This is a genomic window from Rhodanobacter sp. C06 (assembly GCF_002001105.1).
In the GTDB taxonomy this organism is placed as follows: Bacteria; Pseudomonadota; Gammaproteobacteria; order Xanthomonadales; family Rhodanobacteraceae; genus Rhodanobacter_A.
In genome coordinates this window covers 57672-115342 of record NZ_MUNP01000030.1, presented here as the reverse complement: position 1 = coordinate 115342, position 57671 = coordinate 57672, and the positions used below count along the sequence as shown (strand labels likewise).

Annotated in this window: 47 protein-coding genes and 1 riboswitch (2 of these 48 cut by a window edge); of the genes, 28 read left to right on the top strand and 19 right to left on the bottom strand. The window is 68.4% G+C overall.

Features of this window, described 5'->3' with window-relative positions; translation table 11 throughout:
• Together B0E52_RS03380 and B0E52_RS03375 are read left to right on the top strand one after the other, a co-directional pair.
• A protein-coding gene (locus B0E52_RS03380) for a 5'-3' exonuclease H3TH domain-containing protein (protein ID WP_077481805.1) crosses the window boundary here: on the top strand, nucleotides 1-98 show its final stretch. The gene continues 802 nt to the left of window position 1, outside the view; 98 of the gene's 900 nt are visible here — the last part of the coding sequence; its start codon lies off the left edge, out of view; it ends in the stop codon at nucleotides 96-98.
• Nucleotides 99-210: 112 nt separating this feature from the next.
• Nucleotides 211-1191, top strand: coding sequence for a DMT family transporter (locus tag B0E52_RS03375; RefSeq protein WP_077481767.1), 981 nt, complete (start codon nucleotides 211-213; stop codon nucleotides 1189-1191).
• A 58-nt stretch (nucleotides 1192-1249) separates the two neighbouring features.
• Here the strand turns inward: B0E52_RS03375 and B0E52_RS03370 are convergent, their stop codons facing one another.
• On the bottom strand, nucleotides 1250-1819 hold the full coding sequence (locus B0E52_RS03370; RefSeq protein ID WP_077481765.1) for a hypothetical protein: 570 nt from the start codon (nucleotides 1817-1819) through the stop codon (nucleotides 1250-1252).
• Nucleotides 1820-1978: 159 nt separating this feature from the next.
• Between B0E52_RS03370 and B0E52_RS03365 the strand changes: the two genes are divergently transcribed.
• Nucleotides 1979-2626, top strand: a complete 648-nt coding sequence (locus B0E52_RS03365; protein WP_077481763.1) for a glutathione S-transferase family protein — start codon at nucleotides 1979-1981, stop codon at nucleotides 2624-2626.
• Between the two features lie 53 nt (nucleotides 2627-2679).
• Here B0E52_RS03365 and B0E52_RS03360 read toward each other — a convergent pair whose 3' ends face one another.
• The 3 genes from B0E52_RS03360 to B0E52_RS03350 all read right to left on the bottom strand — a co-directional run bounded on the left by B0E52_RS03360 (nucleotide 2680) and on the right by B0E52_RS03350 (nucleotide 6088).
• The gene (locus B0E52_RS03360) at nucleotides 2680-3714 is read right to left on the bottom strand and encodes a homoserine dehydrogenase (RefSeq protein WP_254426689.1); all 1035 of its coding nucleotides are present in this window, start codon (nucleotides 3712-3714) and stop codon (nucleotides 2680-2682) included.
• A gap of 110 nt (nucleotides 3715-3824) precedes the next feature.
• Nucleotides 3825-5015: a cystathionine gamma-synthase gene (gene metB / locus B0E52_RS03355; protein WP_077481760.1), complete on the bottom strand. Its 1191-nt coding sequence runs from the start codon at nucleotides 5013-5015 to the stop codon at nucleotides 3825-3827.
• 50 nt (nucleotides 5016-5065) lie between these two features.
• Nucleotides 5066-6088, bottom strand: a complete 1023-nt coding sequence (locus B0E52_RS03350) for a homoserine O-succinyltransferase (RefSeq protein ID WP_077481758.1) — start codon at nucleotides 6086-6088, stop codon at nucleotides 5066-5068.
• Nucleotides 6089-6166: 78 nt separating this feature from the next.
• A riboswitch (SAM riboswitch) is annotated at nucleotides 6167-6279 on the bottom strand.
• Between the two features lie 142 nt (nucleotides 6280-6421).
• Between B0E52_RS03350 and B0E52_RS03345 the strand changes: the two genes are divergently transcribed.
• The 13 genes from B0E52_RS03345 (at nucleotide 6422) to B0E52_RS03285 (ending at nucleotide 21890) form a co-directional block, all read left to right on the top strand.
• Entirely contained in the window at nucleotides 6422-7057 is a 636-nt protein-coding gene (locus tag B0E52_RS03345; protein WP_077481756.1) for a peroxiredoxin, read from the top strand.
• 109 nt (nucleotides 7058-7166) lie between these two features.
• Complete coding sequence (locus B0E52_RS03340) at nucleotides 7167-8243, top strand: cysteine synthase A (protein WP_077481754.1); 1077 nt, start codon at nucleotides 7167-7169, stop codon at nucleotides 8241-8243.
• 68 nt (nucleotides 8244-8311) lie between these two features.
• Nucleotides 8312-9031 carry a 2OG-Fe dioxygenase family protein gene (locus B0E52_RS03335; protein WP_077481752.1) on the top strand — a complete coding sequence of 240 codons (720 nt, stop codon included), beginning with the start codon at nucleotides 8312-8314 and terminating at the stop codon, nucleotides 9029-9031.
• 42 nt (nucleotides 9032-9073) lie between these two features.
• Nucleotides 9074-9433 (top strand): DUF1304 domain-containing protein, encoded by a 360-nt coding sequence (locus tag B0E52_RS03330; protein WP_077481750.1) that lies wholly within the window; start codon nucleotides 9074-9076, stop codon nucleotides 9431-9433.
• A 116-nt stretch (nucleotides 9434-9549) separates the two neighbouring features.
• Complete coding sequence (locus B0E52_RS03325) at nucleotides 9550-10368, top strand: creatininase family protein (RefSeq protein ID WP_077481748.1); 819 nt, start codon at nucleotides 9550-9552, stop codon at nucleotides 10366-10368.
• 40 nt (nucleotides 10369-10408) lie between these two features.
• Nucleotides 10409-11566, top strand: a complete 1158-nt coding sequence (locus B0E52_RS03320; protein ID WP_174575535.1) for a YncE family protein — start codon at nucleotides 10409-10411, stop codon at nucleotides 11564-11566.
• Between the two features lie 110 nt (nucleotides 11567-11676).
• Nucleotides 11677-13074: a M20/M25/M40 family metallo-hydrolase gene (locus tag B0E52_RS03315; protein ID WP_077481744.1), complete on the top strand. Its 1398-nt coding sequence runs from the start codon at nucleotides 11677-11679 to the stop codon at nucleotides 13072-13074.
• Between the two features lie 53 nt (nucleotides 13075-13127).
• Complete coding sequence (locus tag B0E52_RS03310) at nucleotides 13128-14729, top strand: peptide chain release factor 3 (protein WP_077481742.1); 1602 nt, start codon at nucleotides 13128-13130, stop codon at nucleotides 14727-14729.
• Between the two features lie 84 nt (nucleotides 14730-14813).
• A complete protein-coding gene (locus B0E52_RS03305) occupies nucleotides 14814-15713 on the top strand; it encodes a type II CAAX endopeptidase family protein (protein WP_077481740.1) in 900 nt (299 codons plus the stop codon).
• Nucleotides 15714-15825: 112 nt separating this feature from the next.
• On the top strand, nucleotides 15826-19464 hold the full coding sequence (locus B0E52_RS03300; RefSeq protein WP_077481738.1) for a response regulator: 3639 nt from the start codon (nucleotides 15826-15828) through the stop codon (nucleotides 19462-19464).
• Between the two features lie 7 nt (nucleotides 19465-19471).
• Nucleotides 19472-20326, top strand: a complete 855-nt coding sequence (locus tag B0E52_RS03295; protein WP_077481736.1) for a protein-glutamate O-methyltransferase CheR — start codon at nucleotides 19472-19474, stop codon at nucleotides 20324-20326.
• Complete coding sequence (locus B0E52_RS03290) at nucleotides 20323-20892, top strand: chemotaxis protein CheB (protein WP_077481734.1); 570 nt, start codon at nucleotides 20323-20325, stop codon at nucleotides 20890-20892. Before B0E52_RS03295 ends, B0E52_RS03290 begins: the two co-directional genes overlap by 4 nt.
• The gene (locus B0E52_RS03285) at nucleotides 20889-21890 is read left to right on the top strand and encodes a diguanylate cyclase (RefSeq protein ID WP_077481732.1); all 1002 of its coding nucleotides are present in this window, start codon (nucleotides 20889-20891) and stop codon (nucleotides 21888-21890) included. Before B0E52_RS03290 ends, B0E52_RS03285 begins: the two co-directional genes overlap by 4 nt.
• Nucleotides 21891-21894: 4 nt before the next feature.
• On the opposite strand, the gene B0E52_RS03280 is transcribed toward B0E52_RS03285, so the two are convergent.
• The 3 genes from B0E52_RS03280 to B0E52_RS03270 all read right to left on the bottom strand — a co-directional run bounded on the left by B0E52_RS03280 (nucleotide 21895) and on the right by B0E52_RS03270 (nucleotide 25846).
• Nucleotides 21895-22365, bottom strand: a complete 471-nt coding sequence (locus tag B0E52_RS03280; protein ID WP_077481730.1) for a hotdog fold domain-containing protein — start codon at nucleotides 22363-22365, stop codon at nucleotides 21895-21897.
• Between the two features lie 69 nt (nucleotides 22366-22434).
• Nucleotides 22435-24909, bottom strand: a complete 2475-nt coding sequence (locus B0E52_RS03275) for an acyl-CoA dehydrogenase (RefSeq protein ID WP_077481728.1) — start codon at nucleotides 24907-24909, stop codon at nucleotides 22435-22437.
• Between the two features lie 19 nt (nucleotides 24910-24928).
• Nucleotides 24929-25846 (bottom strand): alpha/beta hydrolase, encoded by a 918-nt coding sequence (locus B0E52_RS03270; RefSeq protein WP_077481726.1) that lies wholly within the window; start codon nucleotides 25844-25846, stop codon nucleotides 24929-24931.
• 97 nt (nucleotides 25847-25943) lie between these two features.
• Here B0E52_RS03270 and B0E52_RS03265 point away from each other — a divergent pair, with 97 nt between their 5' ends.
• The 5 genes from B0E52_RS03265 (at nucleotide 25944) to B0E52_RS03245 (ending at nucleotide 30447) form a co-directional block, all read left to right on the top strand.
• Entirely contained in the window at nucleotides 25944-26522 is a 579-nt protein-coding gene (locus B0E52_RS03265; protein ID WP_077481803.1) for a TetR/AcrR family transcriptional regulator, read from the top strand.
• Nucleotides 26523-26646: 124 nt separating this feature from the next.
• A complete protein-coding gene (locus tag B0E52_RS03260) occupies nucleotides 26647-28425 on the top strand; it encodes a phosphoenolpyruvate carboxykinase (GTP) (RefSeq protein WP_077481724.1) in 1779 nt (592 codons plus the stop codon).
• Nucleotides 28426-28537: 112 nt separating this feature from the next.
• Nucleotides 28538-29086 (top strand): sigma-70 family RNA polymerase sigma factor, encoded by a 549-nt coding sequence (locus B0E52_RS03255; protein WP_077481801.1) that lies wholly within the window; start codon nucleotides 28538-28540, stop codon nucleotides 29084-29086.
• Complete coding sequence (locus B0E52_RS03250) at nucleotides 29083-29526, top strand: hypothetical protein (protein WP_077481722.1); 444 nt, start codon at nucleotides 29083-29085, stop codon at nucleotides 29524-29526. The genes B0E52_RS03255 and B0E52_RS03250 overlap by 4 nt, the downstream gene beginning before the upstream one ends.
• 18 nt (nucleotides 29527-29544) lie before the next feature.
• The gene (locus tag B0E52_RS03245; protein ID WP_077481799.1) at nucleotides 29545-30447 is read left to right on the top strand and encodes a DUF4097 family beta strand repeat-containing protein; all 903 of its coding nucleotides are present in this window, start codon (nucleotides 29545-29547) and stop codon (nucleotides 30445-30447) included.
• A gap of 214 nt (nucleotides 30448-30661) precedes the next feature.
• Here the strand turns inward: B0E52_RS03245 and B0E52_RS03240 are convergent, their stop codons facing one another.
• Nucleotides 30662-33709, bottom strand: coding sequence for a TonB-dependent receptor (locus tag B0E52_RS03240; protein WP_254426688.1), 3048 nt, complete (start codon nucleotides 33707-33709; stop codon nucleotides 30662-30664).
• A 405-nt stretch (nucleotides 33710-34114) separates the two neighbouring features.
• On the opposite strand from B0E52_RS03240, the gene B0E52_RS03235 reads away from it, so the two are divergent.
• Nucleotides 34115-35716, top strand: coding sequence for a sulfotransferase (locus B0E52_RS03235; protein ID WP_077481720.1), 1602 nt, complete (start codon nucleotides 34115-34117; stop codon nucleotides 35714-35716).
• Between the two features lie 80 nt (nucleotides 35717-35796).
• On the opposite strand, the gene B0E52_RS03230 is transcribed toward B0E52_RS03235, so the two are convergent.
• Entirely contained in the window at nucleotides 35797-36708 is a 912-nt protein-coding gene (locus B0E52_RS03230) for a hypothetical protein (RefSeq protein WP_077481718.1), read from the bottom strand.
• A 229-nt stretch (nucleotides 36709-36937) separates the two neighbouring features.
• Here B0E52_RS03230 and B0E52_RS03225 point away from each other — a divergent pair, with 229 nt between their 5' ends.
• Nucleotides 36938-39829, top strand: a complete 2892-nt coding sequence (locus B0E52_RS03225; RefSeq protein WP_077481716.1) for an EAL domain-containing protein — start codon at nucleotides 36938-36940, stop codon at nucleotides 39827-39829.
• Between the two features lie 78 nt (nucleotides 39830-39907).
• Here B0E52_RS03225 and B0E52_RS03220 read toward each other — a convergent pair whose 3' ends face one another.
• The gene (locus B0E52_RS03220) at nucleotides 39908-40804 is read right to left on the bottom strand and encodes an Hsp33 family molecular chaperone HslO (RefSeq protein ID WP_077481714.1); all 897 of its coding nucleotides are present in this window, start codon (nucleotides 40802-40804) and stop codon (nucleotides 39908-39910) included.
• Between the two features lie 107 nt (nucleotides 40805-40911).
• On the opposite strand from B0E52_RS03220, the gene mtgA reads away from it, so the two are divergent.
• Nucleotides 40912-41622, top strand: a complete 711-nt coding sequence (gene mtgA, locus B0E52_RS03215; protein WP_077481712.1) for a monofunctional biosynthetic peptidoglycan transglycosylase — start codon at nucleotides 40912-40914, stop codon at nucleotides 41620-41622.
• Between the two features lie 151 nt (nucleotides 41623-41773).
• Nucleotides 41774-42202 carry a CBS domain-containing protein gene (locus B0E52_RS03210; RefSeq protein ID WP_077481710.1) on the top strand — a complete coding sequence of 143 codons (429 nt, stop codon included), beginning with the start codon at nucleotides 41774-41776 and terminating at the stop codon, nucleotides 42200-42202.
• A 33-nt stretch (nucleotides 42203-42235) separates the two neighbouring features.
• On the opposite strand, the gene B0E52_RS03205 is transcribed toward B0E52_RS03210, so the two are convergent.
• Entirely contained in the window at nucleotides 42236-43540 is a 1305-nt protein-coding gene (locus tag B0E52_RS03205; RefSeq protein WP_077481708.1) for an MFS transporter, read from the bottom strand.
• 215 nt (nucleotides 43541-43755) lie between these two features.
• Here B0E52_RS03205 and B0E52_RS03200 point away from each other — a divergent pair, with 215 nt between their 5' ends.
• On the top strand, nucleotides 43756-45057 hold the full coding sequence (locus tag B0E52_RS03200; protein WP_077481706.1) for a serine hydrolase domain-containing protein: 1302 nt from the start codon (nucleotides 43756-43758) through the stop codon (nucleotides 45055-45057).
• Between the two features lie 82 nt (nucleotides 45058-45139).
• Here the strand turns inward: B0E52_RS03200 and B0E52_RS03195 are convergent, their stop codons facing one another.
• The 8 genes from B0E52_RS03195 to B0E52_RS03160 form a co-directional block, all read right to left on the bottom strand.
• On the bottom strand, nucleotides 45140-46159 hold the full coding sequence (locus B0E52_RS03195; RefSeq protein ID WP_077481704.1) for an energy transducer TonB: 1020 nt from the start codon (nucleotides 46157-46159) through the stop codon (nucleotides 45140-45142).
• Between the two features lie 451 nt (nucleotides 46160-46610).
• Nucleotides 46611-47144, bottom strand: a complete 534-nt coding sequence (gene metJ, locus B0E52_RS18760) for a met regulon transcriptional regulator MetJ (RefSeq protein WP_077481702.1) — start codon at nucleotides 47142-47144, stop codon at nucleotides 46611-46613.
• Nucleotides 47145-47773: 629 nt separating this feature from the next.
• Nucleotides 47774-48169 (bottom strand): glycine cleavage system protein GcvH, encoded by a 396-nt coding sequence (gene gcvH, locus B0E52_RS03185; RefSeq protein WP_077481700.1) that lies wholly within the window; start codon nucleotides 48167-48169, stop codon nucleotides 47774-47776.
• A 73-nt stretch (nucleotides 48170-48242) separates the two neighbouring features.
• Nucleotides 48243-49343 carry a glycine cleavage system aminomethyltransferase GcvT gene (gene gcvT, locus B0E52_RS03180; RefSeq protein WP_077481698.1) on the bottom strand — a complete coding sequence of 367 codons (1101 nt, stop codon included), beginning with the start codon at nucleotides 49341-49343 and terminating at the stop codon, nucleotides 48243-48245.
• A 72-nt stretch (nucleotides 49344-49415) separates the two neighbouring features.
• Nucleotides 49416-50033, bottom strand: a complete 618-nt coding sequence (locus tag B0E52_RS03175; protein ID WP_077481696.1) for an alpha-ketoglutarate-dependent dioxygenase AlkB — start codon at nucleotides 50031-50033, stop codon at nucleotides 49416-49418.
• 168 nt (nucleotides 50034-50201) lie between these two features.
• Nucleotides 50202-52094: an adenylyl-sulfate kinase gene (gene cysC, locus B0E52_RS03170; RefSeq protein WP_077481694.1), complete on the bottom strand. Its 1893-nt coding sequence runs from the start codon at nucleotides 52092-52094 to the stop codon at nucleotides 50202-50204.
• The gene (gene cysD / locus B0E52_RS03165; protein WP_077481692.1) at nucleotides 52094-53011 is read right to left on the bottom strand and encodes a sulfate adenylyltransferase subunit CysD; all 918 of its coding nucleotides are present in this window, start codon (nucleotides 53009-53011) and stop codon (nucleotides 52094-52096) included. Before cysD ends, cysC begins: the two co-directional genes overlap by 1 nt.
• 228 nt (nucleotides 53012-53239) lie before the next feature.
• Complete coding sequence (locus B0E52_RS03160) at nucleotides 53240-54637, bottom strand: amidase (protein ID WP_077481690.1); 1398 nt, start codon at nucleotides 54635-54637, stop codon at nucleotides 53240-53242.
• Nucleotides 54638-54859: 222 nt separating this feature from the next.
• Here B0E52_RS03160 and B0E52_RS03155 point away from each other — a divergent pair, with 222 nt between their 5' ends.
• Nucleotides 54860-56470 carry an electron transfer flavoprotein-ubiquinone oxidoreductase gene (locus B0E52_RS03155; RefSeq protein WP_077481688.1) on the top strand — a complete coding sequence of 537 codons (1611 nt, stop codon included), beginning with the start codon at nucleotides 54860-54862 and terminating at the stop codon, nucleotides 56468-56470.
• A 34-nt stretch (nucleotides 56471-56504) separates the two neighbouring features.
• On the top strand, nucleotides 56505-57671 hold the 5' portion of the coding sequence (locus B0E52_RS03150) for a glycosyltransferase (RefSeq protein ID WP_254426687.1). Its footprint extends 951 nt past the window's final position; only the first 1167 of its 2118 coding nucleotides appear in the window; it begins with the start codon at nucleotides 56505-56507; its stop codon lies off the right edge, out of view.

The window sequence follows — 57671 nt, the reverse complement described above, 5'->3', positions numbered from 1 at the left end:
AGCGCGCGCGTGGTGATGCAGGCGCGCTGGATGCGCTGTGCGAACGCCTGAGGTTCGGTCCGCTGACGCGGACGCGGCTCAAGACGCTGATCGGGTAAGGCCGCACCGACCACCGACAAGCAAAACCTGCGCTTGGTCGACACACCCGCTGTCAACGCCCGCAGCCATCCGCTTGAAGACAATCGCCCCGCGGCCCGTCATGCTGCGCGCATGTTGACGGGAACCCTCTACGCACTCGCGGCCGGCCTGATGTGGGGCATGGTCTTCGTCGCCCCCTTGCTGCTGCCGAACTACCCGCCGGCACTGCAGTCGGTAGGTCGCTACCTCGCCTTCGGCCTGATCGCGCTGCCGATTGCGTGGCTGCACCGCGACGCATTGCGCCGGCTCGACCGTGCCGACTGGATCGAGGCGCTCAAGCTCGTCGCGGTGGGCAACCTGCTGTACTACCTGTGCCTCGCCAGCGCCGTGCAGCGCGCCGGCGCGCCGCTGCCCACGATGATCGTCGGCACCTTGCCGGTGGTCATCGCCATCACGGCCAACCTGCGCAACGGCCGGCGCGACGGCCGGCTGCCATGGCGGCGGCTGGCCCCGCCACTGCTGCTGATCGTCGCCGGCATCGCCAGCGTGAACCATGCCGAGCTGGCCGCGCTGCGCCATGCACACGGCGGCCTGGCGCGCTACGTCTCCGGCGCCTTGTTCGCCTGCGGTGCCGTAGCCTGCTGGACCTGGTACCCGCTGCGCAATGCCGACTGGCTGCGCCATCACCCCGACCGCAACCCGCGCGCCTGGGCCACTGCACAAGGTGTGGCCACGCTGCCGCTGGCCGCGCTCGGTTATGCCGTGCTGTGGGGTGCGATGAAGATCGGCGGCAGCGCGTTCACTATGCCGTTGGGGCCGCATCCCGCGTTGTTCGTGGGCCTGATGGCGGCGATCGGCCTGTTCGCCTCGTGGCTGGGCACGCTGTGCTGGAACGAGGCCAGCCAGCGCCTGCCCACTGCGCTGGCCGGGCAACTGATCGTGTTCGAGACGCTCGCCGCGCTGGGTTACGCCTTCATCCTGCGCCACACGATGCCGGCACCATCCGCCCTGCTGGGCATCGCGCTGCTGGTGGCCGGCGTGGTGCTGGCCGTGCGCGTGAAACCCGTGCCGCTGCCGGTGACCGCGGCGGATGGCGGCCGCATGGCAGGCTGAAGGCGGTTTCGCGCCACGGCAGGCGCGCGAAACCGCCGGGCGGACTGACCGCCGACTATCAGTCCGTGTCCTCGGTTGATTGCTTGTCTCCGTCCACACCCAGCGTGCGCACCTGCAGCTGCTTGCCGTCCGGGGTCAACGCGGAAACCTGCAGCGTGCCGCCCTTGTCGCCGCCCTTGGCCATCACCACCGGCACAGCCTGGGCATCGAGCAGCATGAACATCGTGTTGCCCTTGCCGTCGACCATCAGGCCGACGCGATCGCGCGCCGTGCCCTTCGGCGTGCTCGGCGCATCCAGGCCTATCACCACGCGACCGTTGTCCATGGTGGCCATGCCGCCGCGTTCGAGGCCGGTAGCGTCGTAGACGACGACACCCGACGCGCGACTCATCCGGTGGCCGCCGGCGGGATCCTCGCCGATCCGTACGCGCACCATGCCGGCATCGTCCACCGCATAGAGGCGGTGCACCCGTATCTCGCGTTGCGTGATGCCGCCCACGCCGTACCAGGCGAGGAACAGCGCCACCACGAGCAGCAGCAGGCCGAGCATGCTCCAGCGGGCGCGCCGCAACGAGCGCTCCAGCCGGGCCAGACGCACTTCCAGGACTTCGGGGCTTGCCGAATTCATGCGTGTTCCTTTGCGTTGGGGGAGGGGACGCAGCGGACGCTAGCAGCCAGCCGAATCCGGCGGCAAGCAACCATCCTTGTCGATAATCCGCCGACCCATTCGTCGCTGCAACGAAAGGCCAGCCGCGTGGCCTCGCCTCAACCGCACAAGGATCTCGCCATGAGCCTGCTGCTCTACATGCACCCACTGTCCTCGTTTTGCCACAAGGTGCTGATCGCGCTGTACGAGAACGACACGCCGTTCGAGCCGCGCCTGGTGCGGCTGGACGACGAGGCCTCGCGCGAGGACTTCCGCAAGGTATGGCCGATCCTGCGCTTCCCGGTACTGCGCGATGAGGCACGCGACCGCACCGTGCCGGAGTCCAGCATCATCATCGAGTACCTGGCGCAGCACTATCCCGGCCGCACGGCGCTGCTGCCTGCCGACCCGCAAGCCGCGCTGGAAGTGCGCGAGCGCGACCGCTTCTTCGACCTGTACCTCCACGTGCCCACGCAGAAGGTCATCACCGACCGCCTGCGGCCCGCGGATGGCCACGACACCATCGGCGTGGCGCAGGCGCGCACGCAGCTGCGCACGGCCTATGCCTTGCTTGAACAGGCGATGGGCGGACGCACCTGGGCGACGGGCGACACATTCAGCATGGCCGACTGCGCGGCCGCGCCGCCGCTGTTCTATGCCGACTGGGCCGAGCCGCTGGACGGCTTCCCGCAGCTCGCCGCCTATCGGCAGCGGCTGATGGCGCGGCCGTCCTTCGCCCGTGCGCTGCGCGAGGCGGAGCCGTATCTGCAATATGTGCCGAAGGCGTAACCGTAGGAGCGCCCCCCGGATCAAGTCCGGGGCGTGCGCTCCTACAAAAGCCTTCAGCCCAACGCCAGCACGTCGCCCAGCAGCGCCTGCGCGGTGACTTCCGGCCCCGCGCCCGGCCCCTGGATCACCAGCGGCTGGGTGTGGTAACGGGTGGTGGTGAGCGCGAACTGGTTGTCGGTGCCGTAGAGGCGCGCGGCGGGGTGGTTCGCGGGCACCTCGGCCAGGCCCACGCGGGCGTGGCCGCGCTGGTTGAGGCGGGCGAGGAAGCGCAGCACATGGCCGCGCGACTTCGCCTCGGCGTGACGGGCGGCGAGCGGCTCGTCGAGTTCTTCAAGGCGGGCGAGGAAGGTTTCGGTGTCCAGCGCGCGCAGCGGCTCGGGCACCAGGCCCTCCACCTGCACCTCGTCGCAGCCCAGCGAGAAGCCGGCGTTGCGGGCGATGATCAGCAGCTTGCGCGCCACGTCGTCGCCGGAGAGATCGGCACGCGGATCGGGCTCGGTGTAGCCCAGCTCGCGCGCCTCGCGCAGCAGCGCGGAGAACGGGCGACTGCCGTCGTAGCTGTTGAAGAGGTAGGACAGCGACCCGGAGAACACGCCTTCCAGCGTGAGCAGCGCGTCGCCGCAATGGCGCAGCCGGCGCAAGGTGGAGAGCACCGGCAGGCCGGCGCCCACGGTGGCGGAGTCGCCGTAGCGCGCGCCCTGCGCCTGCGCGGCCTGCAGCGCACGCCAACCCGACAGTTCGCCGCCGGCCAGCGCCTTGTTCGCGGTGACCACGTGGTAACCACGGGCCAGCCATTCGGCGTGGCGCACGGCCAGCGCGGCACTGGCGGTGGCGTCCACGATCACCTTCGCCGCCGCGCCGCTGGCGTCGAGCGCGGCGAGCAGGGCCGCGTCGTCGCGCGGCGCACCGCTGTCCTTGAGCCGCTCGCGCAGGTTGCGCTCGGCGAGCTTCGCGGGATCGGTCTGCTGGCGGCGCGAATTCGCCGCACCCACCAGCCTCAGCGCGGCGGCGGCCGGAGTATTCAGCAGCTTGAGGAAGGCGCCGCCGACAACGCCGGTGCCCAGCAGCGCGATGGCGACGGAAGGCACCGCCGTTGTCGCAGGAGCGGCTTCAGCCGCGATTCCCCGCGGCGAGGTCGCGGCTGAAGCCGCTCCTACAGCCGCTCCTGCGGCCGCACCTACATCGGCCAGCACCGCACTCATGCGCTCACCCGGCGTTTGGATTCGCCCGCGACCACCGCGCGCGCCAGCGCGGCGTCGAGGTCGCGCAGCAGGTCGTCGCCGTCTTCGATGCCCACCGACACGCGCAGCAAGGTGTCGGCGATGCCGGCCTGGCGACGCGCCTCCGGCGCCATCGCGGCGTGGGTCATGGTGGCGGGATGCGCGATCAGGCTTTCCACGCCACCCAGCGATTCGGCCAGCGAGAAGTACTCCAGGCCATCGACGAAGGCGGCGATCTGCGCCTCGTCGCCGTCCAGCTCGAAGCTGAGCATCGCGCCGAAACCCTGCTGCTGGCGCGCGGCCAGCGCGTGGTGCGGATTGGACGCGAGGCCGGGATACCAGACCTTGCGCACGGCGGCGTGGCCGTCCAGATGCGCGGCGATGCGCTCGGCATTTTCCTGGTGCTGACGCAGGCGCACGTTGAGCGTGCGCAGGCCGCGCAGGGTGAGGAAGCTGTCGAATGGCGCACCGGTGAGGCCGTTGCAGTTGCCCCACCACTTGATCTGCTCGGCCACGGCCGGGTCGCGCGCCACTACGGCGCCGCCCACCACATCGCTGTGGCCGTTGATGTACTTCGTCGTCGAATGCACCACCACGTCGGCACCCAGCGCCAGCGGCTGCTGCAGCGCGGGCGAGAGGAAGGTGTTGTCCACCACCACCAGCGCGCCCACCGCATGCGCGGCCTGCGCCACGTGGCGGATGTCGGTGATGCGCAGCAACGGGTTGGACGGTGTTTCCACCCACACCAGCGCGGGCTTGGCGGCGAGGCCGGCGGCCAGCGCGGCGGGATCGGTGAGGTCGGCGAACTGCACCGCGAAGCGGCCCTTCTTCGCCCACGCGTCAAGGATGCGCCAGGTGCCGCCGTAGCAGTCGTGCGCGGCCAGCACGGTGGCGCCTGCGGGCACCAGTTCCAGCGCCAGCGCCACCGCGGCCATGCCGCTGGCCGTCACCACCGCGCCCACGCCCTGCTCCAGCTCGGCCAGCGCATTCGCAAGCAGGTCGCGCGTGGGGTTGCCGCTGCGCGAGTAGTCGTAGGGGCGCTTCCTGCCGAAACCCTCGAAGCTGTAGTTGGTCGACAGGTGCAGCGGCGGCACCACCGCGCCGTGCTGGGTGTCGCTCTCGATGCCGGCGCGCACCGCGCGGGTGCTGGGGGACGTGGTCTCGCTCATGGGGTACTCCCGAAATCCAATGCGTGGTTGTGCGTCGTTGTCGTGTCTTGTTACCGCAGGGCTTCGCGCAGCAGCGGCGCGAGTTGTTCCGGCTCCTTGAGGAAGGCGTCGTGGCCGTAGGGCGACTCCACCACTTCCAGCGTGGCCGGGCCGCGCAGGCGGCGCTGCAGTTCGCAGAGGTCGGCCAGCGGCACCAGCCGGTCGGACGGAAAGCCGATCAGCGTGGCCGGCAGCGGCACCTGCTCGGGCGCCACGTCGTGCAGGTCGATGGATTCGGACAGCGCGAGGAAACGCTCCGCGTCGAAGCGCTCCACGAAACGCCGACCCTGGTGTTCGAGGTAGTCCTCGACCGGGAAGTGGAAACGGTCGCCGCGCCACTCCGGCTCGCCGGCGAAGCGGCGGCCGAACTCGGCGCTGCCGCGGTAGGTGGTCATCGCCAACTGGCGCGCCAGCGCCAGCGCCTCGTCGAGCTGGCCGCTCTGCTGGCCCAGCCGCACGATGCCGCGCTGCACGCTGCGCTGCGCGGTGGACAGCGGGTGCGCGCGATGCGCGCCGCACAGCAGCACCAGCCGTTCCGCCCGCTGCGGATGCCGCGCGGCGAAGGCCAGCGCCACCATCGCGCCGTAGGACGAACCCACGAAGGCGTGCGCGCGGGCGATGCCCAGCGCGTCGAGCAAGGCGACCAGCGCGTCGGCCTGGTCCTCGCTGGAAATGGTGCTCACGCCGAGTTCGGCCGGGACCAGCCAGTCGATCGCCAGCACGCGGTAGCGCTCGAGGTCGATCGCCGCGCCCGCGGCCACCAGCGCCTGCCACCAGCCCGACGTGGCGCCTGCGGGGGTAGTGACGTCGCGATCGGCGGAGATGCCGCCCTGCACGATCACGGTGGGCGCATCCGGCGCGCCGCTCCAGAGATAGCGCACGTCGAGCTCGCGCGGGCCGCTGCCGTACTTCGGGGAGAGCGCGAGTCGTCGCGTGCTGCGCTGGTCGGCCAGCCCGTTGCGCGCGCGCGGCGCAGCCGGGAGCTCGATCACCTCGGCGGTGCATGCAGTGCGGGTTTCGGGCAGCTGGCTCATGCGTCTCTCCGTTCGGCATCGCCCTGCGGATGCCGGAGAGGAGCCCCGCGCGTACGGCCCGAAGCCGCCTGCGCAAGCCGCCCATCTGCCGGGGCGCCGGGGCGCCGCCGCAGGAGTTGGCACCGTCGCGGAACATTCCGCAGGTTGCCCCGGCTTCAAAGGGCCTGTCCCTCAGCCGGTCTCGATGAGTAGGGGCGATATTGCCGGCACCCCTCAAAGCTGTCAATAGACGTCTAAACGTCTGGACGCTTATATGCATATTCGTGATATGTATTTGCCGGCGAAACCGAGGCCGGCGCAGGCTGGCCGAACCGTTCGCAAAGGAGCACATCCATGAGCCTGCAACTGGGCGACACTGCCCCCGACTTCACCCTCGACTCCACCACCGGCACGGTGCGCTTCCACGACTACGCGGGCGACCACTGGGTGGTGTTCTTCTCGCACCCGAAGGACTTCACCCCGGTGTGCACCACCGAGCTGGGCGCGTTCGCCAGCCGCAAGGCGGAGTTCGACGCGCGCAAGACGAAACTGATCGGCCTGTCGGTGGACACCGTGGCCGACCACCACGGCTGGGCGAAGGACGTGGCCGACGTGGGCGGCGCGGAGATCAACTATCCGCTGCTGGCCGACCCCGAGCTGGAAGTGGCGAAGCTCTACGGCATGTTCCATCCCAAGGCCGACCCCAAGGTCACCGTGCGTTCGGTGTTCGTGATCGACCCGCAGAAGAAGGTGCGGCTGATCCTCACCTACCCGCCGAGCGCGGGGCGCAACGTGGACGAGGTGCTGCGCGTGCTCGACTCGCTGCAACTCACCGACGGCCGCAAGCTCACCACGCCGGTGGACTGGCAGCCGGGCGACGACGTGATCATCGCGCCCTCGGTGTCCGACGAGGACGCGCGCAAGCTGTATCCCGACGGCTGGCGCACGCTGAAGCCCTACCTGCGCCTGGTACCCGCACCGGCGGCGTGAGCGCACACCAGCCCGCCGTAGGTCGGGCTTCAGCCCGACATGCAGGAGCTGTCGGGCTGAAGCCCGACCTACATCGATCCACGCACCGAAACCCCATGAAACCCTCGCCATGAGCATCCGCCCCGACCTCTCCGCCAGCGTGGGCCACACCCCGCTGATCCGCCTGCGCCACGCCAGCGAGCTCACCGGCTGCGAGGTGCTGGCCAAGGCCGAGTTCCTGAATCCCGGCGGCTCGATCAAGGATCGCACCGCGCTGGGCCTGGTGCGTGACGCGGAACGGCGCGGCGAACTCTCCCCCGGCGGCACCATCGTGGAAGGCACCGCGGGCAACACCGGCATCGGCCTCGCGCTGATCGGCGCCAGCCGCGGCTATCGCACGGTGATCTTCATGCCGGACACGCAGAGTGCCGAAAAGATCGCCGCGCTGCGCGTCACCGGCGCCGAGGTGCGGCTGGTACCCGCGGTACCGTACAAGGACCCCAACCACTACGCCCACCATGCGCGCCGCCACGCCGAGGCGCTGAACACCGCGCAGCCCGGCAGCGCCTGGTTCGCCAACCAGTTCGATAACACCGCCAACCGCGACTGGCACGCGGCCACCACCGGCGTGGAGATCTGGGAGCAGACCGGCGGCTACCTGGACGGCTTCGTCTGCGCCGCCGGCACCGGCGGCACCCTGGCCGGCGTGGGCCGCGCGCTGAAGGCGCGCCGGCCGCAGGTGCGCATCGCGCTGGCCGACCCGGCCGGCTCGGCGCTGGCCCATTACGTGCGCACCGGCGAGCTCGCCGCCAGCGGCAGCTCGATCAGCGAGGGCATCGGCTCCAGCCGCGTCACCGCGAACTTCGACGGCGCGCCCATCGACCTCGCCTGGTCGATCCCCGACGAGGAATCCGTGCCGCTGGCGCACCGCCTGCTGCACGAGGAAGGCTGGTGCGTGGGCGGCTCCAGCGGGGTGAACCTCGCCGGTGCGATCCGGCTCGCCCGCGCGCTGGGCCCGGGCCACACCATCGTCACCGTGCTGGCCGACGCCGGCACGCGCTACCAGGCCAAGCTGTTCAATCCCGTCTTCCTGCGCGGCAAGGGTATCCCGGTGCCGGCGTGGCTGGAGCAGGCGTTCCCGGCCGAGGCGGCGGCCCAACCGCCGCGCACGGAAGTCGTGCATCGCGTGTTCGCCAAGGCGCTCTGAACGCGCCGTCCGCGCAGCGCCACCGGCGAGCCAGTGCCGCGTCATGCGCGACCTGCTAGCGTGCGCGCATGAACGCCCCCACGCCCTCCGACCTGCGCGTCGCCCTGCGCCGCGACGGCTACGCCTTCGCCACCGCCGAGGTCATGCGCGGCCTGCTCGAAGCGGCCACGCTGGCCGACTGGCCCGCGTTCGCCGCGAGCTGGAACGATCTGGGCGACGACGACTACCTCGCCGCGCGCGGCCGCCACCGCCGCCGCCGGCACGCGGTGTTCGCCGCCACGGCCGATGGCACGATCCGCCGCGAACCGCACCAGCCGCATTACCAGAGCCTCACCTACAACCCCTTGCAAGGCGACATCGAGCGCTGGTTCGAGCCGGTCGAGCCGGCGATCGCGGACGGCGCCAGCCTGCGGCGCATCCTCGCGTTCTGCCGCGACGGCTTCGGTGCGCTGGCACCGGAGGTGCGGCCATGGCGCATCGAGGTGCACCAGTTCCGCATCGAGGCGCGCGCCGACGAGGCCGGCGAACCCACGCCCGAAGGCGTGCACCGCGACGGCGTGGACTACGTGCTGGTGCTCCTGGTCGATCGCGAGAACATCGAGCGCGGCACCACCACCATCCACGCACCCGACGGCCACGAGCTGGGCCACTTCACCCTCGTCCACGCCTTCGACGCGGCCCTGCTCGACGACCACCGCGTGTTCCACGGCGTCACCCCGGTGGTGCCGAAGGACCCGACGCAGGCCGCGCACCGCGACGTGCTGGTGGTGACGTTCAGGGCCGCCTGAGCTGCACTACGCTGGGACGCCGCAACCGCCCCGGAGCCACGCATGTCCCTCGCCGCCAACCTCGTGATCGGCCTGATCGCGCTGCTGCACGTCTGGTTCCTCATCCTGGAGATGTTCCTGTGGACGCGGCCGCAGGGTCGCCGGACCTTCGGCACCACGGCGGAATTCGCCCAGCAGTCGAGAACGCTGGCCGCGAACCAGGGCCTGTACAACGGCTTCCTCGCCGCCGGCCTGGCCTGGAGCCTGCTGCTGTCCGGCGCCGAGGCCTTGCACGTGAAGTGCTTCTTCCTGGCGTGCGTGCTGCTCGCCGGCATCTACGGCGGCCTCACCGCGGCACGCAGGATCCTCTGGTTCCAGGCGCTGCCCGCCGCCGTCGGCTTGGCACTGGTGCTGCTGGGCTAGGCGTGGCCAACGCGGCAGCCGGTGTCCGCGATCCTGTATGCAGGAAAAACGGCCACGGCGGCACCGGCGCCTTCGGACAGTAAGATGGATCGCCCCCGTCCGCCGCAAGGAACTCCATGCCATCCCGGCCCCTGATACGCGCCTGCGCGTTCGCCGTGCTGTTCGCCATCGCGCAGGCGGCCATTGCGCAGACGCCCGCCACCGTGCAGCTGCAGGACCTCAGCTGGACCGAGCTGCGCGCGCAGATCCACGCCGGCAAGACCACCATCATCATCCCGATCGGCGGCACCGAGCAGAGCGGCCCCTATATCGCGGTAGGCAAGCACAACCGCCGCGCCACCGTGCTGGCCGAACGCATCGCCGAGGATCTGGGCAACGCACTGGTGGCGCCGACCGTGGCCTACGTGCCGGAGGGCAGCTACAACCCGCCCACCTCGCACATGCGCTTTCCCGGCACCATCACCATCCCGGACAGCACGTTCGAGCAATTGTTGGCCTCGGCCGCGAACAGCTTCGCCGTGCACGGCTTCCGCAACATCGTGTTCCTCGGCGACCACGGCGGCTACCAGAAGGACTTGCAGCGCGTGGTGGCCCAGCTCAACCGGCAATGGACCGGCAAGCCGGCGCGTGCGTTCGCGCCGCCGGAGTACTACGCAGCCAGCTCCACCGGCTATGCGCAGATCCTGCGCCAGCATGGCATTCGCGACGACGAGATCGGCACCCACGCGGGCCTGGCCGACACCTCGCTGCAGCTGGCGGTGGCACCGCAGATGGTGCGGCTGGAGCGCCTGCGAAGCGCGCCGAAGCCCGGCGCCGCCGACGGCGTCTACGGCGGCGATCCGCGCCGTTCCAGCGCGGCGCTGGGCCAGCTCGGCGTCGATGCGATCGTGGCGCGTACGGTCGCGGCGATCCGCCGCGACACGACCGGGCGATAATGCCGCACTCGCTTTCCCCATACCCACAGCGAAGCCGATCATGACTCCACGCAACCGCTTCCCCCGCATCGCCCTGCTCGCAGGCCTCTGCATCGTCCCGCTGGCGGCCACCGCGGCATCGGCCATCCAGACCGTTCCCGGCATGCCGCCGGTGGTGAATTCCGCCAACCTGTACAGCGAGGCCGGCGCCGGCCACCTCAGCCCCGCCGTCGCCGGCGACCTGGCGCGCATCTACGTGCCGAACCTGCGCGGTGACAGCGTTTCCGTGATCGATCCGGCGACCTACAAGGTGGTCGAAACGTTCAAGGTCGGGCAGAGCCCGCAGCACGTCGTGCCCTCGTACGACCTGAAGACGCTATGGGTGACCAACAACGCCGAAGGCCATACCGACGGCAGCCTCACACCGATCGACGCGCGGACCGGCAAGCCCGGCGCCGCGATCCCGGTGGACGACCCGTACAACATGTACTTCACCCCCGACGGCAAGCAGGCCATCGTGGTGGCCGAGGCGCACGCGCGGCTGGACTTCCGCAACCCGCACACGATGGCGCTGGAATCCAGCCTGCAGGTGCCCGGCTGCAAGGGCATCAACCACGCCGATTACTCGATCGACGGCCGCTACGCGATCTTCACCTGCGAGTTCGGCGGCCGGCTGGCGAAGATCGACATCGTCCACCGCAAGGTGCTGGGCTATTTGCAGCTGGACAAGCACGGCATGCCGCAGGACATCCGCGTCTCGCCCGACGGCAAGATCTTCTATGTCGCCGACATGATGGCCGACGGCGTGTTCCTGATCGACGGCGACAGCTTCACCAAGGTCGGCTTCATCAAGACCGGCGTCGGCACCCACGGCCTCTACCCGAGCCGCGACGGCAGCAAGCTCTACGTCGCCAACCGCGGCTCGAACAAGATCCACGGGCCGCGCCACGGCAAGGGCAGCGTGTCGGTGATCGACTTCGCCACGCGCAAGGTCGTCGCCAACTGGCCGGTCCCCGGCGGCGGCAGCCCGGACATGGGCAACGTCAGCGCCGACGGCAAGACGCTGTGGCTGTCCGGCCGCTTCGACGACGTGGTCTACGCCATCGACACCAGCACCGGCAAGATGCGCAAGATCAAGGTCGGCATGGAGCCGCACGGCCTGGCGGTATGGCCGCAGCCGGGCCGCTACTCGCTGGGGCATACCGGCATCATGCGCTGAGTGATTCGGCGCCGGTCCGCGACGCGGGTCGGCGCCGGATGCACGCGACAGGCGCGTCGCGCATACTCCTCGGGGCAGCGCCATCGGGCGCATCACGGGGAGATCGCAGGATGAAGGCAACACTACTGCGGCCGCTCGCCGTCCTGCTCGCCCTGGGTTTCACCACCACCGTGGCCCAGGCCGACAACGCACCACCCGCGCGCGAACTGGCCGAGACCATGGCCGTGCTGCGCCACGCGATCGGCGTGCCCACCGTGCAAGGGCAGCACCAAGTGCCCGCGCTGGCGGCATATCTTGCCGACCGGCTCAAGGCCGGCGGTTTCGCCGCCAACGATGTCGAGATCATCCCGGTGGGCGAGACCGCGGCCTTGGTGGCGCGCTACCGCGGCACCGGACACGGCAAGCCGATCTACCTGTCCGGACACATGGACGTGGTGGCGGCCAGGCGCGCGGACTGGACGCGCGACCCGTTCACCTTGGTCGAGGAAAACGGCTACCTCTACGGCCGCGGCAGCGCCGACATGAAGACCGCCGTGGTGGTGATGGTGGAAACCCTGATCCGGCTCAGGCGCGAGGGCTTCAAGCCAGACCGCGACATCGTCCTGCTGCTGTCGGGTGACGAGGAAACCGACATGGCGACCACGCGCGAACTGGCCCGGCGCTACCACGATGCGGAATTCCTGCTCAACGCCGACGCCGGTGGCGGCACGCTCGACGCGGCCACCGGCAAGCCCGTGGTGTACCAGATCCAGGCGGCGGAGAAGACCTACGCCGACTTCCGCATCGCCTTCCGCTCGCCCGGTGGACATTCCAGCGAGCCTACGCCCGACAACGCGATCTACCGGCTCGCCCGCGCCATCGACAAGATGGCGGCCTACCGGTTTCCGCCAATGAGCAACGCGATCACGCTCGCCTCGCTGCGCGCCACCGGCGCCCACACGCCGGGACCGCTGGGCGCGGCGATGACGCGCTTCGCAGAGCACCCCGACGATGCAAAGGCGGCCACCACGATCTCGGCCGACCCCGCCTACGTGGGCCAGATCCGCACCACCTGCGTGGCCACCATGCTGCAAGGCGGCCATGCGCTCAATGCGCTGCCGCAGGGCGCCAGCGTCAACGTGAACTGCCGCATCTTCCCCGGCACCTCGGTGGCCAGCGTGCGCGAGACGCTGGCCAAGGTGGTCGACGACCCCACGGCCACCATCACCACGCTGGACCCGCCGCCGGTGGAAAGCCCTACCTCGCCGCTGCGTCCGGACGTGATCGCCGCGGTGGGCGCGGCCGTGCATGCGCGCTTCCCCGGCGTGGAAATCGTGCCCGGCATGTCCGCCGGCGCCTCCGACAGCATGTATTTCCGCAACGCCGGCGTGCCCTGCTACGGCGTGGATGCCGCCTTCACCAAGCCCGACGACACGTTTGCACACGGCTTGAACGAAAAGCTGCCCGCCACGGAAGTGGCCGCGGGGCTGGAGTTCTGGCATCGGCTACTGACTACGCTGGCGAAATGAGCGGAACGGACACGCGGCTATAATGGCGGGTTCCCGCGCCTCGATCCGTCACCATGCCCACCCATCTCGCCGAAACCCGCCGCCGCCGCACCTTCGCCATCGTCAGCCATCCCGACGCGGGCAAGACCACGCTGACGGAAAAGCTGCTGCTGTTCGGCGGCGCGATCCAGATGGCCGGCTCGGTGAAGGGCCGCAAGGCGGCGCGCCACGCCACCTCGGACTGGATGGCGCTGGAGAAGGAGCGCGGCATCTCGGTGACCTCGTCGGTGATGCAGTTCCCGTACGAGGGCAAGATCGTCAACCTGCTCGACACGCCGGGCCACGCCGATTTTTCCGAGGACACCTACCGCGTGCTCACCGCGGTGGACTCGGCGCTGATGGTGATCGACTGCGCCAAGGGCGTGGAAGAGCGCACGATCAAGCTGATGGAGGTGTGCCGCCTGCGCGACACGCCGATCATGACCTTCATCAACAAGCTCGACCGCGAGGGCCGCTCGCCGATCGAACTGCTGGACGAGGTGGAGTCGGTGCTGGGCATCGCCTGCGCGCCGCTGACCTGGCCAATCGGCATGGGCAAGCGGCTCAAGGGCGTGTACCACTTGCTGCTGGACGAGGTGCACCTGTTCGAACAGGGCAAGAACTTCACCCGGCAGGATTCCACCATCTTCAAGGGCCTGGACGCGCCCGGCCTGGAAGCCGCGATCGGCAACGAGGCGCTGGCCGAGCTGCGCGAGGAACTGGAACTGGTGCAGGGCGCCGCGCCCGCGTTCGACCTCGACGACTATCTCGCCGGCAAGCTCACCCCGGTATTCTTCGGCTCGGCGGTGAACAACTTCGGCGTGCAGTTGCTGCTGGACTTCTTCGTCGAGCACGCGCCCGCGCCGCGCGCCCGCGCCACCACCACGCGCGAGATCGCGCCCGAGGAAGAAAAGCTCACCGGTTTCGTGTTCAAGATCCAGGCAAACATGGATCCGGCGCATCGCGACCGCGTGGCCTTCATGCGCGTGTGCTCGGGCACCTACGCGGCTGGCATGAAGATGATCCAGACGCGCACGAACAAGGAAGTGCGCATCGCGAACGCGCTCACCTTCATGGCCAGCGACCGCGAGATCGTGGAGACGGCGTTTCCGGGCGACGTGATCGGCCTGCACAACCACGGCACGATTTCCATCGGCGACACCTTCACCGAAGGCGAGAATGTCAGCTTCACAGGCATCCCGAACTTCGCGCCCGAGCTGTTCCGCCGCGCGCGCCTGCGCGATCCGCTGAAGATGAAGGCGCTGCAGAAGGGCCTGGCCCAGCTGTCCGAGGAAGGCGCCACCCAGTTCTTTCGACCCTTGATGTCGAACGACCTGATCCTCGGGGCAGTGGGCGTGCTGCAGTTCGACGTGGTGGCTTACCGGCTCAAGGACGAGTACGGCGTGGACGCGGTGTTCGAGCCGGTGACCGTGGCCACCGCGCGCTGGGTGCACTGCGCGGACGAGAAGAAGCTGGAGGAATTCCGCGAGAAGAACGCGATGAACCTCGCGATCGACGGCGCCGGCGAACTGGTCTACCTCGCGCCCTCGCGGGTGAACCTGCAGCTGGCGCAGGAGCGCGCGCCCGCGGTGCGCTTCGCCGCCACGCGCGAGCATGCGACATCCGTGGAAATGTGACGCGACGGCGCGTGGCGGAAGTCACGCAGACGGGACCCCGCACGCCCACTAGGCTTTGCGGCAATCATCCAGGGGATTGCTTACATGAATGGCACGCCGTCGCTCGCTTACGTCCCGCCGGCCACCGCGCCGTCATGGAAACGCTGGCTGGTGTGCTCGCCGCTGGCGCGCATCGTGATCTTCATGGTGCTGTTCATCGCGTTGAACCGGTCGAGTTCGGCGCTCGTCCACGTGCTCATGCACGGCATCGCCAAGACGCCGTTGAGCTCGGCGCTGACCTACCTTGCGGTCGTGCTGCTGCCGGCGATCGTCACCTACGTGTTCCTGGTCCGTGTCGTCGAGCGCCGCAAGCCGGAAGAACTGGCGCCGCGGCGCTGGCCCGGTGCACTTGGCGGCCTGCTGGCGGGCGGCCTGCTGTTCAGCACCGTGGTGGGCGTGCTGTGGCTGCTGGGCAGCTACCACGTCACCGGTTTCAATCCGCACGCCGACTGGCTGCCGGCCCTGCTGGTCACCGGCATCGGCGCCGGCATCGGCGAGGAGATCATGTTCCGCGGCGTGCTGTTCCGCGTTACCGAGGAAGGCCTGGGCACCTGGGCGGCGCTGCTGATCTCGGCGCTGTTCTTTGGCTTCGCGCATGCCGGCAATCCGGGCGCCACCGCATGGAGTTCGGCCGCCATCGCGATCGAGGCCGGCCTGCTGTTCGGCCTGCTCTACCATGTCACCCGCTCGCTGCCGATCTGCATGGGCCTGCACGCGGCCTGGAACTTCTGCCAGGGCACGGTCTACGGCATCCCGGTCTCGGGCCTGAAGGCCGACGGCTGGCTGGTTTCCACCCGCACCGGCCCGGACTGGCTCAGTGGCGGCGTGTTTGGTGCCGAGGCCTCGGTGGTGGCGCTGACGCTGTGCCTGCTGTGCTCGGCCGCGCTGCTGGCGGTGGCCCTGCGGCGACACTCGCTGGTGCCGCCGAGCTGGCGCCGGCGCTGACCGGTCGGTCGCCGACTATGGCTTGACGTCCACAGCGGTTAGGCTGTGCGCCACACCCGCGCACGGCAGGGACGTGCACCGGCCAGCCCTCGAAACGTTCGGCGACACGACCATGCCCGCGACGACCCGCACGACGCCCCGAAAATATTCCTGGCTGGCGAATCAGCCGATCCAACGCAAGATCCAGCTGGCCATCGTGCTGCTGCTCGGCGTCTCGCTGGCCGCCAACCTGCTGATGCTCGATTCGCTGCGCCAGCAGGACGTGGCGCGGCACTGGTACGTGCACACCTATGCGGTGATGCAGGAAATCGACGAAATACACCATGCCGCCAAGACCGCCCAGGTCGGCATCCGTGGCTACCTGCTGGACCAGCGCCCCGAACAGCTCGCCGCCTACACGGCCAGCGTGCAGGAGTTCGGCGGCCTTGCCCGCAAGCTGCGCACGCTGACCACCGACAACCCGGTGGAGCAGCTGCGTATCGACAGGCTCGAAACCCTGGTGGCGCAATGGCTCCAGGAAGTGCACGACGGCGCGATCGCGCCGTTGCAGAAGCTCAGTGCGCTGGATCCGACGCAGCAGGCGACCGAGCGGCAGCGCATCCAGTCCGACTACATGAGCCACCGCTCCGTGCGGTCCGCCAACATCCTAGCCCTGCTCGAACAGATGAGCGCCACCGAGCAGGGCCTGCTGGCCAGCCGCACCGCGCGCCTGGATCAACTGATGGTGCGCGCCCGCGTGATCGACGCGGTATTCGGCGTGCTGATGCTGCTGCTGGGTGTCTGGGTGATTTCGCTGTGCTACCGCCTGATCACCCGGCCGCTGCGGCGCATCACCGACCAGATGAACCGGCTCGCCGACCACGACCACAGCGTCGAGATCCGCCAGGTGGAGCGCCGCGACGAGATCGGCGAGATCGCCCGCGCGCTGCAGGTGTTCAAGGAGATGGCGATAGCGACGCACGACAACGCCCGGCTGAAGAGCGAAATCGCGGCGATCTCGCAGCAGCTGCAGGAGGCCACCACCCACCGCGCATTCGCCGAGCAGCTGACCGGCGAGCTGATGCCCCTGCTCAAGGCCGGCGTCGGTCTGCTCTACCTGCACGACGAAGCCAGCGGTCGACTCGACCTGATCGGCAGCTACGGCCTGCGGCTGGGCGCTCACCCCGCCGTGCGCTACCTGCCGGGCGAGGGGCTGGTCGGCCAGTGCGCGCTGGGCCACCAGCCGATCGAACTGGACCAGTTGCCGGACGACTATCTGCGCATCGACTCCGGCAGCGGCAACGCGCTGCCGCGCCACCTGCTGATTCTGCCCGTGCTGCTGCGCGACCGCCTGATCGCGGTGCTGGAATTCGCCGGCTTCGAGGCGCCGACGACAACGCAGCGGCAGTTGCTGGAGCAGTTGCTGCCGGTGATCGCGCTGTCTCTGGACAACCTCAACCGCGCGGTGCGCACCCAGGACCTGCTCGAACAGACCCAGGAGCAGGCCGACCAGTTGCGTGTCAGCAGCATCACCTTGCGCCAGCAGCAGGAAGCGCTGCGCGACTCGCACGACAACCTGGAGGCGAAGACGCTGGAGCTGGAGGAGCAGTCGCAGCGCCTGCTGGTTTCCGAGGAGGAGCTGCGCGTGCAGGCGGAGGAGCTGCAGGCCTCGAACGAGGAACTGCGCCTGCAGAGCGACACCTTGCACGAGCAGAAGCGCACGCTGGAGACGCTGCAGGCGGAGACCGCCGAGAAGGCGGAGGAACTGGCGCGCGCCAGCCAGTACAAGAGCGAGTTCCTCGCCAACATGTCGCACGAGTTGCGCACGCCGCTGAACAGCCTGCTGATCCTGTCGCGCAGCCTCGCGGAGAATCCGGGTGGCCGGCTGGACGGCGAGGAAGTCGAATCGGCGCAGATCATCCACGACGCCGGCAGCAGCCTGCTGCGTCTCATCAACGACATCCTAGACCTGTCCAAGATCGAGGCCGGCAAGATGGAGCTGGCGCTGGACGACTACGCGCTGGAGGATCTCGCCCGCAGCCTGCGCAGGAACTTCGACCACGTGGCCCGCGACAAACGGCTGGACTTCGCCGTGCAGCTGGCCGAAGACCTGCCCGCACACATCCATACCGACCCCGGCAAGCTCGAGCAGATCGTCAACAACCTGCTGGCGAACGCGTTCAAGTTCACCGCCGCCGGCTCGGTGCAGGTGCGCATCGCGCGCCCGACCGCCGAACTGGTGCTGCCCGCCGCGCTGGCGGACCCGTCGTCGCTGCTGGCGATCAGCGTGCGCGACAGCGGCATCGGCATCCCTGCCGACAAGCTGGAGAAGGTGTTCGCGGCGTTCGAGCAGGTCGACGCCAGCACCAGCCGGCAGTACGGCGGCACCGGCCTCGGCCTCAGCATCTCGCGGCGCATGGCCGCCCTGCTCGGCGGCGACATCGTGCTGCGCAGCGAAAGCGGCCGTGGCAGCGAATTCACCCTGCTGCTGCCCGAGCGCAGCGCGGCCGCCACGTCGGCCTCGACCGCGGCGGCGCCAGCGCCGCCTCCCGCCGCCCGACCGCTGCCCGGCCCCGCACTGCTGCCGGGCAGCCTGCCCGACGACCGCGAACGCATTGTTCCCGGCGAGGCACCGATCCTGATCGTCGAGGACGATCCTGCGTTCGCGCGCATCCTCGCCGACATGGTGCGCCAGAAGGGCTATCCGATGCTGCTCGCCGCCAACGGCGAGAGCGGGCTGGAGCTGGCGCGCCGCTACCGGCCACTGGGCATCCTGCTCGACGTGATGTTGCCGGGCATCGACGGCTGGACGGTGGCCGAGCAGCTCAAGGCCGACCCGGCCACGCGCGCGATCCCGGTGCATTTCCTGTCCGCCGCCGACGGCGCCGAGCACGGCCGCGAGCTCGGCGCGGTGGGCTTCCTCACCAAGCCGGTCAGCCGCGAGCAGATCAACGAGGCGGTCGAGCGCCTGTTGCACGTGGCGCGCGACCGCAGCCGCCGCCTGCTGCTGGTGGACGACGATGCCGCCGAGCGCAGCGCGCTGCGCAACCTGCTGCGCCAGGATGGCGTCGAGATCGACGAGGCGGCTTCCGCCGAGCAGGCGTTGGAGCTGATCGCGCACAACGCCTACGACTGCACCGTGCTGGACCTCGGCCTGCCCGGCCTCGACGGCCTGGAACTGCTGGAACGCCTGGCCGCGGGCGGCAGCGTGCCGCCGGTGGTGATCTATTCCGGACGCGACCTCAGCCGCGAGGAAAGCCTGCGCATCCGCCAGTACACCGACAGCATCGTGATCAAGGGCGAGCGTTCGCCGGACCGGCTGCTGGACGAGGTCAGCCTGTTCCTGCACCGCATCCGCCAGCAGCCGTCCGCCAGCGCGGCCGACGTCGCCGACGGCTTGCAGGGCCACCAGCTGCTGCTGGTCGACGACGACATGCGCAACCTGTTCGCGCTGTCCAAGGTGCTGCGCGGCTGGGGCCTCAAGGTCAGCATGGCGCAGGACGGCCCGCGTGCGCTGCGCATGCTCGAAGAGGATGCCGCGCTGGAGCTGGTGCTGATGGACATCATGATGCCGGGCATGGACGGCTACGAGGCGATCCGCCAGATCCGCGCGCAGCCGCGCCATGCCCAGCTGCCGATCATCGCACTCACCGCCAAGGCCATGCGCGGCGATCGCGAGCAATGTCTCGCGGCCGGCGCGAACGACTACCTCTCCAAGCCGGTGGACCTCGACAAGCTCAACTCGATGATCCGCGTCTGGTTGCGCCGCTGAGGCCATCGTGGATCATCCGCCGGACGACCTCGAACTCGAAGGCATCGAACTGGACCTGTTCGTCGAGGCGATGCGGCGGCGCCACGGCTACGATTTCGGCCAGTACGCGCCGGCCTCGCTGCTGCGCCGCGTGCGCCAGCTCGCCCAGCACCACGGCGACGGCGCGATCAGCGCGCTCACCCATCGCCTGCTGCACGAGCCGGCGCTGCTGCCGCAGCTGCTGGAGGGACTGTCGGTGCCGGCCTCGGACATGTTCCGCGACCCCTCGGTGTTCCGCGCGCTGCGCGAACAGGTACTGCCCCGGCTCGCCTCCTGGCCGCAACTCACCATCTGGCAGGCGGGCTGTGCCCATGGCGAGGAGGTGTACTCGCTGGCGATCCTGCTGGAGGAGGCCGGGCTGTACGAGCGCAGCCAGATCTTCGCCACCGACCTCAGCACGCATGCGCTGGAACGCGCCCGCGAAGGCATCTACCCGCTGCGCTCGGCGCAGCAATGGTCGCGCAACTACCTGGCGGCCGGCGGCCGCCGTTCGCTGGCCGACTACTACAGCGCGCGCTATGGCCTGCTCAAGCTCGACGGACGGCTGCGCCGCCACGTCACCTTCGCCCAACACAACCTGGTGGCCGACGCGGTGTTCTGCGAGGCGCAGCTGGTGCTTGGCCGCAACGTGCTGATCTATTTCGCCAACCCGTTGCAGCAGCGCAGCCTCGCGCTGTTCCGCGACTCGCTGGTACGCGGCGGCTTCCTTTGCCTGGGCCTGCGCGAGCGCCCCGGCCCTGTCGAGGCCGACTTCGCGCCCGTCGACGCCGGCCTGCGGATCTACCGGCGCATCGGTCCGGTCGCGTCGGAACGGCGACCATGACACGCCCGGCCGCGATCGTGCTGGGCTGTTCGGCCGGCGGACCCGAGGCGCTGAAGACGGTGCTGGGCGGGCTCGATCAGCACCTGTCGCAGGCGGTGCTGGTCTGCTGCCACACCGGCTCGGAAACGGTGGAATTGCTGTGCGAACTGCTGGCCCGCGCCTCACGGCTGCCGGTGATCGAGGCGGCGGAGCGCGAAGCCGTGCGCGGCGGCACGGTGCAGGTCGCACCCGCCGGCTACCATCTGCTGGTGGAAGGTGACCTGCACTTCACGCTGTCGACGGATCCGCGCGTCAACCTGGCGCGTCCTTCCATTGACGTGCTGTTCGCCTCCGCTGCCGCAGCATGGCGCCACGCCTTGGTCGGCGTGGTGCTCAGCGGCGCGAATGCCGACGGCGCCGGCGGCTTGCGCGAGTTGCGCCGGCTGGGTGGTTGCGCGATCGTGCAATCGCCGGACAGCGCGCTGGCCAGCGCGATGCCGCAGGCGGCACTCGACCGCGCCGGCGCCGACCACTGCGTACCGCTGGATGCGATCGCTCCCCTGCTCAACCAGCTGTGCCTGCCATGACCGACCCGCGTCCGAAGCTGCTGATCGTCGACGACACCCGTGCGAACCTGGTGGCGATGCGCCACCTGCTCGGCGACTGCGGCGCCGAACTGGTCGAGGCCACCAGCGGCAACGAGGCGCTGGCGCTGTGCCTGGAGCAGGCGTTCGCGCTGATCCTGCTCGACGTCAACATGCCCGACATGGACGGCTTCGAGGTCGCCACCCTGCTCGGCGAGACCGAGCAATTGCGCGACACGCCGGTGATCTTCGTCACCGCCGCCTACGCCGATGACCTCAACCGCCTGAAAGGCTACCGCTCCGGCGCGGTGGACTACATCGCCAAGCCAGTCAACGACGTGATCCTGCGCTCGAAGGTGCGCGTATTCCTCGACCTCTACAACGCGCGCATGGAACTGCAGCGGGCGCTGGGCGAACTGGGCGAGCGCAACCGCCAGTTGCAGGCGGAGATCGCCGAGCGCCAGCGCGTCGAGGCGCAGGTGCGCCACCAGGCCACCCACGACATGCTCACCGGCCTGCCGAACCGTGCGCTGTTCCACGAGCGCCTGCACCAGGCCATCGCGCAGGCGCCCGGGCGCGGCTTCGCGCTGGCGATGCTCGACATCGACGGCTTCAAGGCGGTCAACGACACCCACGGCCATCCGGTCGGCGACGCGCTGCTCCAGGCCATCGCCGTGCGCCTGCGGGCGCACGTGCGCGCGGGCGACACCGTGGCGAGGCTGGGCGGCGACGAGTTCGCGCTGATCCTCGAGGACGCCGCGCAACTGCCGCTGCTGCTCGAACGCTGCCAACAGCTGTGCGACACCCTGGCACTGCCCTATCCCCTGCCCGGCCCCGCCGGGGAGGTGGTGGCGCGGGTCAGCGCCAGCATCGGCATCGCGCTGTGGAACCCCGGCACGCCCTCGGACGAGGCCCTGATCCAGGCCGCCGACCGCGCGCTCTACGAGGCCAAGCGCGCGGGCAAGAACCGCTGCCTGCTCGACGTGGCGCACGCCGCCTGAGCGATCAATCCCGGCGCCGTGGCGACAGCCACATCTCGATGCGCGCGCGGAACACTTCCTCGCCCGCGTCGTCGCACACGCTGATCCGCACCGGCCAGGCATAACCGGCAGACGCCTCCACCGCCGGCGCATCCGGCGTGGCAACGGCGTGCATGGTGCCGCGTGCCTTGGCCAGGTATTCCACCGTCATGCCCTTGGGAATCCAGCGCATCGAGGCAGGGATGCTGGCGTCGGTCAGCATGCCGCCGCTCAGCTCGGCCAGGTTGCACAGCGCGATCGCGTGCACGGTGCCGATGTGGTTGTGCACGCGGCGGCGGTCGCGTATCGCGATCTCGCAGCGCCCCGGCGCCAGCGCAACGAAGCGCGGCGCGATGGTGGCGAAGTACGGCGCCTTGAAGCAGATCAGCCGGCCGTACAGCCAGCGGCCAGCGGGCCACTTGGAAAGTCGGTGCCAAAGTTTCAGCGCCGCGCTCATGCACCTTCTCCCGAGAAGCGAACGGGGCGATGCGCGCCCCGTTCGTCGATGCCCTCGTCGCGACGCGGCTCAGGCCGCGTCGGCCAGCCTCTTGCGGCGCTCGTCCGCACGCGTCACCGCCGCACGCAGCTCGTCCGGATCGAAGTCGTCCACCGAGATGAACTCGAACACCGCCGCGTGCACGCGCTTGAGCAGGTCGTGCTCGGCTTGGGTCACCACGCCGGCGGCGAGCGCCTCGGCCAGCTGGCCGTCGTAGTCGTGCGCCTTGAACTGGCCGGCCTTCAGCCCTTTCAGGAACTTGCGCTCCACCGGCTCGGCGGCAATCACGTCGGGCAGCAACGCGTTCATGCGGCCCACCGTGTTGTTCGCCGTGGGCTTCAGGTACACCCACTCGACCAGGCGGTCGCGTGCCTCGTTCGGCGCGGTGAGCAGTGCAGCCACGCGACGGCCGAGGCGGTCGGACGGCGGCACTTCGCGACGACCGAACGGAAACACCAGCGCACGCAGCAGCCACGCCACCGGGCGCACCGGGAAGTTGCGGATCGCGCCGTCCAGCGCGTTCTGGATCAGCCACATGCATTCGTGGAAGCCCCAGGCAAGGAACGGACGGTCCGCCTCCGGCCGGCCGGTGTCCTCGTAGCGTTTCAGCATGGCGCTGGCGATGTAGAGATAGCTCAGCACGTCGCCGAGGCGCGCGGAGAGCTTCTCCTTGAACTTCAGCTTGCCGCCCAACACGCCCATGAACACGTCGGCGCACAGCGCCAGCGCCGCGGAGTAGCGGTTGAGCTTGCGGTAGTAGCGGCGCGTGTAGGCGTCGCCCGCGGCCTCGCCCATGCGGCCGCCGGACAAGCCCATGGCGAAGCTGCGCACCGCGTTGGAAATGCCGAAGCCGACGTGGCCGAACAGCGCCTTGTCGAAGCGGCGCAGCCGCTGGCCGTAGTCGACGATGGACAACGCCTCCATTTCCTGCAGCACGTAGGGATGGCAGCGGATCGCGCCCTGCCCGAAGATCATCAGGCTGCGCGTCATGATGTTCGCGCCCTCCACCGTGATCGCGATCGGCACGCTGGCCCAGCCGCGCCCGGCGTAGTTCTTCGGGCCGAGCTGCACCGCCTTGCCGCCGTGCACGTCCATGGTGTCGCCGGCCACCACGCGCGCCCATTCGGTGGCGTGGTACTTCGCGATCGCCGACGGCACTGCGGGCTTCTCGCCGCGATCGACCGCCGCCGCGGTGGCGCGCGACAGCGCCGCGGTGGCGTAGGTGAGGCCGCCGATCCGCGCCAATGCCTCCTCGACGCCCTCGAAGCGGGCCACCGCCAGGCCGAACTGCTTGCGCATGCGCGCGTACGCACCGGTGGCCAGCGCCGAGGCGCGCATGCCGCCGGTGGCGTTCGACGGCAGCGAGATCGCGCGCCCCACCGACAGGCATTCCACCAGCATGCGCCAGCCATGGCCGGCCATGTGCGGGCCGCCGATCAGCACCGACAGCGGCGCGAATACGTCCTTGCCGTGGATCGGCCCGTTCTGGAACGGGATGTTGAGCGGGAAATGGCGGCGGCCGATCTCCATGCCTGGTGTGGCGCGCGGCAGCAGCGCCAGCGTGATGCCGAGGTCCTCCTTGTCGCCGAGCAGGTGCTCGGGGTCGTACATGCGGAAGGCCAGCCCGACCACGGTGGCGATCGGCGCCAGCGTGATGTAGCGCTTGTCGAACGTGAGCCGGATGCCCAGCGTCTCGACGCCGTCGACGACCTGCTTGCAGACGATGCCCACGTCGGGGATCGAGGTGGCATCGGAGCCGGCGTACGGGCCGGTCAGCGCGAAGCAGGGAATCTCCTCGCCCATCGCGAGACGCGGCAGGTAGTGGTTCTTCTGCTCGTCCGAGCCGTAGTGCAGCAGCAGCTCGGCCGGCCCCAGCGAGTTCGGCACCGCCACCGTCGAGGCCACCGTGGCCGACATGCTGTTGAGCTTCTGCAGCACCGCCGAATGCGCCAGCGCGGAGAACTGCAGGCCGCCGTACTGCTTCGGGATGATCATGCCGAAGAAGCGGTGCTTCTTGATGAAATCCCAGATCTCCGGCGGCAGGTCGGCCAGCTCGTGGGTGATCTGCCAGTCGTCGATCATCCCGCACAACTCTTCCACCGGGCCGTCGAGGAAGGCCTGCTCCTCCACGCTCAGCTCGGGTTTCGGCTGCTTCAGCAGCTCGCCCCAGTCCGGCTTGCCGGAGAACAGTTCGCCCTCGAAACCCACGGTGCCGGCTTCCAGCGCGGTCTGCTCGGTCTCCGACAGTTTCGGCGTGACCTTGGCGAACATCTTCAAGAGCGGCGCGGTGATATGCCGGCGGCGGAACGAATCCATCAGCAGCGGCACCGCGACGCCCAGTTCGACGATCAACAGGATGATCGTCGTCCACGGCGCGCCGGCCATGAGGCCCACGACCAGGGTGGCCACGGGCGCCGCAACCGCGAACGTGCGCAAGCTGCTGCGGTGGTAGGCGCAGGCGCCGCTCGCGATGAGCGCCGCCAGCAGGGTCAGTATCACGGCCATCTCGACATCCTCGTTACGGTCATGCGATGCGTTCGCCCGGCCGGGCGTCCGCATCGTCCAGGGTACGAATGAAACTTGCGATCTCGCGGGTGAAGGCGTCGTTGGCGTCGCCCGCCAGCATGTGGGTGGCGCCGGCCACCTCGACATGGCGCGCGTGCGGCACCAACTGCAGGAATTCGGCGACCGTGGCGTGCGAGACCACGTCGCTGCGCGCACCCGAGAGCAGCAGCACCGGCACGTCCACTTGGGCTGCCGCGGCGAACAGGCGCGGCTGGTAACGCTCGCTCTCGACGACCAGGCCGCTGGCCAGCAGGGCCGGATCCCAGTGCCAGCGCAGGCGGCCATCGATGCCTTCGCGCAACAAAGGCTTGAGTTGTTCTTCGCTCTTGCGACCTGCGCGATGCGGCAAATAGGTGGCAATCTGCTCGGCGGCCTCGGCGTAATCGGCGAAGCCGTCCGGATGCGCCTGCATGAAGGCAAGGATGCGCTCCACGCCCTTCGTCTCCCAGCGCGGCGTGATGTCCACCAGCACCAGCGCGCGGAACGGCGGCGGCCGCGTCTCGCCCGCCGCCACCAGACCGAGCAGGCCGCCCATCGAGGCGCCCACCAGCACCGGCGGTTCGGGTTGCGCGCAGGCCAGCGCCAGCAGATCGTCGGCGAACTGCTGCATGTGGTAACCGACTTTGGAGTCCGCGCCGTCCGGCAGTCGCCCGCTCTCGCCGTGGCCGCGTGCGTCGTAGCTCACGCAGCGGCATCCCCGTGCCGTCAACGCGGCGACCGTCCCGCCCCAGGCGCCACGGGTCTGGCCGAAACCGTGCGCGAACAGCAGGGTCGGCGCGTCCGCGGCGCCGCAGATTTCCACGGCCAGGCGCAGGCCGTCGGCGGTAGCGACGTACCTGGTGTCGCTGGCTGGCATCGATGGCGCGAACTTTTCCATACGGATGAGTATGGATTGCCCGATCCGGCCTCGTCAACCCGCCCTCATCGGCGTCGCCGTGGATTACAAAGCGGGGCGCAGCGGCTACCATACGGTCATGGATTCCAGCCCCAAACCGGAACGCACCCGCCTCACCGCGGAAGATTGGGAGGTTGCCGCCCTGCAGATGATCGCCGATCAGGGCGTGGGCGCACTGGCGGTCGAGGCCTTGGCCCGCCGGTTGGGCGTCACCAAGGGCAGCTTCTACTGGCACTTCCGCACCCGCGAGGCGCTGCTGCAGGCGGCGCTGGAACGCTGGGAGCAATACGGCGAGCGCGAGGTGCTGGGCCAGATCGAGCAGATCGCCGACCCGCGCCTGCGCCTGCCCGAGCTGTTCCGCCGCGTGGCGCACGAGGTGCAGCCGCACCGCGTCTACGCCGCCCTGCTGAAGGCGCTGGACCATCCGCTGGTGGTGCCGGTGATGGCACGCGTGTCGCAGCGGCGCACCGAGTTCCTCAACACCGCCTATCGCGAGGCCGGGCTGCCGCCGCGCGAGGCGCTGAACCGCGCGCGGCTCACCTACGCTGCCTACGTCGGTTTCCTGCAACTGAACTTCACCCTGGGCCTGCCGCGCATCAACCACGAGGAATTCGACGCCTACGTGGAACACATGATCGCCACCCTGATCCCGGCTTAGCCAACTCCACAAGAGTTTGCGAAACGGCGCTGCGGCGCCGTTTTTGTTGCGCCTGTCCTTGCAATGCCAGTGCGCGCAAACTACGGTTCCTCCACTTTTTTTTCTCAAGACCAGTGAGGACACGATGGCAAGCACGTTGGAAGCGCTCGAACGCTGGGTCAGCGAGGTGGCGGCACAAACCCGCCCCGCGAAGATCCACTGGTGCGACGGCTCGGAGGCCGAATACCAGGCGCTGCTGGGGCAGATGCTGGCCGACGGCACCCTGATCGAGCTGAACCAGGCGACCCACCCGGGCTGCTACCTGCACCGCTCCAACCCGTCCGACGTGGCGCGCGTGGAGCACCTCACCCTGGTCTGCCACCCAAACCAGGAAGATGCCGGCCCGAACAACCACTGGATGGCCCCGGCCGAGGCGCACGCGAAGATCGACGCGCTGTTCGACGGCTGCATGGAAGGCCGCACCCTGTACGTGATCCCGTACTGCATGGGCCCGATCGATTCGCCGCTGTCGCGCTGCGGCGTGGAGATCACCGACAGCCCCTACGTGGTCGCCAACATGCGCATCATGACCCGCATGGGCAAGGCGGCGCAGGAACGCATCGAGCGCGAGGGTGCGTTCGTGAAGGGCCTGCATTCCACCGGCGAACTCGACCCGGAGCGCCGCTGGATCATGCACTTCCCCGGCGAGCGCACGATCAAGTCCTACGGCTCCGGCTACGGTGGCAACGCGCTGCTGGGCAAGAAGTGCCACGCGCTGCGCATCGCCAGCAACCAGGCCCGCGACGAGGGCTGGCTGGCCGAGCACATGCTGATCGTGGGCATCGAGAACCCGCAGGGCGACACGCACTACATCGCCGCCGCCTTCCCCTCCGCCTGCGGCAAGACCAACCTCGCCATGCTGATTCCGCCCGAGGGCTATCGGAAGGGCGGCTGGAAGGTGTGGACGGTGGGCGACGACATCTGCTGGATGCGCCCCGGCGCGGACGGCCGGCTGTACGCGATCAACCCCGAGGCCGGCTTCTTCGGCGTGGCGCCGGGCACCAGCGACAACAGCAACCCGAACGCACTGAAGTCCATCGCGCACGACACCATCTTCACCAACGTCGCCGTCACCGCCGACAACCAGCCGTGGTGGGAAGGCCTGCCCGGCACGCCGGTCACCGATTGGCAGGGCCGCCCCTATGACCCGGCGAATGGCCCGGCGGCACATCCGAATTCGCGCTTCACGGTGAGCGCGCGGCAATGCCCCACCTGGTCGGAGAAGGCGGAGGACGCGCAGGGCGTACCGATCAGCGCGATCGTGTTCGGCGGTCGCCGTCCTTCGCTGCTGCCGCTGGTGATGGAGGCCCGCGACTGGACCCACGGCGTGCTGATGGGCGCCGCGATGGGTTCGGAAACCACTGCCGCCGCCACCGGCGCGGTGGGCGTGCTGCGCCGCGACTCGATGGCGATGAAGCCGTTCTGCGGCTATCACTACGGCGACTACTTCGCACATTGGCTGTCGTTCGACCGGCCCGGCGCGAAGCTGCCGAAGATCTTCCACGTCAACTGGTTCCGCAAGGGCAAGGACGGCAAGTTCCTGTGGCCGGGCTTCGGCGAGAACCTGCGCGTGCTGGAGTGGATGATCGCGCGCGTGGATGGCAAGGCGCGCGGCGCCGAAACGCCGATCGGCACCCTGCCCGCCGCCGGCGAACTCAAGCTCGACGGCTTGAAGCTGGATGCTGCCACGCTGGCCGAGCTACTCGCGGTGGACCGATCCGGCTGGCAAGCCGAGCTCGTGGCCATTGGCGAGTATCTGGACGGCTTCGCCCCACGCCTGCCCGCGGCCTTGCGTGCGGAACAGCAGCGCGTGGCCGGTGCACTGGGTGCCGACGCCATGCCGCGCAAGGCGGCCACGGCCTGACGATGACCGCATCGTCGCGGATCGATGCATCCGCGACGATGCAAACCCTGGCGCCCGCGGCGGCATCCAAGCTGGCAAGATGATCGCCGCCTGTCCCGCCACCGACCGCTCGATGCCGCCAGCCTCCGCTGCCGCAGATCACGACACCGACGACGTGCACGCGGCGGCGGCCGGCGATCGACTGGCGTTCCAGCGACTGTACCGCCGGCACGTCGAGCGCATCCACGGCGCGCTGTGCCGACTCGCCGGCTACGACCACGCCCGCGCGGAGGACCTCACCCAGGAAGCCTTCGTGCGCGCCTGGCAAAAGCTGCCCGGCTTCCGCCACGAGAGCGCGTTCGGCACCTGGCTGTACCGCCTCGCGATCAACGTGGCACTGATGGAACTCCGCGCCCGCCGCGCCGATCCGGTCGGTTACGTGGACGAGGACAAGCTGCCCGAGCACGGCGAGACCCCGTTCTGCGCCGCCGAGCGCGAGGAACTCGAGCGCGCCATCGGCAAGCTGCCGCCACGCGCAAGGGCCGTGCTGGTACTGCACGACATCGAAGGCTGGCGGCACGAGGAAATCGGCAACGAACTCGACATGGCCGTCGGCACGTCCAAAGCGCAACTGCATCGCGCGCGGCAACTGCTGCGCCGGGCCTTGGGAGAAACACCATGAACGAATTCGAATGGCGACAGCAGATGCGCAGCCTGCGCCAGCCGATCGCGCCCGGCCGCGACCTGTGGAGCGCGATCGACACCGCACTGGAAGCGCACGACGGCAATGTGACGGCGCCGCAAGCCACGCGACGCGCCACGCACCAGCCTTGGCTGCTGGCCGCCGCGCTGGCCAGCACCTTCCTGCTGGCCGGCGGCATCGGCCTGCGCCTGCACCGCAACGCCACCACGGCGGCGGATGGAGCAACCGCGCTCGCGAAATCGGCGTGGAACCCGTCCGACCCGCGCCTCGGCGGCGCGGCGATCGAGCTGGACGCAGCCCGCCTCGAGCTCCAGCAGGCCATGCAGCAATCCCCGCACTCGCCCGCGCTGCAGCGCCTGCTGGTGCGCACCGAACGGCAACAGACGCAATTGCGCCATCTCGTCCACGAGGCCGGCTGATCCACGCCAGGAATGACCATGAAGATCACACGCTACGCTCCCCTGCTGCTGTGCCTGTGCATTGGTCAGGCCCTGGCCGACACGCCGATCAACCTGCAGCATGCCGCCACGCCCACCGCGCGCATCAGCATCAGCAACGTCTCCGGCGAGGTTCGCGTCACCGCCTGGGATCGCCCGTCGGTACAAGTGGGCGGCCAGCTCGGCGACGGTGCCAAGCCGCTGGCGATCACCGGCAGCGACGGCAAGCTCGCGATCGAGGTGCAGCCCCAGGGCGGTGGTGGCTGGTTCAACTGGGGCAGCGACAACCGGATGGCGCCGACCGTGCTGGATCTGCATGTGCCGCGCGGCGCCACGCTGGACGTGCGCGTGGTCAGCGCACCGCTGGTGATCGACGGCATGGACGGCGGCGGCATCGCCGTCAACACGGTCAGCGGCCGCGCGCGGATCAACGCGCGCACACCCTCGCTCAGCGTCGACAGCGTCAGCGGCAACATCGAACTGGCCGGCCATGCCGCGCAGGCCAGCCTGCAGACGGTGAGCGGCGACATCCTCGCCCCGGTGCTGGGTGAGCAGGCGAAACTGCAAACCATTTCCGGCCGCATCCAGGCCAGCGGCGGCCCGTGGCGCCAGCTCACGCTGAGCACGGTGTCGGGGGACGTGCAGATCGCCGGCGGCCTCGCGCCGGACGGCAAGCTCGGCATCGACAGCATGAGCGGCAACGTGCAGCTGCAACTGCCCGCCGGCACCTCGGCCACCGTGCATGCCAGCAGCTTCAGCGGCGATCTGCGCAGCGATTTCGGCAGCGCGCAGAAGTCCGAACACGGCCCCGGCAGCAAGCTCGATGCGCGCCTCGGCAACGGCAGCGGCTCGATCAACGTCGAGACCTTCAGCGGCGATCTGCGCATCCGCACCGCAAACTGATACGGGTCTCGGGGGCGCCACCGGAGCGGGCTTCGGGTCAACGCGCCCGATACCTGCATGCGCCGCCCACGGCGCGCGCCACTTTTATTCGTTTCGGCATACGCCGACGAGCCCTTGGTGTATGCAGCCGCACATTTCACGTCACAACTGCCCACAAAAAAGCCACCGGCCATGACGGCCGGTGGCTGCAGAACGTTACTGACCGTCTGCTGTATCAGTAGTCGTAAGTCACCGAGAACCGCACGGTGCGCGGCGGGGTGGTGAACAGCGGTTGCTGATAGTTGGTGTTGACGTAGATCGTGTTGTTCAACCGGTTGAAGGAGTTGGGGAACGACGGATCGGTCTGCAATGCGCGCTGCTGGTTCAACGCATTGAAGACATCCAGGTTGAAGCCCAGTTTGTGGTCGGCGAACGCCGGACGGTAGTGCACGCCAAAGTTGACCAGTTCCGTCCACGGCGTATGGCCGTTCGAACCCGGCGTCACCCGCTGGCCGTTGCACCAGTGGTAGTTGCCGGTGCCCGAGTTGTTGTAGCCGGTCGGATCGTTCGCGCCACCGGGGAGATAGCCGCCCGGACCCTGGGTCAGCGGACCGAAGTAACCCAGGCACTCACGCGGCATGCCGGACTGCACCAGCAAGGTGCCCGAGACCAGCCATTCCGGCGAGATCTCGTAGCTGCCGCGGAAGCGGATCTGGTGTTTGCGCACGTTGGCGAACTCGCCGTACTGCCCGTCCATCAGCTGCCAGCTGTCCCAATCCTCGGTCTTGGAAATGTCTTCCTGGCCGAAGTCCGAGCGCACCTGGCCCTCGGTGTTGCCGAAGCCACGGGTGAAGGTGTAATCGACGCGGCCATACCACTTGCCGTCGAACGGGTGCTCCAGGTACAGGTTCAGGGAACCGTACTTGCGAACGGCACCACGGTCGAAGCCCCAGTCCTTCAGGGTCATCGGCACGAGAACGCTCTTGCTGCCGTCGTCGGACACCACCAGCATGTTGTTGGTGCGGCCCGGGTTGAACAGGCGGCAGTACGAGGCGCCGTACAGCGAGTTGGAGTAGAGGCTCGGGTCGAGGCCCATGCTGGTCATCTTGGTGGCGATCTGGCTCGGCGAGCACTCGTCGTCGATCGCAGCCTTCAGCTCACGCCACATCGCCTTGGCACCGTAGACCCAGTGATCGCCCAGCTTCTTGTCGAAGCCGACGATGAATTCGTCCAGGTATTCCGGCTTCAGGTTGCGCGCGGCAACCTGCAGGGGATCCTTGGGCGCACCCGTCTCGCCGTCCGGCGAAGTCGTCGGCCCGAGCTGGGTCAGGCCCTGCGGGATGCCCGTGACCGGGTCGATGCTGGTGTACGAGTAATTGGTGGTGAGATAGGTCGAACGGTTGGCCGCGCGCTCCGCCGCATTGTTGGGGAGCGCCAGGTAGTAGCGACCGGCGTTGCCGTAGACCTTGAACGAGGAGTCACCGAACACGTCCCAGCTCGCACCGATGCGAGGTTCCCACTGGTTCTTCTCGTCGACGAAGGCCTTGCTCAGGTCGTTGTAGTTGGTGAAGCGGTCGTTGCGCAGGCCGATGCTCAGGTAGACGTTGGAAGCCACCTGCCAGTTGTCCTGCAGGTAGTAGGCCTTCTGCGACATGGTCATGCTGGTCGCCCAGCCGATCTCGCGCTTCTGCACCTCGCCGCCAGCCAGATAGCGCCAGTAGTAGTTGACCGCCGGATTGAACGGGTTCTGCTGGTTCGGGCCCTGATCGATGGCCCGGTAGTACATGTTGTCGATACCGGCCAGCAGGTCGTGGTCACCCAGCTTGTAGTCGAAGTCCACGCGCAGGCCGCGGGTGGAGTTCTTCGCACCAGGCGAAGTCCACGAGGTATTGGTCTGGGCATTGGTGGGATGGCTGCCATCGGGCAACGTGGCATTGGTGCCACGGGAAATGAACGGCAGCGGGCTGGTGTTGCCGTACTCGACCGGATCCTGGAAATGCGCCTTGCCGGCGGTGATGCTCAGCGTGGCCGCATCGGTGATGTAGCTGGTGAAGTGGCCGATGTAGAACTGGGCGTTGTCCTTGGTGACGTCGTTCTTGCTGGAGAACGCGCCTTTCTGCAGGGTGTCGTAGTCGAAGTCGTAGGTTGAACCGGCGCCGAGGCTGGTGTTGTTGCGCAGCGCGGTCAGCTCCAGCACGTTGCTATCGGTAATGTTCCAGTCCAGCTTGCCGTAGAACTTCGTTTCCTTGTCGTGGAAATCCTGCACCTTGCCATTGTCGATGGTCTCGACATTGGTGCCCTGGGTCTTGGTGGTTTCGCCCGCCAGGAACAGGTACAGCTTGTCCTTGATCAGCGGGCCACCCACGTAGGCCGAATAGATCGTCTGCCATTCCTTGTTGTCGTTGCGGTACTGCCGCAGTGAACCCGGTGCATTCGGGGCCGGCGCGTAGTTGACCAGGCTGCTCGACGCCGGAATCGAGGGATTGCCGTAACGATAGTTGGTCGGCGTGCCTTCAAACGAACGCGGCTGCCAGGAGACCTGACCACCGAAGTGCCAGTCATTGGTGCCGCGCTTGCCGACCTGGTTGATCACGCCGCCATCGGAACGACCGTACTTGGCGTCATAGCCGCCGGTCAGGGTTTCCTGCTGCTCGATGGCTCCGTAGGGCAACTGGAAGCCGCCAAGGTTCTTGTACGGCTCGCCGACGTTGTAGCCATTCACATAGTAGGAGTTCTCGGACACGCTGGAACCGCCGAACGACACCAGCGACTGGCCGGACGTGCCGGTGAAGAAGCCGCTGCCCGACGTGGTGTTCGGCGACAGCAACGCGATGGCTTCGGCGCTGTGTGCCACCGGCAGCCGCTTCAGGTCGGCCGCGGTGATGACCGTGCTCGAGTTGACGTTGGTGACGTCGATGGAGGGCAGCGCGTTGGCCGTGACCGTCACCGAGGACAGCTGGGTGGCGTTGGTACTGGCGCTGGCGAAGTCGACACCCGCGGCGCCGCCGCTCGAGACGTAGGCGTTGTCGTGCGTGCTGACGACCGTGCCGTTCTGCTTCAGGGTGACCGTGTAGGTGCCCACGGGCAGGTGGTCGACGCGGTAACGGCCCGTGCTGTCCACCGGCACTTCACGCGAGAAGCCGGAGGTGTTGCTGACCACCACGGTCTCACCCGACGCGGTTGGCGCCTGGCCGAAAATGCTGCCGACGGTGCTCTGCGCAAGCGCGGCCCCGCTGAAGCTCAAGCCCATGGCGATCGCCAGGGCAGTCGGGCGCCAACGCATGGCACCAGCACTGGCTCGGTAGCGAATACTCATCATGTTTCTCCCCAGATGGATGTCCAGACGGACGATTAATGCATTTCAAACACATCGAACCGGCAGATCCATGGAAGCCCCCTGGCTTCGCAAGCATGAAGTGGAACTTCACGAATCCTTGCGACGAACGATCTGCCTCACGCAAAAATAAGGCGCGAGAACGTGCTCGGTCAACAAAAAATTTATGTTTTCGCCCAAATTGATTCGTAATAATTTACAAGCCAATGACATTTCGAGAAAATATTCTCGCATTAATTTGCGATTGCTCGGAAAACCATGCCTTGGCAACCCATACCTGTAGCGATGCGGGTGCCCGGTTCCGCGTCAAAAGGACCGATTGAGCTGACCCAACGGCGGAACTACCATCCCTTGATGAACTCGACGGTACCCACAGCCGCCACACCGCGGCCCCAATCCCGGGATCAAGCATCGGAGGAGGCCCGGCTGGCCCGTGTCCAGGAATCCCTGGAATCACGACTCGTCCAGGCGCCTCACGACACCGCCACCCTGATCGAATTGGCCGAAGTGCTGTTCCAGCGTGGGTGCTTCCGCGCATCCAGTCGACCGCTCTTGCAGGCCGCAAGCCGGCTTCCGCGCAACGCCCCGTTGATCGTCTCGCTCGCGCAACACCTTGTTGCCAATGGCGAAATCATCGTTGCGCGGGCCTGCCTCGACCTGCTGGAACAGGCGCCCGAACCACCCGCCGACTTGCTGACCGCCCAGGCTCACCTACGCTTCACGATCGGCGACATCGCCAAGGCGCGCGAACTGATGGAACGGGCACTGCGCACGGGAGCCGATTCACCCGGCGAACTGCACATGTACGCCCTGCTGCTCCAGTTCAGCGGCAGGATCGACGAGGCGCAGGAACTGCTGGAGCGCAGCCTTGTGCGCTGGCCTCACTTCGGCGACGCCATCACGGTGCTGGTCAACCTGCGCCGGCAACGCCCCGAATCGCGGCGGCTGGAATGGATCGAGGAACAATTGCGACGGATGCCGCACGAACCCACGGAGGCCGATCGCGACTTCGTGCGCGCGGAATTCGAGTACGCACGTTTCAAGACGCTCGACGACCTGGGGCGCCACGAGGAGGCCTGGGATGCCTTGTCCCGTTGCAACGCAATCATGCATGCGCTGAATCCTTACGATGCCGAGGCCGAGGAAGCGGTCGCCACGGCGCTGATCGGCATGCCGGCCGGGGCCGAGCCGCGCCCAGGCGCCGAACGGCCACCGGGCCCCGTACCCATCTTCGTGGTGGGTATGCCCCGTTCGGCCACCACCCTGCTGGACCGGATCCTCTCCAGCCACTCGCAAATCACCTCGGCCGGTGAAATCATCGATTTCTGGCGCCAGTTGCACTGGATCGCCGATGTCGTGCCCGCTCGATCCGAGGGTTTGCTGGAAATCATCCGGCGCAGTGATCGCATCGACTACCGCGAACTTGGCGAGCGCTACCTGAAGCAGACCCAGTGGCGTGCGCAAGGCAAGGCTTATTACATCGACAAGCTGCCCGCGAACATCCAGATGGTCGCCTTCATCCGGCGCGCGCTGCCGCACGCACCCATCCTGCACCTGGTGCGTGACCCCATGGATACCTGCTTCTCCAACTACAAGGCGATGTTCGGCAACATCTCCCCGTACAGCTACGAGCTGGAAGCGCTTGCGCACTACCACGGGCAATACGCACGGCTGGTGCAGCACTGGCACGCCACGCTGCCGGGCGCCCTGCTCGACGTACCGTACGACGCACTCGTGCGGGACACCGAGGCGACGGTGCGCCATGTCCTGGCCCACTGCGGATTGGCTGCCGAGGAAGCCTGTTTCAGGCCCGAGCGCAATGCTGCACCGGTTGCCACGCCCAGCAGCGCGCAGGTGCGCGAATCGATCCATGCGCGGGGACTGGGCCAGTGGCGCAGCTACGCGCGGCAACTGGAGCCGCTGAGAGTGGCGCTGGCGGCGCAATCGGTCCGCTGACGACCATCCGGCACGTCAAACGAGAACGCCGTCGCTGAGCGACGGCGTTCTCGTCACAGTGATTCCGCCGCAAGCCGGGATCAGAGATCCTGGTGGTATTGCACGTAAGGCGTGCGCGACTGGTCCGGCTCGGGACCCATCGGCGTGTTCGCCGGCGTGCCCGATGACCACAGGTTCTGCGCGCCGACGCTCAGCGAGCCCTGCCACGGCAGACGCCAGGTCACGCCGAGGTCGATGCTGTTCCAGCGGCGGTCGGGGGCGTAGCCGTTACCCGGCACGCCAGCCAGCGGCTGCATGGTGCGGCCGACGATGCTGCCGCTGACCGGGCCGTGGTCGACGCCGAAGCTGATCGCCTTCTGGTCCAGCGTGCTGATGCCCAGCAGGTTGCCCGGCAACAGATGGATGCGGCCGACACTGGCGCCCACGTCGATGCCGCTCTTGCTGCCCAGCGCGAGACGACCGTGCGCATTGAGCTGGGAGCTGCTGTCGAAACCGGAAAGCCCGTCGACGCCCGGCGCGACGCCGGGCAGCACGCGCGGCAGGCTGGGGCTGTTCGGCGTGCTGTTGGTGCCCACGCTCAGGCCGAGGCTGTAACGCCCGTCCTGGTAGGTGGCGCCCACTTCGCTGCCGACCACGCGCAGCGGACTGTTGATCCAGGAATGCTGGCTGACATCGGCATGCGCCTGCCAGTTGGGCGTGAGGCCATACTGCAGGCCGGCGCTGGTCACGCTCGCCGCGTCGACCGCATGAAACGAGAGTGGTGTGTTGCGCTGCGCCTGCACGGCGTTGCGGTTGTCCGCCTTGAGCACGAACAGGTGGCCGTCCGTTCCGCGCCACAGCGGCATCACCAGACCCGGCTGCACTTCGGCCATCTGCGCCGGCGGCTGCTTCAACAGTTGCGCGGCCAGCTTGCCGCTGGCGTCGTCCACGCTCTGACCGGCCGCCGCGAACGGCAGCAGGCACAGCAGCAGTGGAACGAGCAGGCGACGCATGGCAGAAGGTCCGATACGGTGGATGTCAGTCGGTTGCGGGGACTGAAGTATATCGCATTTTACATTTAACTAACACCGACACAAGCCTGCGGTACAGTAATCCATACCGTGCTGTGACCGGCTTCTCGATAGACTGGCCTGCGTTCCCCGGGGTTCCTGCTGGCGGTGGTACCGATTCGCAGGATATAAGAGGCGTCACGCCGCCTCCCGACTGTCGGGTCGACCCTTGATGAATGCAGCTTCCACCTCACGCCCCACGCCCGTGCCCGCCCCGGCAGACGATCCGGCGGGCGTGCCTGCGGCGATCGAGCAACTGCTGAAGGCACACGACAGTTCGAGCGTGCTGGAAATCTGCCAACGCATCCTGGCCGACTTCGGGATTGCCGGCCAGTTGCACTGGCGGGCGCCGGAGACCGGGGACGCAAATGTTTCCGGCTGGTGCTTCGACCTGGCGGAGGATACCCAGCGCCAGCACGTGCTCACGCTGAGCCGCGACGAACCGGTGGCCGAGGCCCTGCGCGAAAAGCTGGCCTGGCTGGGCCGGCTCGCCGACACCCGCCTGCGCCAGCTGGCCGAATCCAGCCGCCTGTACGAAGCGATCTCGCGGTTGGCGCTGGCCGAGCGCCTGCAGCGCGCGCTTTACGCGATCGCCGAGCAGGCCAGCGCCGAACACGACATGCCCGCGCTGATGCGCTCGCTGCACACCATCGTCAGCAGCCTGATGTACGCGGAGAACTTCTATATCGCGCTGTACGACCCGGCCAGCGACAGCGTTCGCTTCCCGTACTACGTCGACACCCTCGACACCGATCCGCCGCCGCCCGCGCGCAACGTCCCGCTGCACGAACTGCTGCACGGCATCACCTGGACATTGCTGCGTCAGGGACGGCCGCTGTTCGGCGCCACCGAGGAGCTGGTGCAGGAACTCGGCGGCCAATTCCAGCTGCACGGCCCGCGCTGCGAGCACTGCATCGGCGTGCCGCTGTTCCGCGTCGGCCAGGTCGTCGGCTGCATCGTGGTGCAGAGCTATCGCAGCAGCGTGCGCTACACCCGGCACGACCTCGACCTGCTGAGCTACGTGGCACAGCACGTGCAAACCACGATCGAGCGGCGCAGCGCCCACGTGGAACTGGAGCGCCGGGTCGCCGACCGCACCACCGCGCTGCGCGAGGCGAACCGCGTGCTGCGCCAGCAGGTGCTGCAGCGCCAGCGCGGCGAGCGGCTGCAGGCGGCGCTGTTCCGCATCGCCGAACTGGCCAGCACCACCGACAGCCTGGAGGATTTCTACCCGGCCGTGCATCGCGTGATCGGTGGCCTGCTGTACGCGCGCAACTTCTACATCGCGCTGGGCGACGAGGAGAACCAGCTGATCACCTTCCCCTACTCGGTGGACGAGGTGGACAGCGACCGCCCGGCGCGCAGCCACGGCACCGGCGCCACCGAATACGTGCAGCGTACCGGCCGTCCGCTGCTGGCCGACGCGGCGACGATCGACCGGCTGTGCGCCAGCGGCGAGATCACCCGTTTCGGTTCGCGCTCGGTGTGCTGGCTCGGCGTGCCGCTGATCTGGGGCGACCAGGTGCGCGGCGTGCTCGCGGTGCAGAGCTACTCGCCCGAACACACTTATACCGAGCGCGACCAGGAACTGCTCACCTTCGTCAGCTACCACGTCGCCAACGCGCTGCAGCGCAAGCATGCCGACGCCACCCTCAAGCAGGCCTACGCCAGCCTGGAACGCCGCGTGGTGGAGCGCACCCGCGCGCTGGGTCTGGCCAACCGCGACCTGCGCGAGCAGATCGCCGAGCGCGAACGCATCGAGCGCCGGCTGAAATACGAGACCCTGCACGATTCGCTTACCGGCTTGCCGAACCGCACCCTACTGCTGCAGCGGCTGGAACAGGCGATGCAGCGCTACCAGGCGCATCCGGAAGAACAATTCGCCGTGCTGTTCATCGACCTCGACCGCTTCAAGGTGATCAACGACTCGGTCGGCCACCTGGTCGGCGACGACCTGCTGTTCCAGGTCGGCGGCCGCATCCGCGCCTGCCTGAAGACCCGCGACGTGGTGGCGCGCCTGGGCGGCGACGAGTTCGCCGTGCTGCTGGAGCACGTGTCCGATGCCGACGCCGCGCGGCGCATCGCCGAGCACGTGCTGAACGAGCTGCAGACGCCGTTCCGACTGGGTGCGCGCGAGATCTTCACCTCCGCCTCGATCGGCATCGCGATGGCCGGCGTGCACTACCGCCAGCCCGAGGAACTGCTGCGCGATGCCGATTCGGCGATGTACCACGCCAAGGACGGCGGCCGCCACCGCGCCTCGCTGTTCGACGACCGCCTGCGCCGCGAGGCGCTGTCCCTGCTGCGCATGGAAAGCGATCTGCGCCACGCGCTGACCCGCCGCGAGTTCGTGCCGTTCTACCAGCCGATCGTCGCGCTGGCCGATGGCCGCGTCGCGGGCTACGAAGCGCTGCTGCGCTGGAACCATCCCGAGCGCGGCCTGCTGTTGCCGCAGGATTTCCTGCTGATCGCCGAGGAGACCGGCTGCGCCGAGGCGATCGACTGGCTGATCTTCGAGCAGGCCTGCGCACAGGCCGCGCAACTGGTCGGCACCAAGGGCACCATCAGCATCAACGTCTCCGGCCAGCACTTCCGCTACGCCGACTTCGACGCCCGCCTGCTGGCGCTGCTGGAACGGCATCACGTGCCGCCATCCAGCATCCGCATCGAGGTGATCGAGCGCACCTTGCTGGACAATCCCACCCAGGTGAAGCAGATGCTGCAGAACCTGCGCCACCAGGGCGTGGGCATCGCACTGGACGACTTCGGCACCGGCTACTCCTCGCTGAGCTACCTGCACCAGTACCCGTTCGACACGCTGAAGATCGACCGCTCCTTCGTCACCGAGCTCGGCGACGAACGCAAGGACCAGGGCACGGCGGTGATCCGCGCGATCCAGGTACTGGCCGACTCGCTGGGCATGCAGGTGATCGCCGAGGGCATCGAGGAGGCCTCGCAGCGGCAGGCCCTGCTCGACGTGGGCTGCCGCTACGGCCAGGGCTTCCTGTTCGCGCAGGCGCAGACCGCCGAATACTGGTTGCGCCCGGAGCATCGGTTGCCGTAGGAGCGCACCCTGTGCGCGAATGCTTTTGCTCCGATCGGCACCAGAGCTTCGCGCACAGGGTGCGCTCCTACGGCGCGTTCATGCCGTGCCGGATACCCCCGCCCCGCCGGCATCGCGCAACAGGTGCTCCGCGTCGACGCGGTCGAACCGGTAGCGCTGCGCGCAGAACTCGCAGTTCACCTCGATCTGGCCGTCCTGCGCGTCCAGCGTCGCCTCCACCTCGTCGCGGCCCAGCGAACGCAGCATCGCCGCCACGCGCTCGCGGCTGCAGCTGCAGCCGAACGTCAGCGGGCGCGGCTCGAACAGGCGCACGGATTCCTCGTGGTACAGGCGGTACAGCAGTTGCTCCGGCGCGGTGGTCAGCAGCTCCGCCGCACCCAGCGTGGAGGTGAGGTGCGTGATCCGCGCCCATGCATCCTCGTCTTGCGCCCCGCCGTGGCCGCCATCGTCGGGCAGCTTCTGCAGCATCAGGCCCACCGCATGCTCGCCGTCGGCGGCCAGCACCAGCCGCGCGGGCAGTTGCTCGGACTGGGCGAAGTAGTTCTCCAGCACGCCCGCGAGGTCCGCCGCGCGCAGCTCCACCAGGCCCTGGTAGCGCTGGCCGCGTTCCACGTTGCCGATGGTGATCGCCAGTACCGCCTGCGGCAGCGCGTCGAGCGACAGTGGCTCGGGCAGCGGCGGCTCCCAGCGCGCCAGGCCGCGCAGGCGGCCCTGGTCGGTGCATTCGGCGAACAGCAGGCGCAGGGCGCCCGTGCTCTTCAGCTGCACCGACAGCTCGCCGTCGAGCTTGATGTTCGCGGTCAGCAGCGCGCTGGCCGCCAACGCCTCGCCGAGCAGCTCGCGCACCTCGGCGGGATAGTCGGCACGGCCGGCCACTTCGCGCCATGCCGGCCCCAGCCGCACCAACGCGCCGCGCACGCCGGCGCGTTCGAGCAGGAAGCGGTGCAGCACATCTTCGACCAGTACGGTTTCCACGAATCACCTCTCAAGCCAATCTCCGCAAGATAGGGGCGAATGGCCGGTGCGCAATGGCCGGCAAGACGGCACGCTTATACTGCCGCGAATCTCCGCCTTGGTACGCCATGTTCCGTCGCCCGTCCTTTCGTCGCCTTCTGCGCTGGATCGCGTTCGCCGCGCTGGCCTGGCTGGCACTCACCTGGCTGGCGGTGCTGGTGCTGCGCTTCGTGCCGCCGGTGACCTCGGCGGTGATGCTGGAGCGCCACGTCGGCGCCTGGCTGCACGGCGAACGCGATTTCCGCCTGCGCCAGCACTGGGTGCCGTGGTCGCAGGTGTCGCCGTGGGTACCGCTGGCGATGGTGGCGGGCGAGGACCAGAAATTCCCGTTCCATCACGGCTTCGACTTCGACTCCATCCACGAGGCGATCGACGCGGCCGACGACGGCGCGCGCCTGCGCGGGGCCAGCACGATCAGCCAGCAGACCGCGAAGAACCTGTTCCTGTGGAACGGCCGCAGCTTCGTGCGCAAGGGGCTGGAGGCGTACTTCACCGTGCTGATCGAGCTGACCTGGCCGAAGCGGCGCATCCTCGAGGTGTATATGAACATCGCCGAGCTGGGCGACGGCATCTACGGCGTGGGTGCGGCCAGCGAGATCTATTTCCACGTGCCGCCCGCACGCCTCACGCCGGCGCAGGCGGCGCGGCTGGCCGCGGTGCTGCCCAGCCCGCGGCGTCTGCACGCCGACCGCCCGAGCGCCTACGTGCTGCGCCGTGCGGACTGGATCGAGCGGCAGATGCGCCAGCTCGGCGGGCCGGCCTATATCGATGGGCGGTGACCTTTGCGATCGTCCTTGATCGCGAAAATCAAGCGGGTGGCCGTCCCTGGCCGCACTTCTCAAACGGCACTTCACGATGCGGCTACACCCGCCGCTGGCGCCGGCGCTAGACTGGTTCCGCCCCATCCACGGGTTCAACCGGAGTCCGGACATGCGTCAGGTCAGGCATCTGCTGGAAGGCAAGGGTGGCAGCATCTACACCATCGCGCCGGACGCGCCCGTGCTCGAGGCGATCAAGCTGATGGCCGAACACCGCATCGGCGCCCTGCTGGTGATGCGCGGCGAACAGCTGGCAGGCGTGGTGTCCGAGCGCGACTACGCACGCAAGGTGATCCTGCAGGGCCGCTCCTCGGCGCAGACCGCGGTGGCCGACATCATGCGTGCCGATCCGCTCACCGTGGGACCGCAGACCGACGTGCTCGATTGCATGCGCCTGTGCACCGACAGCCGCGTGCGCCACCTGCCGGTACTCGAAGGCGGCAAGCTGGTGGGTGTCATCTCGATCGGCGACTTGGTGAAGGCAGTGATCGACGCCCAGGCCGAGCAGATCGAGCATCTGGAACGCTACATCACCGGCTGAATCGCGTTTGCTGAACAGGGCGGTGACGGGCGGTCAAGCCGACGTCGCGGCCCCGGTTCGCGTCGCCGGTTCGTCCGGCGCCAGATCCGGCGACCAACCCGCCCGGCGCGACACCCAGGTAGCCAGCATCGCCACGCCGGTGCCCGCCAATGCCAGCCCGGTCACGCCCACGCCCAGCATGCGCAGGCCGCTCACCGCGCTGGTCACCACCAGGTCGCCGAAGCGCCACACCGTCGTCTCGACGAAGTTCTTGCCCTTGTAGCGCGTCTCGCGCTGCACCCGCGTGTACAGCGCATCCACCGCCGGCTTGGTCATGCCATAGGCGAAGCCGCGCGTGACCACCATCATCAAGGCCAGCAGCGACACGCCATAGCCGGAAACCACCACCGTGCCATGGCCGCCGATCGCCACCATCAACAACAGCGCCACGTTAACCACTGCCGGCAACACCAGCCCCCAGCCCGCGCCGCGACGGATCAGCAACCAGCGCGTCAACGTGAGCTGCAGCACCGCGCCGAGCGTGTTGGTGGCCAGATCCAGGTTGTTGTAGAACGCCGTGCGCGCCACCGTGTCGACAAAATGCGCCTTGGCGTAATCCGCCACCAACGCATAGGCCAGCGTACCGATGCCGTCGCCGAACAGCATCAGCAAGGCCATGTAACGCAGGAACGGACGCGACCACAGCTCCTTGACTCCGGCCCACAGTGAGCCGCCGACCGCCTCGTCGCCCCGGCTGCCCGGCTGGCGGTCATGCCGCGCGGAGAGTCGCAGCAGCAATGCCAGCGCCAGCGCCAACGCCAGCGCCGAGACCACCAGCAGCGGCGCCACTCCGATCAGCCGCACCAGCAGCTTGGTCACCAGCGGACCGAAGACCGCGCCCGCCATGCCGCTGAGTGCGATCAGCGAAAACACCCGTCGCGCCTGACCGCTGGAGAAGATGTCGGCCATGAAACTCCAGAACAGCGACACCACGAACAGGTTGAACACGCTGGCCCAGACGAAAAACACCACGCCCAGCTCGCGCGCACCGATGCGATCCTGCGCCACAAATGCGGGCACGAACGCGAGCAGGCACAGGATGAAAAAGCTGTAGCTCCAGCCGAGCAATTGCCTGCGTCGGAAGCGCGCCACCAGCATGCCGAACAGCGGCGTCAGCAGCAGCATCACCACGAACACCGCGCCGTAGAACAGCGGCAACGACTGCGAGCCGACCGCGCCGCTCAGTTGGCCCATGACTGGCCGGATGATGTAGTACGACGTCATCACGAAGAAGAACGCCAGCGCCGACAACGCGGGTTCAGCGCCCTCACGGATCGCGGCGACACGGATCGAACTCACGGGGACATCCAGCACGGGCAAAATCCGGAGGGCTGAAGGCTAGCACGCCCCTCGCCAGTCGTCCGTGGCGATCGCCGGATGAACCCGCGCGCGCGGCCGCGTTGTTCCTCCGTGCAAAGTGCCGGAGAATCGGAGTCTCCGCACCACTGCCGATCGCCCGCCTGCGGCGCATTCCACTCCGACGTCTTCTGCGTCATCCAGCCTTGCCGAAGTACATGCCGTTTCGACACCTGCCCCTCGCTCTCGCCTGCGCCATCGGACTGGCCTGCACCGGCCTCCACGCGGCACCGGCCGACGACGGCGGCAACCTGCCGCCGGCCAGCGCGCACATCGCCACGGCCGAACTGCCGCCCGAACGCGTCAAGGCCACGCTGGCCGACTATCACCGCTGGCTGGACGAACTCGACACGCGCCACGGGGCCGCCGGCCTGGCCACGGCGGTGGTGATCGACGACAAGGTGGTGTTCGAGCACACCCTGGGTTATGCCGACGCCGCCAGCCAGACGCCGGTGACGCCCACCACCGTGTTCCGGCTGGCCTCGCTCTCCAAGGCCTTCGCCACCGCGGTCACCGGCCTGCTGGTGGACAGCGGCAAGCTGCGCTGGGACATGAAGCTGGTCGACGTGTTGCCCTACTTCAAGCTCAAGGACATGCAGTCCGCCGACCAGGCCACCGTGGCCGACATCCTCGGCCAGCGGCTGGGCCTGCCGCACAACACTTACGACAACCTGCTCGAAGGCGACGAGTCCTACCAGGAGCTGGTGCGCAAGCTGGACGAGGTGGACATCACCTGCCCCGCGGGCCAGTGCTACGGCTACCAGAATGTCGCCTTCAGCATGATCGGCGACGTGCTGTTCGCGCGCACCGGCAACTTCTTCGACCGCCTCGTCGACCAGAGGCTGTTCCACCCGCTGGACATGCAGACCGCCAGCTACGGCCGCTCCGCGCTGGAATCCAGCAAGAGCTGGGCGCACCCGCATCGCCCCGGCCGGAACCACGGCTGGATTCCGTTCGAGCCCAACGAGACCTATTACCGCGTGGCGCCGGCCGCCGGCGTCAACGCCAGCATCCGCGACATGGAGCAATGGCTGATCGCGCAGATGGGCGGCCGCCAGGACGTGTTGCCCACCAGCCTGCTCGACGTGCTGCATGCGCCCGCCGTGAACACGCCGACCGAACTGCGCGCCACGCCGTGGCGGCATGCGCGGCTCAGCGCCGCGCATTACGCGCTGGGCTGGCGCGTCTACACCTACGCCGGCGAAACGCTGATCTACCACGCCGGCGCGGTGGCCGGTTACCGCACCATGATCGGTTTCTTCCCGAAGTACCACGCGGGCGTGGTCACCTTGTGGAACTCCGCCGGCGCGATGCCCAGCGGGCTGATGCCGATGGTGTTCGACAGCCTGCTTGGCCTGCCCCACGTGGACTGGGCCGGAGTGGAAAGTCCCGAACCCGCCAAGGCGGCACCGGCCAAGGCCAAACCTGCGCGCAAGGCGCGATCGCGCCGCCACCGCTGAACCGGTCGTCACCGCTACGGCCAACGCGAAGACGGCGCATGCGATGCATGCGCCGTCTTCGTTTGCATCTGCTGCGGGTCGATCAGCGCCCGGTGCTGAACTCGATCTTCTGCTGCTTGGTGCTCGCCACCGCGGTGCCGCCGCGCATCGCCGGCTTGAAGCGGTAGCGGCTCACCGCCTCCATCGCGGAACGATCGAACACGTGTCGCGGCTGCGCATCGACCACGTGCACGTCCGAGGTGCGGCCCTCCGGCGTAACCGTGAAACCGACCACCACCCAGCCGCTCTGGCCCGCGCGCAGGGCCGCGGTGGGATAGTTCGGGTTCGCACCCTTCAGCAGCACCGCGTCGCTGCTCTCGGCCGCGGCGACCGCGGTCGGAGCGGGTTGCGCCGTCGCCTGTGCTGCGGTTTGCTGCTGCTCGGTATGCTGCTGTTTCGCCTTGGCCTGCTCGGCGGCCAGCTGCGCCTGCTGCTGTTCGGCCTGCTTCGCAGCTTCCTGCTTCTCGGTGGCCGCCTTCTGCACGGCGAGTTGCGCCGCCTTCTGCTGGTCCTCCGCCTGCTGTTGCTGCTGGCTGGCCAGCTTGCGTTGGGCATCGAGCTTGGAACGCAGGATGGTCAGCGTGTAGTTCGCCGGATCGGCCTTGGCCAGCAGGTCGATCTCGCGCTGCGCCTCGTTGAAGTCGCGCGAGTTGACTGCCTGCTCGGCGTCCGATGCGGCATACGGGAAGGTCTCGCGCAGGGCACTGGTCGCCACCGGGTTGCCCGGCTGCTTGGCCAGCACGCGCAGGTAGAACTCGAACGCGTTGTTGCCCGCCGGCGCCAGGTAGCGTTGATCCTTCAGGGCCTTGCTGGCCTCGGTCAGCAGCTGGTTGACGTCCATCGCCTGCACGTTGGCGGGCGCGGCTTCGGCCGGCGTCTTCCCGGCCGCCGCCACGGCGGGCACGCCGCCGTTGTCCAGTTGCATCTGCTGCTGGTAGGGGCGGACGATCAACAGCCATGCCGCGGCGGCAAGCGCGGCGACGATGGCAATGATGGCGATGGCAACGGGCCGGACGGCCCCGCGCACGCGACGGCGCGCGATGTGTGTATATCGGGTATCCATGGTCTCTCACCGAGTGTCGACAGATACCCGCGCTTTTTCCCCCTGTGCATCCAGGAGCGGCGAGTCCCCTGACTACGCCGCGGCGCGGATGTGGGAAAGGTAACCGCATTGCGCCGGGCGGGCAAATCGCACGGACTTTCGTCGCAAGCCGTGATGCGTTCCGCGGCGGCGTGGCCGGGGTCGTGCTGGCGGGGCGGCATGGAACGGCCCGGCAGCTTCCGGCGCCTATCCTTGCGATCGTCCCTGGTCGCGGGAGTCAAACGGGCGCCCCCATGACCGCTCTCCTCAATCCTTGCGATCGTCCCTGGTCCCGGGAGTCAAACGGGCGCCCATCCATGGCCGCACTCCTAAAACGAAACGTCCCGGCAGGGCCGGGACGAAGTTTCCGAATCGATCTCCCCGCGCTGGGCACCGCGGGGAGACAAATCGATGATGCCTGTTGTTGTAGTGCTTACTTCTTGGTGGTCTTGCTGGTCTTGCTGGTCTTGACGGCCTTCACCACCTTGGCGGCGGCAGGCTTCTTGGCAGCGGCTTTCTTCGCCGCCGGCTTCTTGGCGACTTTCTTCGCCGTGGTCTTCTTCGCAGCCGCCGGCTTCTTGGCGACCTTCTTCGCCGCCGGCTTGCGGGCGGTCTTCTTCGCAGCAGCCTTCTTGACGGCCGGCTTCTTGGCGGCGGTCTTCTTGGCAGTGGTCTTCTTGGCGGCCTTCTTGGCAGCCGGCTTCTTTGCAGCGGATTTCTTGGCAGTGGCCATGGTTCGTCTCAGCTCCTCATCGGTTGGCAGTGGTTGCCCAGTAAAAGCATGGAGGAACGCCTCGACCAGCAAATCGCTGTTGGTGGCGTGCCTCAAATTCTTCACCTGACGCTCGGTGCGCAGGTCGGACAGCGTACGCAATACATGGAGCGGAATCGAAACGGTGATCTTGCGTACCGCGTTCGCCTTCTCACCGTGCTCTATGTAAGGCGTGATGAATTTCGGTGATGCCATGTTGCCGTTCCCCGTGAACTTGGGCGAAAGCTATTCCGTAAGATTTCAGCTGTCAATGGATTTTGTTCGGCAAATCAATTCGTTTCGCCAAGGGACGGATGCCACCGGCGCGGACGGCACCATAATTCCGGCATCACGGCAATTCACGTTTGGACATCCATACATCCAAACGATATTTCGATTATTTTTTCATGGCATGTCGAAAATCACTTGAAACAAGGGCTTTTCCGTTTGCCGCGTGCTTCGCGCAGGGAATGCGAAACGTCATCGCATCCGCGCACCGATCCGCGCCTCGCGCACCGGATCACGGCGTCCCGGGGAGATGAACGGGACGCGACCGGATTCTTCGCGAAACGGTCGTCGCCGGGACGATTTGCCGCCGTCGCGGGCAACGAACAGCCGACTTCGGCACCTCGCCGCGGCGACGGCAACGGCCGGAACCGTCCACTCCGGCGGCACCGACGAGCACGTCGAACACGACCATCGTCCAGCTTCCGGCGCTTCCGGCGACCCGCATCGCTTCCGCGAACGGACGTCCATTTGCGAACTCGGCGCGACACGTTGCGGATACCGGAAACGACGACGGCCGCGCAAGGCGGCCGTCGTCGATCCACGCGGAACGCGAAGGTTCAGTGGTCCTCGTTCTCGATCAGTTCCTCGTAGGCACCGGCGTCGAGCAGCTGGTCCAGCTCGGCGCGGTCGCTGATGCGCACGGCGAAGATCCAGCCTTCGCCGTAGGCGTCCTCGTTGATCGTCTCGGGCTTGTCGTTGAGCGCCTCGTTGACCTCCACCACCTCGCCGGACACCGGCGAGTAGATGTCCGAGGCGGCCTTCACCGACTCCACCACCGCGGCGGCGTTGCCGGCGGTGACGCTGGCGCCGATTTCCGGCAGCTCGACGTAGACCAGGTCGCCGAGCTGGCCCTGGGCGTGGTCGGAGATGCCCACGCGCACCAGGCCGCCGTCCTCGACGCGGGCCCATTCGTGGGATTTGTTGAACTTCAGGTCGCCGGGGATCTCGCTCATGGTCGGGTCCAGTTTCGGGTCAGGGGACAGGCGGCCATTCTAGCCGCAAGAGATGGGCAGGAAAGGCACCGGCTCAGATACCTTCGCAGGGCTTGCCGTCGCGCACGAAGGGGTACTTCACCAGGCGCACCGGCAGCTCCCGGCCGCGGATGTCGACGCGGATCTCGCCGGGCTCGCCGGCGGGGATGCGCGCGAACGCCACCGCCTTCTCCAGCGTGGGTGCGAAGCTGCCGGAGAGGATTTCGCCCGCGCCGTTCGCGGTGAGCACGGTCTGGCCGTGGCGCAGCACGCCCTTCTCGTCCAGCACCAGGCCCACCATCACGCGCGGCACGCCGGCGGCCTTCTGTTTTTCCAGCGCGGCGCGGCCGATGAAGTCGCGGCCTTCGTCCAGCGCGATGGTCCAGCCGAGGTTGGCCTCCCACGGCGAGACGCCCTCGTCCATGTCCTGGCCATAGAGGTTCATGCCGGCTTCCAGGCGCAGCGTGTCGCGCGCGCCGAGGCCGGCCGGCGCCACGCCGGCGGCGGCCAGCGCCTCCCACAGGGCCACGGCATGTTCCTGGGGCACCAGGATCTCGAAGCCGTCCTCGCCGGTATAGCCGGTGCGCGCCACGAACAGCGGCATGCCGTGCGGGCCCTGCGCGGCGGCGGCGGCGAACTTGCCCAGCTTCTCGATGCGCGCGCGATCCACCTCGTGCAGCAGGCCCAGCACCTTGGCGCGGGCGTTCGGCCCCTGCACCGCGATCATCGCGAACTCGGGGCGCTCCCGCACTTCCACGCCGAAGGCTGCGGCCTGCTTTTCGATCCACTCCAAGTCCTTGGCGCGCGTGGCGGCGTTCACCACCAACCGATAGAACTCGTCGCCGAGGAAGTACACGATCAGGTCGTCGATCACCCCGCCCTGCTCGTTGAGCATGCAGGAGTACAGCGCCTTGCCGTGCACCTTCAGCTTGTCCACGCTGTTGGCGAGCAGGTGGCGCAGGAAATCCTTCGCCTTCGCGCCGTGCAGGTCGACCACGGTCATGTGCGAGACGTCGAACATGCCTGCATCGCGGCGCACCGCGTGGTGCTCCTCGATCTGCGAGCCGTAGTTGATCGGCATGTCCCAGCCGCCGAAGTCGACCATGCGCGCACCCAGCGCGCGATGGGTGGCGTTGAGTACGGTCTTCTCGGTCATCGCGGGAGCGCCTTGCGGGGAAGGGAGACGGGCATTATCCCCTGCCCGCGCGCGCCTTTCCAAGCTGCGGACTCAATGCGCCGACGTATCGATCCGGCGAAACGTGAGGTTGATGCGCGCCGCCGCGAGCCCGCGCACGCGCGGCAAGTCGTGCCGATACAGCCGCTGGGTGGCGCCGGCCATGCGCAACAGGCTGCCGTGCGGCAGCGCCAGCTCGAAGGTGTCGCCGGGCTGCGCCGGCTCGCCCCGGGCACGGCGGCGACGGAAGCGGAAGCGCCGAGCGGCGCCCAGGCTCAGCGAGGCGATCACCGGCCGCGCCCCCAGTTCGGGTTCGTCGTCACTATGCCAGCCCATCGAGTCCTGGCCGTCGCGATACAAGTTCGCCAGCACGCTGTTGAAGCGTGCGCCGCAGACCTGCTCGACGCGCACGCGCACCGCGGCCAGCGCCGGTGGCCATGGCCGCGGTTCGAAACGGCTGCGTGAATAGGTGTAGGTGGCGCCGGGATCGCCGATCCAGCAGCTCAGCCGCGGCGAGGCAAGCTCGCGGCCGAACAGTCGGATGCGATGGGTTTCCCAGGCGATCGCCTGGCGCAGCTCGGCGAACAGCGCGTCCGCTTCGGCCGTGTCCAGCCACTGTGGCCACAGCGCCACATCCGCATCGGGAAGTCGGAGGTCATGCCAGCCTTTCATCGCTCGGATCGGCCATGTGAACCATGCAGAATCCGGAGCGAGGCACTCGATGGTGTCCGTGGGTCGGGATTCATCCCGACTCCCTGGCTGTGTCGGGCTGAAGCCCGACCTACGGCCCGGCCTACGACCCGAGCTGCGGCGAGCGGAAAATGGAGTCCTCCCGCAAGTTCAGATGGCGTAACCATCGCCGTGCGCCGGCAAGCCGATGTGTTCCAGCAACTGGGTGGCGAGCTGCTCGGCGAGCTGCTCGGCGCGCAGGCCGGAGGTCTGCAGGTGCACCTCGGGCGCCTCGGGCCGCTCGTAGGGCGCGTCGATGCCGGTGAAGTTGCGGATCTCGCCGGCGCGCGCCTTGCGGTACAGGCCCTTGGGATCGCGCTGTTCGCACTCGGCCAGCGGCGTGTCCACGAACACCTCGACGAACTCGCCCGCATCGAACAGTTCGCGCACCGAACGGCGCTCGCTGCGGTAGGGCGAGATCGCGCTGACCAGCACGATCAGGCCCGCGTCCACCATCAGGTGCGCCACCTCGCCGATGCGGCGGATGTTCTCCACGCGATCCTCGGGGGTGAAGCCCAGGTCCTTGTTGATGCCGTGGCGCACGTTGTCGCCATCGAGCAGATAGGTATGGTGGCCCAGCGCATGCAGGCGCTTCTCCACCAGGTTCGCGATGGTGGACTTGCCCGCGCCCGACAGGCCGGTGAACCACAGGCACAGTGGGCGCTGGCCCATGCCGGCGCCGCGCACCGTCTTGTCCACGTCCACGTGCTGCCAGTGCACGTTGGCGGAGCGCGTGAGCGCGAAGTCGATCATGCCGCAGGCCACGGTGGCATTGGTCTGGCGGTCGATCAGGATGAAACCGCCCAGGGTACGGTTGACGGCGTAGGACTCGAACGCGATCGCCTCGTCCAGGCCCACCGTGCAATAGCCCACCTCGTTGAGCGACAGATGACGCGCGGCCAGCTTGGCCTGGGTGTTGACGTCCACCTTGTGCTTGATCGCCATCACCCGCGCATTGACCGTGCGCGTGCCGATCTTCAGCCAGTAGGTGCGGTTCGGCAGCAGCGCGTTGTCGCCCAGCCATACGATGTGGCAGGCGAACTGGTCGGCCACCGGCGCGGGGCGCAGCGCGTCGGCGATCACGTCGCCGCGGCTGGCGTCCAGCTCGCGATCCAGGCACAGCGTCACCGCCTGGCCTTCGTTCGCGTTGTCGAGGTCGCCATCGGCGGTGACGATGCGCGCTATGCGTGCGCGCGTCACGCCGGGCTGCACCACCACCTCGTCGCCTTTCGCCACGCGGCCGCCGCAAATCGTGCCGGCGTAGCCGCGGAAGCCCTGGTCGGGTCGATTCACCCACTGCACCGGCATGCGGAAATCCGCCGCCCGCGCCGGCGTGGCGTCGGCCGCCTCCAGCAGACCGAGCAGGGTCGGGCCCGAATACCACGGCATCCGCGCGGAACGCGTGCCCACGTTGTCGCCACCCGGCGCGATCACCGGCAGGCAGTCAACGCGGGCGATGCCCAGCGTCTGCGCCAGCTGGCGGTAGGCTTCGGTGATCTCGCGGTAGACCTGTTCGCTGCAGTCCACCAGGTCCATCTTGTTCACCGCCAGCACCACCTGGCGGATGCCGAGCAGGCTGCAGATATAGGTGTGGCGGCGGGTCTGTGGCAGCAAGCCCTTGCGCGCATCCACCAGCACCACCGCCAGTTCGGCGTTCGAGGCGCCGGTGGCCATGTTGCGCGTGTACTGCTCGTGGCCGGGGCAGTCGGCCACGATGAAGTGGCGCCGCGTGGTGTGGAAGTAGCGGTAGGCCACGTCGATGGTGATGCCCTGCTCGCGCTCGGCATCGAGGCCGTCGGTGAGCAGGGCGAAGTCCAGCGCGTCGCCAGCGTCGGCGTGCAGCTTGCGGCTGTCGCGCGCGAGTGCGGCGAGCTGGTCGTCCGGCAGCATGCCGGCGTCGTACAGCAGGCGGCCGAGCAAGGTGCTCTTGCCGTCGTCCACGCTGCCGCAGGTGATGAAGCGCAGCAGGCCCTGGCCGGTGGTGGGTGCAATCACGGCATCCATCAGAAATAGCCCTCCTGCTTCTTGCGCTCCATCGAGGCCGTGGGATCGTGGTCGATCACCCGCCCCTGCCGCTCGGAACTCCTGGAATCGGCCATCTCCCGGATGATCTCGTCCAGCGTGGCGGCGCTGGACTCCACCGCACCGGTGAGCGGATAGCAGCCCAGGGTGCGGAAACGCACCATGCGCGTCTCGACCTTCTCGCCCTCGCGCAGGGTGAAGCGCTCGTCGTCCACCATGATCAGCGCGCCGTCGCGCGCCACCACCGGGCGCGGCTTGGCGAAGTACAGCGGCACCACCGGGATGTTTTCGCGGCGGATGTACTGCCACACGTCCATCTCGGTCCAGTTGGAGATGGGAAACACGCGCACGCTCTCGCCCTGGCGGATCTGGGTGTTGTACGTGTGCCAGAACTCCGGGCGCTGATGCTTGGGGTCCCAGCGGTGCTGGGCGTTGCGGAACGAGAACACGCGCTCCTTGGCGCGCGACTTCTCCTCGTCGCGGCGGGCGCCGCCGATCGCCGCATCGAACCGGTACTGATCCAGCGCCTGCTTCAGCGCCTGGGTCTTCATCACGTCGGTGTGCACGGTGGCACCGTGGGTGAGCGGCGAGATGCCCTGGCGCACGCCGTCCTGGTTGATGTGCACCAGCACCTCGACGTCACCCGCGGCGGCCACCTGGTCGCGGAACGCGATCATCTCGCGGAACTTCCAGGTGGTGTCCACGTGCAGCAACGGCAGCGGCGACTTCGCCGGATAAAACGCCTTGCGCAGCAGGTGCAGCAGCACCGAGGAATCCTTGCCGATGGAATACAGCATCACCGGCTTGCGGAAGCTGGCCGCCACCTCGCGGAAGATGTGGATGCTCTCGGCTTCGAGCTCGTCGAGGTGGTCGGTGCGGGGGGCGAGGCGTGCGTTCATGGCGTGTCGGTTTCAGTAGCGAGGTACGGCCCGCAGCAGGCCGAGCCGAACGGGCATGCTACGCGAGCGCTGCCAATTGCCCAAACAACCAAGGCGGCAGGGACATGCGCCGGATGGCATATGGTGCCAAAGCGTCACCTGCAGGAGCGCACCCTGTGCGCGATGTGGCTTTTCGTGGAGAGCTATTCGCGCACAGGGTGCGCTCCTACAAAAACGCGGACTCGAGTGTCAAACAATCGCGGGATAAACCGGATCGGCATCCAGCGTGGCCGCACACACCGCGGCCAGTTCCAGCAGGCGCAGGTCCGAACCGCGCCCACCCACCAGTTGCAGTCCCACCGGCAAGCCATTCGACAGCGTGCCCATCGGGATACTCACCGCGGGGCAGCCGGCGAGGCTGGCGAAACTGGTGAGGTCGGCGTGGTTATCCGGTTCCGTGCCGCCCAGCGGGAAGGCGCCGCACGGCGTGGTGGGCAGCACCAGCACGTCGATCTGCGCGAACAGCCGGCGCATCTTCAGCGTGGCCGCGTCCAGCACGCGGTCGGCCTTCGCATAGTCCGCCGCGCTCTTGCGGGTGGCGTAGCCCAGCATCTCGCGGAAGCGCGGCGAGACCGGGTGCGCGGCATCAGCCAGGTCCTCGGCGTAGGTGCCCAGCATCTCCGCCTCCATCAGCAGCAGGCCAGCGCGGCGGGTACGCGCGAAATCCCAGTCGGCGAAATCCACCGTGCGGCGCTCGCCCAGCGCGTGGGCGAGCTTGCCCACCGCCGACTCGAACAGCGCCGCCACCTCGGCCTGCACGCCCACCGCGGCGAGGTCCGGCAACAAGCCGGTGCGCAGCTTGCCCGGCTCCCAGTCCGGCAGCGCCAGCGCCACGCGGCGGCGGCGCGAGCGCGCGTCGTCGGCGTCGTAGCCGGCCAGCACCTGCAGCAGCACGGTGAGGTCGGCCACGCTGCGCGCGATCAGGCCCACCGCGTCCAGCCGCCGCGCCGCCGGCACCAGGCCGCGGGCGGAGATCTCGCCGTGGGTGGGCTTCAGCGCATAGACACCGCAATAACTGGCGGGGATGCGGATCGAGCCCAAGCTGTCCGAACCGACGGACGCCGCCGCAAGGCCCGCGGCCACCGCGGCCGCCGCGCCGCCGGAAGAGCCGCCCGCGCTCCAGCCGTGCTTCCACGGGTTGTGGGTGGGGCCGAAATGCGGATTCTCGGTGGCCGCGCCCAGCGCGCCCTCGTCCATGTTGGTCTTGCCCACCAGTACCGCGCCCGAGGCGCGCAGCCGTGCCACCACATGCGCGTCGTCCGTCGCCGGCCGGTCGCGCCCGGGCAGGCCGGCGCGGGTGGGCCAGCCGGCGATGTCGAGGTTGTCCTTGATCGCCACCGGGATGCCGTCGAGCCGGCCGATCACACCGTCGCGACGCCGGTGCTCGGCGGTGCGCGCCTGCTCCTGCAGCAGGCCGGGGCTCAGGCCCACGTAGGCGTTCAGCTGCGGATTGATGCGCTCGATCGCCTCCTGGGTCGCCTCGGCCAGCGCCTGCGGATTGGTGCGCCCGGTAGCCAGCCAGTGCAGCAGCTGACACACGGTGGCGCGGCGCAGGTCCAGGTCGGTGATCGGCGGCAACGAACTCATCGGCGTTCCTTGGATATGCGCTCATCCATGATCGCGAAGATCGAGAAGCGGCCATCCCTGGCCGCACTCTTCAAATAAGCATGGGCGGATTATCGCCTTCACCCGTGAAGCCCGTGCAAGCCCGGAGTGCGGGGTTTGCCGCGCAGCACGCGAAACCGGACAATACCGCATTGACCGTGTCGCGCCGCCGACACCGCCCACACAACACTTGCCGGGAAAGCCATGAGCGAACGCGAAACCATGGAATACGACGTCGTCGTGGTCGGCGCCGGCCCGGCCGGGCTGTCGTTCGCGATACGGCTGAAGCAGCTCCAGCCCGATACCACGGTGTGCGTGATCGAGAAGGCGTCCACCATCGGCGCGCAGATCCTCTCCGGCGCCGTGATCGAACCCGGTCCGCTCGACGCCCTGCTGCCCGGCTGGCGCGACGCCCCGCCGCCGATCTGCGTACCGGCCGGCGAGGACGAATTCTGGCTGCTCACCAAGACCGGCGGCCGCAAGCTGCCGGTGCCGCCGGGCATGCACAACCATGGCAACTTCATCGTCTCGCTGGGCGCCATGTGCGCGTGGCTGGCGCCGCAGGCCGAGGCGCTGGGCGTGGACGTGTTCCCCGGCTTCGCCGCCGCCGATGTCGTCTACAACGAGGACGGCTCGGTCGCCGGCGTGCGCATCGGCGACATGGGCGTGGCGAAGGACGGTTCGCACAAGCCGGGCTACACCCAGGGCATCGACATCAAGGCCAAGGTCACCGTGCTGGCCGAAGGCGCGCGCGGCAGCCTCACCAAGCAGCTCATCCAGTGCTTCAGGCTGGACGCGGACAGCGATCCGCAGGGTTACTCGATCGGCATCAAGGAGCTGTGGCAGGTGCCCGCCGGCCGCGCCGTGCTCGGCAAGATCGTGCACAGTTTCGGCTGGCCCGCCGACAACCACACCTACGGCGGCAGCTTCCTGTACCACCTGGACCAGGATCGCATCGCGCTGGGCTACGTCAGCGGCCTCGACTACAGCGACCCGAACTACCAGCCCTGGGAAGCCTTCCAGCAATGGAAGAACCACCCGCACGTGAAGCCGTTGCTGGAAGGCGGCAGCATCCTCTCCGCCGGCGCGCGCGCCATCGTCACCGGTGGTTATCAGTCGCTGCCGAAGTGCGAGATGCCCGGCGCGCTGCTGATCGGCGACACCGCCGGCCTGCTCAACGTGCCCAAGATCAAGGGTACCCACCAGGCGATCCGCAGTGGCATGCTCGCCGCCGAACATTTGGCCGCGAACGGGCTCAGGGCCGAAGGTTTCGACGCGAAGCTGCGCGGCTCCGAGGCAATGGCCGAGCTGAAGCAGGTGCGCAACATCAAGCCCGGCTTCAAGAAGGGCCTGTGGTTCGGCATGTTGAATGCCGCCTGGGAAACCGTCACCGGCGGCCGCTCGCCGTGGACGCTGAAGAACAAGCCCGACTGGTCCAGCCTGCACAAGCTCGGCCAGCAGGAGGAACCCAAGCGCGACTACGTGCAGCGCGAACTGCCGCCGCGCGACCGCCTCGCCGGCGTCTACTTCGCCGCCACCGAGCACGACGAGGACCAGCCCATCCACCTGCACGTGGCCGACACCGACATCTGCGCCACCCGCTGCGTGGAGGAGTACGACAACCCCTGCACCCGCTTCTGCCCAGCGAATGTCTACGAGATGGTGGCCGACGAAAGCGCCCCGCACGGCAAGCGCCTGCAGATCAACTCCGCCAACTGCGTGCACTGCAAGACCTGCGACATCAAGGACCCGTACGAGATCATCACCTGGGTGACGCCGGAGGGTGGTTCGGGGCCGAATTACCAGAATCTGTGAGCCGGAAGATCGACCGCACGACCCACGGCACCCGATGACGCACTACCCGATTTTCAACAAGGATGCAGTCCTGACCAGCACGATCTCGTGGCGACTCAAGCGGCTGCGCTACCTGCTTCAGCGCGTCCGCGGCAGCATGGCGCAGCGTGGTCTGCACGGCACCGTGGCGCGCATCACGCAGGAATTCCGCCGTCATCCGACGCAGGATGCGACGTGGCAGCTCGAAGCGCTGGATACGCCATTCACGCCATTCGCCCTGCCCTGCAGCGAGACGCCGCACGTCTCGGTGATCGTGCCGATCCACGGCAAGCTGCCGTACACCCTCGCCTGCCTGCGCTCGATTGCACGCCACGGCGCCGCTGCACCGTTCGAGGTGATCGTGGTGGACGATGCCTCGCCCGACGATAGCGCGGCGACGCTGACACGTATCGACGGCCTGCGGCTGCTGCACAACGAGCGCAACCTCGGCTTCATCGGCAGTTGCAATGCCGGCGCGGCAGCCGCCCGCGGCGGATACCTGCTGTTCCTCAACAACGACACCCAGGTCACGCCTGGCTGGCTGGACCGCCTGCTCGACTGCTTCGCCGAAGAGCCGGACTGCGGCATTGCCGGCAGCCGGCTGGCCTATCCCGATGGCCGCCTGCAGGAAGCCGGCGGCATCGTTTACGCCGACGGCAACGCGTGGAACTACGGCCGTTTCGAGCAACGCGACGATCCGCGCATCCTGTACCGCCGTGATGTCGACTACGTTTCCGGCGCGGCGCTGATGATCGATGCTGCACTGTTCCGTCAGATCGGCGGTTTCGATCCGCGCTACGCCCCGGCCTACTGCGAGGACATGGATCTCGCCTTCGCAGTGCGCGCCGCGGGTCGTCGTGTGGTCTACCAACCGGAAAGCCTGGTGGTGCATTGCGAAGGCATCAGCTCGGGGCTCGATCCCTTCGTGGGGGTCAAGCAATACCAGATCGCCAACCGCACCACTTTCGTCGACAAGTGGCAATCCGTCTTGCAACATCAACCGGCGCCGCGCACGCCCGTGGAAACGGCGTTGCACCACGCTGGCCGACGCCGCATCCTGATCATGGATGCACTGACCCCGGATGCCGCGCGCGACTCCGGCTCGCTGCGCCTCATCAACATCATGCGGCTGCTGCGCGAACTGGGCTGGCGGGTCAGCTTCATGGCGGACAACCGCAATGCC

Excerpts from the sequence above, each read along its gene's own strand:
- B0E52_RS03375 (WP_077481767.1), top strand. The coding sequence starts at position 211 with ATGTTGACGGGAACCCTCTACGCACTCGCGGCCGGCCTGATGTGGGGC.
- B0E52_RS03370 (WP_077481765.1), bottom strand. The coding sequence starts at position 1,819 with ATGAATTCGGCAAGCCCCGAAGTCCTGGAAGTGCGTCTGGCCCGGCTG.
- B0E52_RS03365 (WP_077481763.1), top strand. The coding sequence starts at position 1,979 with ATGAGCCTGCTGCTCTACATGCACCCACTGTCCTCGTTTTGCCACAAG.
- metB (WP_077481760.1), bottom strand. The coding sequence starts at position 5,015 with ATGAGCGAGACCACGTCCCCCAGCACCCGCGCGGTGCGCGCCGGCATC.
- B0E52_RS03350 (WP_077481758.1), bottom strand. The coding sequence starts at position 6,088 with ATGAGCCAGCTGCCCGAAACCCGCACTGCATGCACCGCCGAGGTGATC.
- B0E52_RS03345 (WP_077481756.1), top strand. The coding sequence starts at position 6,422 with ATGAGCCTGCAACTGGGCGACACTGCCCCCGACTTCACCCTCGACTCC.
- B0E52_RS03340 (WP_077481754.1), top strand. The coding sequence starts at position 7,167 with ATGAGCATCCGCCCCGACCTCTCCGCCAGCGTGGGCCACACCCCGCTG.
- B0E52_RS03335 (WP_077481752.1), top strand. The coding sequence starts at position 8,312 with ATGAACGCCCCCACGCCCTCCGACCTGCGCGTCGCCCTGCGCCGCGAC.
- B0E52_RS03330 (WP_077481750.1), top strand. The coding sequence starts at position 9,074 with ATGTCCCTCGCCGCCAACCTCGTGATCGGCCTGATCGCGCTGCTGCAC.
- B0E52_RS03325 (WP_077481748.1), top strand. The coding sequence starts at position 9,550 with ATGCCATCCCGGCCCCTGATACGCGCCTGCGCGTTCGCCGTGCTGTTC.
- B0E52_RS03320 (WP_174575535.1), top strand. The coding sequence starts at position 10,409 with ATGACTCCACGCAACCGCTTCCCCCGCATCGCCCTGCTCGCAGGCCTC.
- B0E52_RS03315 (WP_077481744.1), top strand. The coding sequence starts at position 11,677 with ATGAAGGCAACACTACTGCGGCCGCTCGCCGTCCTGCTCGCCCTGGGT.
- B0E52_RS03310 (WP_077481742.1), top strand. The coding sequence starts at position 13,128 with ATGCCCACCCATCTCGCCGAAACCCGCCGCCGCCGCACCTTCGCCATC.
- B0E52_RS03305 (WP_077481740.1), top strand. The coding sequence starts at position 14,814 with ATGAATGGCACGCCGTCGCTCGCTTACGTCCCGCCGGCCACCGCGCCG.
- B0E52_RS03300 (WP_077481738.1), top strand. The coding sequence starts at position 15,826 with ATGCCCGCGACGACCCGCACGACGCCCCGAAAATATTCCTGGCTGGCG.
- B0E52_RS03290 (WP_077481734.1), top strand. The coding sequence starts at position 20,323 with ATGACACGCCCGGCCGCGATCGTGCTGGGCTGTTCGGCCGGCGGACCC.
- B0E52_RS03285 (WP_077481732.1), top strand. The coding sequence starts at position 20,889 with ATGACCGACCCGCGTCCGAAGCTGCTGATCGTCGACGACACCCGTGCG.
- B0E52_RS03280 (WP_077481730.1), bottom strand. The coding sequence starts at position 22,365 with ATGAGCGCGGCGCTGAAACTTTGGCACCGACTTTCCAAGTGGCCCGCT.
- B0E52_RS03275 (WP_077481728.1), bottom strand. The coding sequence starts at position 24,909 with ATGGCCGTGATACTGACCCTGCTGGCGGCGCTCATCGCGAGCGGCGCC.
- B0E52_RS03270 (WP_077481726.1), bottom strand. The coding sequence starts at position 25,846 with ATGGAAAAGTTCGCGCCATCGATGCCAGCCAGCGACACCAGGTACGTC.
- B0E52_RS03265 (WP_077481803.1), top strand. The coding sequence starts at position 25,944 with ATGGATTCCAGCCCCAAACCGGAACGCACCCGCCTCACCGCGGAAGAT.
- B0E52_RS03260 (WP_077481724.1), top strand. The coding sequence starts at position 26,647 with ATGGCAAGCACGTTGGAAGCGCTCGAACGCTGGGTCAGCGAGGTGGCG.
- B0E52_RS03255 (WP_077481801.1), top strand. The coding sequence starts at position 28,538 with ATGCCGCCAGCCTCCGCTGCCGCAGATCACGACACCGACGACGTGCAC.
- B0E52_RS03250 (WP_077481722.1), top strand. The coding sequence starts at position 29,083 with ATGAACGAATTCGAATGGCGACAGCAGATGCGCAGCCTGCGCCAGCCG.
- B0E52_RS03245 (WP_077481799.1), top strand. The coding sequence starts at position 29,545 with ATGAAGATCACACGCTACGCTCCCCTGCTGCTGTGCCTGTGCATTGGT.
- B0E52_RS03240 (WP_254426688.1), bottom strand. The coding sequence starts at position 33,709 with ATGCGTTGGCGCCCGACTGCCCTGGCGATCGCCATGGGCTTGAGCTTC.
- B0E52_RS03235 (WP_077481720.1), top strand. The coding sequence starts at position 34,115 with ATGAACTCGACGGTACCCACAGCCGCCACACCGCGGCCCCAATCCCGG.
- B0E52_RS03230 (WP_077481718.1), bottom strand. The coding sequence starts at position 36,708 with ATGCGTCGCCTGCTCGTTCCACTGCTGCTGTGCCTGCTGCCGTTCGCG.
- B0E52_RS03225 (WP_077481716.1), top strand. The coding sequence starts at position 36,938 with ATGAATGCAGCTTCCACCTCACGCCCCACGCCCGTGCCCGCCCCGGCA.
- mtgA (WP_077481712.1), top strand. The coding sequence starts at position 40,912 with ATGTTCCGTCGCCCGTCCTTTCGTCGCCTTCTGCGCTGGATCGCGTTC.
- B0E52_RS03210 (WP_077481710.1), top strand. The coding sequence starts at position 41,774 with ATGCGTCAGGTCAGGCATCTGCTGGAAGGCAAGGGTGGCAGCATCTAC.
- B0E52_RS03200 (WP_077481706.1), top strand. The coding sequence starts at position 43,756 with ATGCCGTTTCGACACCTGCCCCTCGCTCTCGCCTGCGCCATCGGACTG.
- B0E52_RS03195 (WP_077481704.1), bottom strand. The coding sequence starts at position 46,159 with ATGGATACCCGATATACACACATCGCGCGCCGTCGCGTGCGCGGGGCC.
- metJ (WP_077481702.1), bottom strand. The coding sequence starts at position 47,144 with ATGGCATCACCGAAATTCATCACGCCTTACATAGAGCACGGTGAGAAG.
- gcvH (WP_077481700.1), bottom strand. The coding sequence starts at position 48,169 with ATGAGCGAGATCCCCGGCGACCTGAAGTTCAACAAATCCCACGAATGG.
- gcvT (WP_077481698.1), bottom strand. The coding sequence starts at position 49,343 with ATGACCGAGAAGACCGTACTCAACGCCACCCATCGCGCGCTGGGTGCG.
- B0E52_RS03175 (WP_077481696.1), bottom strand. The coding sequence starts at position 50,033 with ATGAAAGGCTGGCATGACCTCCGACTTCCCGATGCGGATGTGGCGCTG.
- cysC (WP_077481694.1), bottom strand. The coding sequence starts at position 52,094 with ATGGATGCCGTGATTGCACCCACCACCGGCCAGGGCCTGCTGCGCTTC.
- cysD (WP_077481692.1), bottom strand. The coding sequence starts at position 53,011 with ATGAACGCACGCCTCGCCCCCCGCACCGACCACCTCGACGAGCTCGAA.
- B0E52_RS03160 (WP_077481690.1), bottom strand. The coding sequence starts at position 54,637 with ATGAGTTCGTTGCCGCCGATCACCGACCTGGACCTGCGCCGCGCCACC.
- B0E52_RS03155 (WP_077481688.1), top strand. The coding sequence starts at position 54,860 with ATGAGCGAACGCGAAACCATGGAATACGACGTCGTCGTGGTCGGCGCC.